50 protein-coding genes and 2 pseudogenes are annotated in these 57,671 nt (G+C 66.2%); 12 read left to right on the forward strand and 40 right to left on the reverse strand.

Annotated features, from left to right (window positions below; all coding sequences use genetic code 11):
- Together ACRWNM_RS24530 and ACRWNM_RS24535 are read left to right on the forward strand one after the other, a co-directional pair.
- The coding region (locus ACRWNM_RS24530; protein ID WP_431970436.1) for a tetratricopeptide repeat protein at window positions 1–1,323 on the forward strand (1,323 nt) is incomplete at its 5' end.
- Between the two features lie 97 nt (window positions 1,324–1,420).
- Entirely contained in the window at window positions 1,421–3,019 is a 1,599-nt protein-coding gene (locus ACRWNM_RS24535) for an HD domain-containing phosphohydrolase (protein WP_431970437.1), read from the forward strand.
- A gap of 224 nt (window positions 3,020–3,243) precedes the next feature.
- Here ACRWNM_RS24535 and ACRWNM_RS24540 read toward each other — a convergent pair whose 3' ends face one another.
- From ACRWNM_RS24540 to ACRWNM_RS24555, 4 genes and pseudogenes are all read right to left on the reverse strand, one after another.
- Window positions 3,244–3,963, reverse strand: coding sequence for an energy-coupling factor ABC transporter ATP-binding protein (locus tag ACRWNM_RS24540; protein WP_431970438.1), 720 nt, complete (start codon window positions 3,961–3,963; stop codon window positions 3,244–3,246).
- The gene (gene cbiQ, locus ACRWNM_RS24545) at window positions 3,960–4,721 is read right to left on the reverse strand and encodes a cobalt ECF transporter T component CbiQ (protein WP_431970439.1); all 762 of its coding nucleotides are present in this window, start codon (window positions 4,719–4,721) and stop codon (window positions 3,960–3,962) included. The genes ACRWNM_RS24540 and cbiQ overlap by 4 nt, the downstream gene beginning before the upstream one ends.
- Entirely contained in the window at window positions 4,722–5,108 is a 387-nt protein-coding gene (locus ACRWNM_RS24550; protein WP_431970622.1) for a PDGLE domain-containing protein, read from the reverse strand.
- 12 nt (window positions 5,109–5,120) lie between these two features.
- Window positions 5,121–5,783, reverse strand: a pseudogene (locus ACRWNM_RS24555) (energy-coupling factor ABC transporter permease); the annotation flags it as partial.
- Between the two features lie 163 nt (window positions 5,784–5,946).
- Between ACRWNM_RS24555 and ACRWNM_RS24560 the strand changes: the two are divergent.
- Both ACRWNM_RS24560 and ACRWNM_RS24565 read left to right on the forward strand, forming a co-directional pair.
- Window positions 5,947–6,255, forward strand: a complete 309-nt coding sequence (locus tag ACRWNM_RS24560; RefSeq protein WP_431970623.1) for an ArsR/SmtB family transcription factor — start codon at window positions 5,947–5,949, stop codon at window positions 6,253–6,255.
- 95 nt (window positions 6,256–6,350) lie between these two features.
- Window positions 6,351–6,932, forward strand: coding sequence for a TetR/AcrR family transcriptional regulator (locus ACRWNM_RS24565; RefSeq protein ID WP_431970440.1), 582 nt, complete (start codon window positions 6,351–6,353; stop codon window positions 6,930–6,932).
- A gap of 6 nt (window positions 6,933–6,938) precedes the next feature.
- Here ACRWNM_RS24565 and ACRWNM_RS24570 read toward each other — a convergent pair whose 3' ends face one another.
- The 6 genes and pseudogenes from ACRWNM_RS24570 to ACRWNM_RS24595 form a co-directional block, all read right to left on the reverse strand.
- The gene (locus ACRWNM_RS24570; RefSeq protein ID WP_431970441.1) at window positions 6,939–8,504 is read right to left on the reverse strand and encodes an acyl--CoA ligase family protein; all 1,566 of its coding nucleotides are present in this window, start codon (window positions 8,502–8,504) and stop codon (window positions 6,939–6,941) included.
- A 280-nt stretch (window positions 8,505–8,784) separates the two neighbouring features.
- The gene (locus ACRWNM_RS24575) at window positions 8,785–9,777 is read right to left on the reverse strand and encodes an NAD(P)H-quinone oxidoreductase (protein WP_431970442.1); all 993 of its coding nucleotides are present in this window, start codon (window positions 9,775–9,777) and stop codon (window positions 8,785–8,787) included.
- Between the two features lie 35 nt (window positions 9,778–9,812).
- Window positions 9,813–10,766, reverse strand: a complete 954-nt coding sequence (locus ACRWNM_RS24580; RefSeq protein ID WP_431970443.1) for an alpha/beta hydrolase — start codon at window positions 10,764–10,766, stop codon at window positions 9,813–9,815.
- Window positions 10,767–10,960: 194 nt separating this feature from the next.
- Window positions 10,961–11,674 carry a type 1 glutamine amidotransferase domain-containing protein gene (locus ACRWNM_RS24585; RefSeq protein WP_431970444.1) on the reverse strand — a complete coding sequence of 238 codons (714 nt, stop codon included), beginning with the start codon at window positions 11,672–11,674 and terminating at the stop codon, window positions 10,961–10,963.
- Window positions 11,675–12,307: 633 nt separating this feature from the next.
- Window positions 12,308–12,430 (reverse strand): annotated as a pseudogene (locus ACRWNM_RS24590) (zinc-binding dehydrogenase); the annotation flags it as partial.
- A gap of 66 nt (window positions 12,431–12,496) precedes the next feature.
- On the reverse strand, window positions 12,497–13,507 hold the full coding sequence (locus tag ACRWNM_RS24595; RefSeq protein WP_431970445.1) for a GlxA family transcriptional regulator: 1,011 nt from the start codon (window positions 13,505–13,507) through the stop codon (window positions 12,497–12,499).
- Window positions 13,508–13,576: 69 nt separating this feature from the next.
- Here ACRWNM_RS24595 and ACRWNM_RS24600 point away from each other — a divergent pair, with 69 nt between their 5' ends.
- On the forward strand, window positions 13,577–14,539 hold the full coding sequence (locus tag ACRWNM_RS24600; RefSeq protein ID WP_431970446.1) for an NADP-dependent oxidoreductase: 963 nt from the start codon (window positions 13,577–13,579) through the stop codon (window positions 14,537–14,539).
- 161 nt (window positions 14,540–14,700) lie between these two features.
- On the opposite strand, the gene ACRWNM_RS24605 is transcribed toward ACRWNM_RS24600, so the two are convergent.
- Both ACRWNM_RS24605 and ACRWNM_RS24610 read right to left on the reverse strand, forming a co-directional pair.
- A complete protein-coding gene (locus ACRWNM_RS24605) occupies window positions 14,701–15,318 on the reverse strand; it encodes an SGNH/GDSL hydrolase family protein (protein ID WP_431970447.1) in 618 nt (205 codons plus the stop codon).
- A 276-nt stretch (window positions 15,319–15,594) separates the two neighbouring features.
- Window positions 15,595–16,275: a hypothetical protein gene (locus ACRWNM_RS24610; protein WP_431970448.1), complete on the reverse strand. Its 681-nt coding sequence runs from the start codon at window positions 16,273–16,275 to the stop codon at window positions 15,595–15,597.
- A 33-nt stretch (window positions 16,276–16,308) separates the two neighbouring features.
- On the opposite strand from ACRWNM_RS24610, the gene ACRWNM_RS24615 reads away from it, so the two are divergent.
- Together ACRWNM_RS24615 and ACRWNM_RS24620 are read left to right on the forward strand one after the other, a co-directional pair.
- Window positions 16,309–16,470 (forward strand): hypothetical protein, encoded by a 162-nt coding sequence (locus tag ACRWNM_RS24615; protein ID WP_431970449.1) that lies wholly within the window; start codon window positions 16,309–16,311, stop codon window positions 16,468–16,470.
- Between the two features lie 294 nt (window positions 16,471–16,764).
- A complete protein-coding gene (locus ACRWNM_RS24620) occupies window positions 16,765–17,949 on the forward strand; it encodes a zinc-dependent alcohol dehydrogenase family protein (RefSeq protein WP_431970450.1) in 1,185 nt (394 codons plus the stop codon).
- A gap of 72 nt (window positions 17,950–18,021) precedes the next feature.
- On the opposite strand, the gene ACRWNM_RS24625 is transcribed toward ACRWNM_RS24620, so the two are convergent.
- The 21 genes from ACRWNM_RS24625 to ACRWNM_RS24725 all read right to left on the reverse strand — a co-directional run bounded on the left by ACRWNM_RS24625 (window position 18,022) and on the right by ACRWNM_RS24725 (window position 43,760).
- Window positions 18,022–18,582 carry a choice-of-anchor K domain-containing protein gene (locus ACRWNM_RS24625; protein WP_431970451.1) on the reverse strand — a complete coding sequence of 187 codons (561 nt, stop codon included), beginning with the start codon at window positions 18,580–18,582 and terminating at the stop codon, window positions 18,022–18,024.
- A gap of 442 nt (window positions 18,583–19,024) precedes the next feature.
- Complete coding sequence (locus ACRWNM_RS24630) at window positions 19,025–19,150, reverse strand: hypothetical protein (RefSeq protein WP_431970452.1); 126 nt, start codon at window positions 19,148–19,150, stop codon at window positions 19,025–19,027.
- A gap of 180 nt (window positions 19,151–19,330) precedes the next feature.
- The gene (locus ACRWNM_RS24635; protein ID WP_431970453.1) at window positions 19,331–19,723 is read right to left on the reverse strand and encodes a hypothetical protein; all 393 of its coding nucleotides are present in this window, start codon (window positions 19,721–19,723) and stop codon (window positions 19,331–19,333) included.
- Between the two features lie 260 nt (window positions 19,724–19,983).
- Entirely contained in the window at window positions 19,984–23,052 is a 3,069-nt protein-coding gene (locus ACRWNM_RS24640) for a DUF6519 domain-containing protein (RefSeq protein WP_431970454.1), read from the reverse strand.
- A 13-nt stretch (window positions 23,053–23,065) separates the two neighbouring features.
- On the reverse strand, window positions 23,066–25,072 hold the full coding sequence (locus ACRWNM_RS24645) for a hypothetical protein (protein ID WP_431970455.1): 2,007 nt from the start codon (window positions 25,070–25,072) through the stop codon (window positions 23,066–23,068).
- Window positions 25,069–27,570: a putative baseplate assembly protein gene (locus tag ACRWNM_RS24650; protein WP_431970456.1), complete on the reverse strand. Its 2,502-nt coding sequence runs from the start codon at window positions 27,568–27,570 to the stop codon at window positions 25,069–25,071. Before ACRWNM_RS24650 ends, ACRWNM_RS24645 begins: the two co-directional genes overlap by 4 nt.
- Window positions 27,567–30,275 (reverse strand): putative baseplate assembly protein, encoded by a 2,709-nt coding sequence (locus ACRWNM_RS24655; protein ID WP_431970457.1) that lies wholly within the window; start codon window positions 30,273–30,275, stop codon window positions 27,567–27,569. Before ACRWNM_RS24655 ends, ACRWNM_RS24650 begins: the two co-directional genes overlap by 4 nt.
- 14 nt (window positions 30,276–30,289) lie before the next feature.
- Window positions 30,290–30,658, reverse strand: coding sequence for a GPW/gp25 family protein (locus tag ACRWNM_RS24660; protein WP_431970458.1), 369 nt, complete (start codon window positions 30,656–30,658; stop codon window positions 30,290–30,292).
- 303 nt (window positions 30,659–30,961) lie between these two features.
- The gene (locus ACRWNM_RS24665) at window positions 30,962–31,477 is read right to left on the reverse strand and encodes a phage baseplate assembly protein V (protein ID WP_431970459.1); all 516 of its coding nucleotides are present in this window, start codon (window positions 31,475–31,477) and stop codon (window positions 30,962–30,964) included.
- Window positions 31,474–32,514 carry a hypothetical protein gene (locus ACRWNM_RS24670; protein ID WP_431970460.1) on the reverse strand — a complete coding sequence of 347 codons (1,041 nt, stop codon included), beginning with the start codon at window positions 32,512–32,514 and terminating at the stop codon, window positions 31,474–31,476. Before ACRWNM_RS24670 ends, ACRWNM_RS24665 begins: the two co-directional genes overlap by 4 nt.
- A 79-nt stretch (window positions 32,515–32,593) precedes the next feature.
- Entirely contained in the window at window positions 32,594–32,953 is a 360-nt protein-coding gene (locus ACRWNM_RS24675; protein WP_431970461.1) for a LysM peptidoglycan-binding domain-containing protein, read from the reverse strand.
- 8 nt (window positions 32,954–32,961) lie between these two features.
- A complete protein-coding gene (locus tag ACRWNM_RS24680; protein ID WP_431970462.1) occupies window positions 32,962–33,618 on the reverse strand; it encodes a hypothetical protein in 657 nt (218 codons plus the stop codon).
- A 172-nt stretch (window positions 33,619–33,790) separates the two neighbouring features.
- Complete coding sequence (locus ACRWNM_RS24685; protein WP_431970463.1) at window positions 33,791–36,055, reverse strand: eCIS core domain-containing protein; 2,265 nt, start codon at window positions 36,053–36,055, stop codon at window positions 33,791–33,793.
- Window positions 36,052–36,261, reverse strand: coding sequence for a hypothetical protein (locus ACRWNM_RS24690; RefSeq protein WP_431970464.1), 210 nt, complete (start codon window positions 36,259–36,261; stop codon window positions 36,052–36,054). Before ACRWNM_RS24690 ends, ACRWNM_RS24685 begins: the two co-directional genes overlap by 4 nt.
- Entirely contained in the window at window positions 36,252–38,147 is a 1,896-nt protein-coding gene (locus ACRWNM_RS24695) for an ATP-binding protein (protein ID WP_431970465.1), read from the reverse strand. Before ACRWNM_RS24695 ends, ACRWNM_RS24690 begins: the two co-directional genes overlap by 10 nt.
- On the reverse strand, window positions 38,144–39,418 hold the full coding sequence (locus ACRWNM_RS24700) for a DUF4255 domain-containing protein (RefSeq protein ID WP_431970466.1): 1,275 nt from the start codon (window positions 39,416–39,418) through the stop codon (window positions 38,144–38,146). Before ACRWNM_RS24700 ends, ACRWNM_RS24695 begins: the two co-directional genes overlap by 4 nt.
- Complete coding sequence (locus ACRWNM_RS24705; RefSeq protein WP_431970467.1) at window positions 39,415–40,167, reverse strand: hypothetical protein; 753 nt, start codon at window positions 40,165–40,167, stop codon at window positions 39,415–39,417. The genes ACRWNM_RS24700 and ACRWNM_RS24705 overlap by 4 nt, the downstream gene beginning before the upstream one ends.
- Window positions 40,160–40,903: a hypothetical protein gene (locus ACRWNM_RS24710; RefSeq protein WP_431970468.1), complete on the reverse strand. Its 744-nt coding sequence runs from the start codon at window positions 40,901–40,903 to the stop codon at window positions 40,160–40,162. The genes ACRWNM_RS24705 and ACRWNM_RS24710 overlap by 8 nt, the downstream gene beginning before the upstream one ends.
- Before the next feature lie 4 nt (window positions 40,904–40,907).
- On the reverse strand, window positions 40,908–41,417 hold the full coding sequence (locus ACRWNM_RS24715; protein WP_431970469.1) for a phage tail protein: 510 nt from the start codon (window positions 41,415–41,417) through the stop codon (window positions 40,908–40,910).
- A 9-nt stretch (window positions 41,418–41,426) separates the two neighbouring features.
- A complete protein-coding gene (locus ACRWNM_RS24720) occupies window positions 41,427–42,986 on the reverse strand; it encodes a phage tail sheath family protein (RefSeq protein WP_431970470.1) in 1,560 nt (519 codons plus the stop codon).
- A 204-nt stretch (window positions 42,987–43,190) separates the two neighbouring features.
- A complete protein-coding gene (locus tag ACRWNM_RS24725; protein ID WP_431970471.1) occupies window positions 43,191–43,760 on the reverse strand; it encodes a LuxR C-terminal-related transcriptional regulator in 570 nt (189 codons plus the stop codon).
- Window positions 43,761–44,137: 377 nt separating this feature from the next.
- Here ACRWNM_RS24725 and ACRWNM_RS24730 point away from each other — a divergent pair, with 377 nt between their 5' ends.
- Window positions 44,138–46,255, forward strand: a complete 2,118-nt coding sequence (locus ACRWNM_RS24730; protein WP_431970472.1) for an alpha-amylase family glycosyl hydrolase — start codon at window positions 44,138–44,140, stop codon at window positions 46,253–46,255.
- Between the two features lie 22 nt (window positions 46,256–46,277).
- Here the strand turns inward: ACRWNM_RS24730 and ACRWNM_RS24735 are convergent, their stop codons facing one another.
- Entirely contained in the window at window positions 46,278–46,574 is a 297-nt protein-coding gene (locus ACRWNM_RS24735) for a hypothetical protein (RefSeq protein ID WP_431970473.1), read from the reverse strand.
- A 153-nt stretch (window positions 46,575–46,727) separates the two neighbouring features.
- Between ACRWNM_RS24735 and ACRWNM_RS24740 the strand changes: the two genes are divergently transcribed.
- Genes ACRWNM_RS24740 through ACRWNM_RS24750 form a run of 3 tightly spaced genes read left to right on the forward strand, consistent with a single transcriptional unit; the run spans window position 46,728 to window position 49,528 of the window.
- Window positions 46,728–47,579 carry an alpha/beta fold hydrolase gene (locus ACRWNM_RS24740; RefSeq protein WP_431970474.1) on the forward strand — a complete coding sequence of 284 codons (852 nt, stop codon included), beginning with the start codon at window positions 46,728–46,730 and terminating at the stop codon, window positions 47,577–47,579.
- 33 nt (window positions 47,580–47,612) lie between these two features.
- Window positions 47,613–48,059 carry a VOC family protein gene (locus tag ACRWNM_RS24745; RefSeq protein WP_431970475.1) on the forward strand — a complete coding sequence of 149 codons (447 nt, stop codon included), beginning with the start codon at window positions 47,613–47,615 and terminating at the stop codon, window positions 48,057–48,059.
- A 23-nt stretch (window positions 48,060–48,082) separates the two neighbouring features.
- Window positions 48,083–49,528, forward strand: coding sequence for a dihydrolipoyl dehydrogenase family protein (locus ACRWNM_RS24750; protein ID WP_431970476.1), 1,446 nt, complete (start codon window positions 48,083–48,085; stop codon window positions 49,526–49,528).
- A gap of 159 nt (window positions 49,529–49,687) precedes the next feature.
- On the opposite strand, the gene ACRWNM_RS24755 is transcribed toward ACRWNM_RS24750, so the two are convergent.
- The 6 genes from ACRWNM_RS24755 to ACRWNM_RS24780 all read right to left on the reverse strand — a co-directional run bounded on the left by ACRWNM_RS24755 (window position 49,688) and on the right by ACRWNM_RS24780 (window position 56,643).
- On the reverse strand, window positions 49,688–50,602 hold the full coding sequence (locus ACRWNM_RS24755; protein ID WP_431970477.1) for an alpha/beta fold hydrolase: 915 nt from the start codon (window positions 50,600–50,602) through the stop codon (window positions 49,688–49,690).
- Complete coding sequence (locus ACRWNM_RS24760; protein WP_431970478.1) at window positions 50,602–51,030, reverse strand: hypothetical protein; 429 nt, start codon at window positions 51,028–51,030, stop codon at window positions 50,602–50,604. Before ACRWNM_RS24760 ends, ACRWNM_RS24755 begins: the two co-directional genes overlap by 1 nt.
- Before the next feature lie 241 nt (window positions 51,031–51,271).
- On the reverse strand, window positions 51,272–52,318 hold the full coding sequence (locus ACRWNM_RS24765) for an alpha/beta fold hydrolase (protein ID WP_431970479.1): 1,047 nt from the start codon (window positions 52,316–52,318) through the stop codon (window positions 51,272–51,274).
- A gap of 174 nt (window positions 52,319–52,492) precedes the next feature.
- The gene (locus tag ACRWNM_RS24770; protein WP_431970625.1) at window positions 52,493–55,207 is read right to left on the reverse strand and encodes an AAA family ATPase; all 2,715 of its coding nucleotides are present in this window, start codon (window positions 55,205–55,207) and stop codon (window positions 52,493–52,495) included.
- A 120-nt stretch (window positions 55,208–55,327) separates the two neighbouring features.
- Window positions 55,328–55,765, reverse strand: coding sequence for a hypothetical protein (locus ACRWNM_RS24775; protein WP_431970480.1), 438 nt, complete (start codon window positions 55,763–55,765; stop codon window positions 55,328–55,330).
- Between the two features lie 230 nt (window positions 55,766–55,995).
- Entirely contained in the window at window positions 55,996–56,643 is a 648-nt protein-coding gene (locus tag ACRWNM_RS24780; RefSeq protein WP_431970481.1) for a TetR/AcrR family transcriptional regulator, read from the reverse strand.
- A gap of 146 nt (window positions 56,644–56,789) precedes the next feature.
- Here ACRWNM_RS24780 and ACRWNM_RS24785 point away from each other — a divergent pair, with 146 nt between their 5' ends.
- Window positions 56,790–57,455, forward strand: a complete 666-nt coding sequence (locus ACRWNM_RS24785) for an SRPBCC family protein (protein ID WP_431970482.1) — start codon at window positions 56,790–56,792, stop codon at window positions 57,453–57,455.
- Window positions 57,456–57,671 lie beyond the last annotated feature (216 nt).

Genomic DNA, 57,671 nt, shown 5'->3' on the forward strand with positions numbered 1-57,671 from the left:
CTCGTGATGTCCGAACTTGTTTCCCGCACCCTCCGTAGACCTTTGCTCATCCTGTTCGTCCTGGCCGCCACGATCGCCGCCGCGCTGGGAGTCACCGCGGCGCTGCCCGACGACTCCCCGGCCGCGCAGCCCGTCACCACCGACCCCAGCGGCCCGTTGGCCGCACAGATCACCCAGACGCAGCAACAGCTCGATCGAGTGCCCGGCAACGCGATCGGCTGGGCCGGACTCGGCGCAGCCTATGTCGAGCTGGCCCGAGTGACCGGCGATCCCGAGAACTATGGCCAGGCGCAGCGGGCGCTGGATCGATCGCTGGAGCTGAAGCCCGAAGGCAATGCCGAAGCGCTGACCGGACTCGGTGCGCTCGCCAACGCCCGGCACGACTTCATCGCCGCGCGCGGCTACGCAGAACAAGCTCTCGCGCTGCGACCGGACAGTGCGGACGTCTACGGCGTCCTGATCGATGCGCTGACCCAACTCGGCGAGGCCGACGCCGCGAGCGCGGCCGTGCAGCGGATGCTCGACCTGCGTCCCGGCGTTCCGTCGTTCACCCGCGCCGCCTACGACCTCGAACTGCGCGGTCGCACCGACGAGGCCCGGCAGGCGCTGCAGATGGCGCTCGACGCGGCGAACACCGCCGACCAGATCGCTTTCTGCCGCTACCACCTCGGCGAGCTCGCGTTCCACACCGGAAACCTCGATGAGGCCGAAAGCCATTACCGCTCCGGTCTTCTGGCGAACCCGGCGAACGCGGCGCTGCAACAGGGCATGGCCAAGACGTACGCCGCCCGCGGCGATCTCGACCGGGCCATCGCCGAGTACACGGCACTGACCGACCGCGCGCCACTGCCGGAGTACTTGATCGAGTTCGGCGAGTTGTTGGAGGCCGCGGGCAGGCCCGACGAGGCAGCCGTCCGGTATCGGGAGGTCTCCGACCAGTTCCGCAGGCTCGAAGAGCAGGGAGCCACCGAGTACGTGGACGCCGCTCAACTCGCCGCGGAACACGGTGACCCGGCCGAGGCGGTGCGGCTGGCGCAGCTGGAGTTCGGCCGCAGGCAGAGCGTCATCACCTCCGATGTGCTCGCCTGGTCGCTGCACAAGGCGGGGCGTGATGCCGAAGCGATCGTCTACGCCGACCGAGCGGCATCGCTGGGCTGGCGCAGCGCCACTCTCGCCTACCATCGCGGCATGATCCTCGCGGCGCTGGGCGAGGCCGATCAGGCCGCCGCCGCACTGTCCGATGCATTGCGGACGAACCCGTACTTCTCGCCCTTGCACACTCCGCGGGCCCGACAGGCCCTCGACGCGCTCGGCGCCCGATGAATCGATAGGGACACGCCCGCGTCGACCGGTCCGCCGGATCGACGCGGGCCACTGTCGATGTGATTCGGGCTGATCCGGCCCGCGATACGGTAGGAGGGTGTCCGACTCCTCCCCCCGTCTCGACACCGGAAACGAGTACCGGGGATCAGCTCGCTCGGGCGGTGTACCAGCCGCGTCCATCCGGGTCACCGAAGTCCTGGCCGCTCTGTCACTGACCACTGACCTAGCGACCGGAGCGCCGTTCGAGAAGGGACTGGCAACCTGCCTGCTGGCGACCGCGCTCGCGGAGCGGATCGGTCTCGATCAGGCCGACCGGCGCATCGTCTTCCATGCCGCCCTGCTCGGTGCGGTCGGGTGCACCAGCCGAGCGTCGGAGAACGCCGAGGCGTTCGCCGACGACATAGCTTTCCAGCGGGCCTACCACGTGATCGACAGCAGCGACGCACCGGTCTTCGCCGCGCAGCTCGAGCAGTTCGGCTCCTGGGCTCCCGGGGTCCAGCCGCTGGTCCGGGAGCGGTTCGCCACGACGACGCCCGCGCAGAAATCCGCGGCGGTCCGCTCGGTGTGCGAGGTCAGCCGAGCGCTCGGACCGCGGCTCGGGCTGCCGGACGCGGCCGTGGTCGCGCTGACCGAGGTCAAGGAACGCTGGGACGGTCTCGGCGCGCCCGAACGGCTTCGGGGAGAGGAGATCTCGCTGGCGGGGCGCATCGTGCACGTCGCCGAGCAGGCGGTCCTCGCCGCGATGGGCCGGGGACGCCGCGGTGCGGTGGACGAGCTACGGCGCCGCGCGGGCGGGCATCTCGACCCGGAGGTAGTGGACTCGTTCGCCGCCGACGAGGTGTGGGACTGCCTCGACGTTCCGGACGTGCTGGCCGCGGTCATGCACGCCGAGCCGGGGATTCCGCTGTACATCCGGCCTGCCGAACGGCTGGAGCTGTGCCTCGCGCTCGCCATCGTGGTCGACCTGAAAGGTCGCTGGCTGCTGGGGCATTCGGCGCACGTGGCCGATCTCGCGTGCGGCGCGGCCAGGTTGTCCGGGATGGGTGCGGGCGATCTCGACACCCTCCGCGCCGCGGCGCTGGTGCACGACATCGGCCGGGCGGCGGTGTCCTCCGCGATCTGGGATCGCCCCGGACCGCTCGGTCCCGGTGACTGGGAACGCGTTCGGCTGCACACGTATTGGACCGACCGGGTGCTGCAACGGTGTCCGGGCCTGGCCGATCTGCGTGAGATCGCGGCGGGCCACCACGAACGTCTCGACGGCAGCGGCTACCACCGCGGCGTCGGCAGTCACGACCTGTCGAAATCGGCCCGAATCCTCGCCGCCGCAGACGTTTTCGCGGCGCTGACCGAGCCGCGACCGCATCGGCCCGCCTTCTCTCCCGACGACGCCGCGCAGATGCTCGTCGCCGAGGCGACCACGGGCAGGCTGGACACGGCCGCCTGCGCCGCGGTGGTGGAGGCGGCGGGTCTGCGCAAGCCGCGTACCGAATTCCCCTGCGGCCTCACCGAACGCGAGGTCGAAGTGCTGCGGCTCGCCGCACGTGGCCTGTCGAACCGACTGATCGCGGCGGAACTGGTGTTGTCCGAGCGCACGGTGGGACATCACCTCGCGCACATCTACGACAAGACCGGCCGCCGCACACGCGCGGGTGCGGCCGTCTTCGCCATGGAGCACGGCCTGCTACCCGATTGAACCGGGCGCTCGGTGCTCGTCCGCTGCGGCCCGGGTGGGACCGCGAGAGGAATGCCGAGAAGTCATTCGCCCCAGGCTGGGTCGAGCGGCGCATTCCTGTTGAACCACACGACTTTTCCGAACAGATCGGGTGCGTCACTTGCTGCCATCGTCGCAGTGTAGGTGGCGGATGGGGAGGTTCGGCGGCGTGTTGGCGCACGATCCGGGATCGGTCCGCTGTGGGGTCAGCTGAGGCGGTGGGCGGCGAGAAGGTCGGTGTCGCCCAGGATCTCGTCGATGGGGCCGTCCGCGACGATGCGTCCGCTGTCGAGGATCACCGCGCGGTCGCAGATGCGCTGGGCGTAGGGCAGGTCGTGGGTCACCAGGACGAGTGTGGTCGGCAGGGACAGCAGGATGTCGGCGAGTTCGCGGCGGGCCACTGGGTCCAGGTTGGCGGCCGGTTCGTCGAGGACGAGTACTTCGGGGCGGCAGGCCAGGACGGTGGCGAGCGCGGCGCGGCGGCGTTCGCCGAGCGACAGCCGCGTCGGGGAACGATCGGCCCGGTCCGACATGCCGACCGCGGCGAGCGCGAAACGCACGCTCTCGGTGAGGTGTTCGCCGCGCGCACCGAAATTGCTCGGTCCGAACGCGACGTCTTGTTCGACCGTCGGCATGAACAGTTGGTCGTCGGGGTCCTGGAACACGACACCGACGCGTTGGCGGATGGCGCGAACGGTGTTGCGGTCCAGGTGAGTTCCGCCGATGTGCACCTCTCCCGAATTCGCGGTCAGGACACCGTTGAGATGCAGCATCAGTGTGGACTTGCCCGCGCCGTTGGGCCCCAGAACCGCGACTCGCTCGCCTGCGGCGATGTCGAGGTTCAGCCCATCGAGCGCGGCGGTCCCGTCCGGATATGCGAAAGCTAGGTCGACGAGGCGTACGGCGGGCGCCGCGGACTCGTTCATCGGACGGCCCACGCGGCGACGCAGACTCCGACTGCCGCCAATGCGGGAACGCAGGCGACGAGCCATTGCCCGCGGGTGGCGGTGGGTGTGCCGAAATCCACGATGGTGCCGGTGAATCCGCGCGAGAGCATGGCCAAGTGGACCCGTTCTCCTCGTTCGTAGGATCGCAGGAACAGGCTACCGACGCCGCGTGCTGTCGCGCCGATCTGACGAATCGTCCGCGGGTCGTCTCCGCGCGAGACCCGTGCCAGGCGCATGCGTGCCGCCTCGTCGGTGATCACGTCCACGTACCGCAGCATCAGCACCACGATCGTGACGATCATGCCGGGCACGTGTAGCCTGCTCAGCCCGCCCGGCAGGTCACGAACGCTGGTCGTCGCCGCCACGGTCAGCGAAATCCCCACCCCGATTGTTCCTTTCGCGATTATCCCCCAGGCGGCGTAGAGGCCAGTCGTCGACAGCGACAGCCCGAGCAGTGTCGTTCTGGGTTCGCCTGCCGCGAACGGCAGCAGCAGCGCCAGCACGACAAAGGGCAACTCGATGAGCAGACGCGGCGCGATCCACCGCGGTGGGATGCGCGCGATGCGCCAGATCACGATCAATCCGGCCGCGTAGACAGCGAATGGCCAGAACATCTCTCGTGGCGTCGCGACCACGGCGAAGACCGTGATCACGGCGCAGACGATCTTCACTTCGGCCGGAGTCCGATGCACCGGCGAACTGCCGGGCAAGTGCAGCCGGTGGCTGACTGTGGACACCTAGGTCGACTCCGATTCGGGCGATGCGCTTTCGGACTCCGAAACCCGCTCGGCCCGTGGGCGATCCGATCGACCAGCGCGGATGATGCGCACGATCGCGAACAGTGCGGCGAAGGCGGCGGCCACCCCGAGAACGCCCGCGATGCCGGTCAACCGGTCGTTGCCGTCGATCGTGTAGTCGGCCAGCGGCCAATCCGCCATCGCGTGACTGTCCGCGTTCTGCGCGATGCATTCGCCGTGCAATTCCTCGGTTCCGTCGACCTCGACCACGGTGCAGCCGCGCTGCGTCGTGGCATCGAGTCCGTCGGGCTGCGAACTCGCCACGTAGGACAGCAGGCCCGCGACGAGCACCGCGACGGCGGCGAAACCGAACAGGAATCCGTTCATCGAGAGCGCGACGCGCGGCGTCGCGGTCCGTTCGGTGGCACGCAGTAGGTACACGAGGTCGGGCCGGGCATTGACGACGGCGACGACGGTGATCGCGGTGATGAGGCCTTCGCCGATGCCGATCAGCGTGTGCGTGACCAGCATGTACCAGGCGACCGCCCCGACGGTCGACCCCGCGGCCCCACCTATCGCGTACTCGAAGACGAAACCCATTGCGGCGACGATGGTTCCGGCCACTGCGGCGACGAAGGCGACGGCACCGATCCCGCCGCGCGACGGCACAAGGGGCAGCGAACGACGCGCGACGAAGTATCCGACGGCCACCCCGATCAACGCCATGTTCGTGATGTTCGTACCCAGTGCAGTCAGCCCGCCGTCGGCGAACAGCAGCGCTTGGACAACGAGCACGATCGCCACACACAGCGCCCCCACGTATGGCCCGACGAGGATCGCGGCGAGCGCCCCGCCCAAGAGATGCCCGCTCACGCCTGGCAGGATCGGGAAATTCACCATTTGCACCGCGAAGATGAACGCGGCCACCAGACCTGCCATCGGAGCGGCACGCTCGTCCAGCTTCGCACGGGCGCGCCACGTCGCGAATCCCAAGCCCGCGACGGCGATCACTGCGAACAACACAGAGGTGGGTGCGTCGACAATGCCGTCACTCATATGCATGGCGGACGTGGTGAGGCTCACCCCCCGATACGATACGCGCAATATATGTACAAGTGGACAGATATGTGAGCATTGGCGACGACTGGCCCCGGCAAGGAGAGAACGGCAGAGTAGAACAGTGGCCTCGAGCTCCCCGAAGAACCCCGAACACGCCCGGCTCCCAGTGCCTGGCCTGGATGTCGCGGGTATCGAACACTGGGCCCATCGGTTCGACCTCCTCTCCGACGCCAATCGGCTCCGGCTGCTGGTGTGCCTGCACCACACCCCCGATCAGAGCGTGACCGAGCTCGCGGCCGCCGTCGGCATGACGGCCACCGCCGCGTCCCATGCCCTGCGCCTGTTGCGTTATCAGGGCTGGGTCACCGCATCCAAGAGCGGCCGAATCGTTCGGTACCGCCTCGCCGACGAAACGATCCATCAGCTCCTGCACTGGATCGGCGCACCTCACGCCCCCGAGCCCAGTCCGCTCTGACAGCGGCGGCCAGGCTGGAGCGGCACAGGCCCCTTCCGGTAGAAGCGGCGAGCGGTGGCTAATATGCGATAGCCGCATGCCGAAGGGAGCATTCGATGAACGGGACGGCGACTGCGCGCAGCACCGCGATCCGCAGAGCAGCCCTGGAGTTGTTCGTGGTGCAGGGGTACGAGGCCACCTCGATGAGTGAGATCGGAGCCCGGGTCGGGATCCGGGGTCCGAGCCTCTACAAGCACGTCACGTCCAAGCAGGAACTCCTGGCGGACATCATGATCGGCACCATGGATGCCCTGCTCACCGAGCACCAACGGGCGGTGTCGGGCACCAGCGACCCGACCGAAAGGCTGCGCCGAGCGGTCGAGGCGCACGTTCGTTATCACGCACGCCATCGATTGGAGGCTTTCGCAGGCAACCGCGAGATCCGCAGCTTGACCGAGCCGTATCTGTCGGCGGTCTTGTCCCGACGCTCGGAGTACGAGCGCAACTTCCGGTCCCTCATCGCCGATGGCGTCGCCGCGGGCCGGTTCCAGGTGGCCTCGGAGCGGATCGCCTCGTACGCGATCCTCGACCTCGGCATGGGTGTCGCCACCTGGTTTCGCGAGGATGCCGAGTTCAACGAGAACGAAATCGTCTGGCAGTACGTCGATTTCGCGCTGCGGCTGGTCGGCGCCGCCTGACCGTGCTCACCGGATTCGCCTGTCCGCCCTCGCCCACGCCGCATCCCGCAGCACGTACTTCTGCACCTTCCCCGTGGACGTCCTCGGCAGCGGGCCGAACGTCACGGTCTTGGGTGCCTTGAACCTCGCCAGATGCTGCCGTACGAACTCGATCAGTTCGCCCTCCGTCGCCGTCGCGCCCTCCTTCAACGCCACGTACGCGGCGGGAACCTCGCCCCAACGCTCGTCGGGCACAGCTATCACCGCGGCCTCCAGCACCGCCGGATGGTCGGCCAGCACCTGTTCGACCTCGACGGAGGCGATGTTCTCCCCGCCGGAGATGATGACGTCCTTGCTTCGATCCTGAAGTTCGACGTACCCGTCGGGGTGGACGACCCCCAGGTCGCCGGTGCGGAACCAACCATCGGGCACGGCCGTACGGGTCGCCTCGTCGTCATCGAGGTATCCGAGCATCAGATTGTTGCCGCGCAGTGCGATCTCGCCTACCGACTTACCGTCGGAGGGGACATCGGAGCCCGAGGCGCCGATCACCCTGGCGCGGCACGAGATCAGGTTGCCGACCCCTTGGCGTGCCTTCAGTCGCGCCTGCGCGGCATCGTCCAGTCCGTTCCATTCCGGACGCCAGTCGCAGATCATCGCAGGCCCGAATGTTTCTGTCAGTCCATACAAGTGGGTGACGTCGAATCCGAGCTCCCCCATCCTGCGCAGAATCGCCGGACTCGGCGGCGCGCCTCCGGTCGCCACCCGCACCGACGGTGTCACCGGATGCGCCTGGGGCGCGTAGGCGAGCATAGAAAGCACGGTCGGCGCACCGTTCAAATGCGTGACGCCCTTCTCCCCGATCAGTCGCCACACCTCGGCCGGATCCACCTTCGGCAGGCAAACGTGGGTACCACCGGCTGCCGTGACAGCCCACGGGAAACACCATCCGTTGCAATGGAACATCGGCAAGGTCCACAGATACACCGACGACGGAGACAAACCGGTATGACCGACCATCGCCAGAGCCTGCAGGTACGCGCCGCGATGGTGATACATCACGCCCTTCGGCTTCCCGGTCGTGCCCGAGGTGTAGTTGATCGACAGTAGCGATCGCTCATCGGACGGCACGAGGACCGTCGGTTCGGCTTCGGCGATCATGCGCTCGTACTGCTCACCCACAGTCACCACGACGGGCGGCGCGCTCATCCGCGCCAACGCATCGTCGACAAGGTCTCGATACACCGGATCGACCACTAGGACAGACGCTTTCGCGTGCTCGATCACGTAAGCGATCTCGGCGCCTGCGAGGCGAGTGTTCAGAGCGACCAGCGGAACGCCCGCCCATGGAACACCGAAGTGAGCCTCCAGCAGCACATGCGTATTGGGAGCCAAGACGGCGACCGGTCGCCCATCGGCCAGCGGCGCGAGCGCACCGGCGAGTCGGCTGCACCGGTCGCGCAGCTGCGCGTAGGTCCACTGCCGAGGACCATCGATCACCGCTACCCGGTCGCCGTGTGCGTCGGCAGCCCGGTCCAGGAACGCGACCGGCGTCAACGGCTCGTAGGACAAACGATCGAGATCCAGCGCCATGGATCGGCCTCCTCGGATACAGCTGCGGCGACGGTAACGACCGACAGCGTAGTGGAGGCGGCTAATGGTTAGTAGCCTATTTGCACGAATCGTCTTGAATATCTGGATCGAGTTGACATATCCCGCTAATAGCTAGTTGCCATGAGCGGAAGATCTATCGGCCGCCCCCGGGCGAGCATCGGCGTCGATGCGGAATTCAGGCGGGCGCGAGTCCGATTTCGGCCGTGACGAAGCGTGTCGAAGCCGAAAGCTTCGACGGGGCCGACGACGTAAGCCCGCGTCAGGACTCGCGAACAATGAGCACCACCTTGCCGATGGACTCGGCGGAGTCCAGCAGCGGGTGCGCCTCGGCGACATCGGCGATCGGCACTTCGGCGGCGACAACCGGCGTGACGGTTCCCTCGGAGATCAACGGCCACAGCCGCTCGCACAACTCGGCGATGATGTCGGCCTTGGACCCGGGCCCGCGCTCGGGACGGCGGCGCAGGTTCGTCACGTGGATCGAGCCCCGTTTGCCCAGCAGCACACCAAGATTCAGCTCGGCAACGGCCCCGTCCTGCAGCCCGATGATCGTCAGGTCGCCGCCCTCGGCCAACGCCTCCACATTTCGCTGTAGATAGCCGGCGCCCATGATGTCGAGAATCACGTCCGCGCCCCCGTACTCGCCGGTCACCACGGCCACGAAATCCTCGTCCCGGTAGTTGATCAGTGTGTTCGCCCCCAGCTCCCGGCAGCGCTCCAGCTTGAACCGCGATCCCGCGGTCACCGCCACGCGCGCACCCAGCGCCCGGCCGACCTGAATCGCGTGCGTGCCGATCCCACTCCCTCCGCCGTGAATCAGCAACACCTGTCCACTGCGCAGCCCAGCGGTCATCACCACATTCGACCACACGGTGGCGGCCGCTTCGGGCAGCGCCGCCGCCGCAGTGAGGCTCACCCCGTCGGGTTTCGGCAGCAACTGGGTGGCGGGCACGTTGACCCGTTCGGTGTAGCCACCGCCGGCCAACAGCGCGCACACCTCATCACCGGGCCGCCACTCCTGCACGCCGGCGCCGACCTCGGCGACGACACCCGAAACCTCGAGGCCGAGGATCTCGCTGGCTCCGGGCGGCGGCGGATAGAAGCCGCTGCGTTGCATGACGTCGGCACGGTTCACCCCAGCGGCCACCACATCGACCGCCACCTCCCCCGGGCCGGGCGCGGGCAGGTCGTCCACCCGAGCCCATTGCATGACCTCCGGACCGCCGAAACCGTCGAGTGTCACCGCGAACATTCGCCTCCTTCCGATAGCGGGCGGGCCCGATGGGTTCAGTGCAGTGCCGTACGCAGGGTGTCCTGCGCCAGCTTGATGGCCGCGTTCGCGGCATGGGTCGAGCGCAGGGCGTTCAGCATCACGAAGTCGTGGATGATGCCGCCGAACCGCACCTGGGTGACCGGAACACCGGCCGCACGGAGCTTGGCCGCATACGCCTCGCCCTCGTCGCGCAGGACATCGGCCTCGCCGGTGATCACCAGCGCCGGCGGCAAGCCCTTCAACTGCTCGGTCGAGGCACGCAGCGGGGACGCGTAGATCTCGTCGCGCTGCGCGTCGTTCTCCGTGTACTGGTCCCAGAACCACTTCATGCCCTCTCGGGCGAGGAAGTAGTGCTCGGCGAACTGGTGATAGGACGGTGTGTCGAAGTTGGCGTCGGTGACCGGGTAGAAGAGCACCTGCTGCTTGATCTCGACGTCGCCGCGATCCTTCGCCATCAAGGTGAGAACGGCCGTCATGTTGCCGCCCACCGAATCTCCGGCCGCCGCGAACCGCGAGGAGTCGAGCCCCTTCTCGGCGCCGTGGGCGAACACCCACTGCGCGGCGGCGTAGTTCTGCTCGATCGCGGTCGGATACTTCGCTTCCGGGGACAAGTCGTACTCCGGGAACACGACGGCCGCATCGGCGCCGACCGCGAGCTCACGGACCAGCCGGTCGTGGGTGTGCGCATTGCCGAACACCCAGCCCGCTCCGTGAATGTAGAAGATGACCGGAAGCGACCCGGTGGCGCCGGCGGGCTTGACGACGCGGACTTTCACCGTGCCGGTCGGTCCGCCCTCGGCGGTGACCCATTCCTCGTCTATCGCCGGCTTGTCGATCTCACCCGACTGCACCTCGTCGACCGTCTTGCGGCCTTCGGCCGGCGGCAACTGGAACAGAAACGGCGGCGTGTCGGTAGCCTTCGCGAACTCGGTCGCCTCGGGTTCGAGCACCGGCTTGATTTCGGTCATCGCACTCTCCTTCGGTTCTGGCGTTCCTGCTTCCGGCTGTTCTGGTGTGACTCAGGATCGAGCGCCACGCGCCGTTGTTCGAGGGCCGAATGGCGGATGCGGCCCTGCATCAGGTGGCCCTTCGGGTCACGGAGTCCTTGGCAGCGAGCGCGGACCCGAGGGCGTGCTGCGGGCATCGACGATGTGCGAGAGACTCACTTCGAGGACCGTGCACCGACGTCGGCGACGAGCCGCTCGGCCAGCTTCTCCGAGGACTGCGGGTTCTGCCCCGTATACAGGTTCCTGTCGACAACGATGTACGGCCGCAACGGAATCCGCGCCTTGGAGTACTCGACACCCGCCTCCTTCAACCGGTCCTCCAGCAGCCACGGCGCCTTCCTCGCGAACCGGTTGAGCAGTTCCTCCCGGTTGGACAGCCCGGTCATCTGGTACCCGGCGAACGGTGAGGTGCCGTCAGGCTTGGTCGCGGCCAGGATCGCCGCGGGCGCATGGCACAGCAGCGCGAGGGGCTTGCCGGATGCCAGCCGGTTGGCCAGCAGCGCGCCGGAGGTCTCGTCGTAGGCGAGGTCCTCCATAGGGCCGTGGCCGCCGGGATAGAACACCAGATCGAACGCATCCGGATCGACGGAATCGAGCGTCACCGGCGTGGCGAGGACAGCCTCGATGCCGTCCAGGTAGTGCTTCACCGCACCACGCCTCCACGGCATCCCGCCGGCGATGCCGAGGCTGAGCTGATCGAGCGTCGGAGCCTTGCCACCCGGGGTCGCGACGGTGATATCCCAGCCCGCCTCGGAGAAGATCCGGTGCGGCACCGCAACCTCCTCGGCCCAGTAACCCGACGGATGCACCGAACCATCGTTCAGCGTCCAGCGGTCCGCCGCCGAGATCACGAAAAGAACCTTCGTCATTTTCTTCCTCCTGATGCAGTCACGGGAGACGGATACGGCACCGGGCGGTTCGATCCGCACGAAAACTTGTGACCGCCCGACGCCACATCAGGCAGACTCGTGCCGTTGACGGCAGTCGTCCAACTGATACCTTTGCACGCGGCAGCCGAATAGACTAGGCCTTTCGGTCGCACCCGCGAAATACCAAGGCGTCGCGCCCGAAATCGCGATGAAATGCAGGGTCTTCGCCCCGGCCAGCGCAGTGCTGAAGTGCACTACGATCACCTCGTCCTCGCAGGTGGATGACCTGACGCGAGCCACGCTCCACAGTCGCCGCGAGGCTCGGCACCATCCACTTTCCAGGTTGCGTCTCAGCTTCGCACCGAATACGTCCAGCTCGATATTCAGCGGGTGGGCTGAGCTGAAAATTACATACTTGATACAGAAGCTCGGACTTCGAACACAGGACCCAACCGATTTGCACAGCAAATACGACCAGAAGCCCCTCTCCCCGGCCGTATTTCGAAATACCCTTCCGAACCAACGACGCCGAGAAAGCTTGCCGTGCCGATGATTCAGCGAGTCCGACGAGCGCGGACGCCCTACTCGCCTCTCACCCCACCTGAACAGCTCTCGGGAAGAGCATGTTCGGTACTAGCGAATCGTGAGCACTACCTTGCCGACGGTCTCGGCGGAGTCCAGCAGCGGATGCGCCTCGGCGACATCGGTGATCGGGACCTCGGCAGAAACGACCGGCACGACTGTTCCGTCGGAAATCGACGACGCCCGCCGGCGCGACCGTGAACTCCTGATCATCCGCGACGGAGGCAAATGACCTCTCGGTCACCGATGACCGGAGCCGGGTTCCGCTCGCGCCGTGGCAGATTGCCCGGACGAACCCGCCGACGCGCGGAAGTTGCGGCGATAGGTCCTGGGCGAGACACCGATCGCCTCGTGCAAGTGTTGGCGCAAGGAAGCGCCGGTAGCGAAGCCGACCTCGGAAGCGATGCGGTCGACAGACAGGTCAGTGGCCTCGAGTAGTTCGCGGGCACGGAAGACGCGCTGCTGAATCAGCCACCGGCCGGGACTGACACCCACCTCGTCGCGGAAGCGGCGTGCGAACGTGCGGTGGCTCATGCTGGCTTGTTCTGCCAGGTCGGCCAGCATCAGCGGGAGGTGCAGACGGGTCAGCGCCCACTGCCGGGCCGCCGCGGTTCCCGTGGACGTCGTCGGCGGCACCGGCTGTTCGATGAACTGGGCTTGGCCACCCTCCCGCCACGGCGGCACCACGCAGCGACGGGCAGCCATGTTCGCGACCTCGCTGCCGTGATCAGCACGCACCAGGTGCAGACACAGATCGATACCGGCGGTGGCGCCGGCGGAGGTGAGGATGTCGCCGTCATCGACGTAGAGCACATTCGGATCGAGCCGAACCTGCGGGAAGGCGCGACGGAAATCGGCGGTCGAGTTCCAGTGTGTGGTGGCAGACCGACCGGCCAGCCTGCCGGTAGCCGCCAGCACGGCCGCCGCGGTACACAGCGAAACGATCCTGGCGCCCGGTCGAATTCGAGCCAGCGCATCGGACACCGATTGCGGCGGTTCACCGGCGAGATACGGCGCGATATCGCACGGCGGAATCACCACCGTCTCAGCCGTTTCCAGTATCGCTGCGTCCCGCTGGACGGCGATGACGAAGTCGGCCTGGCTGCGCACCGGGGAGCCGTCGATCGAGCAGGTGAGTATCTCGTAGCGACCATCGGCGACCCCGAACACGCGGTTCGGGATCCCGAGTTCGAACGGATACACGCCGTCGAGCGCCAACACGACCACCCGATGTGGTCTCCCACTCACCATGGCACGATCCTATCGAACATTGGCGATCATGCCATTTCGCCGCACGTCGGCTGACGGCAAGCTCGAGCCATGAGCAACTTTGATGTCCCCGCCACCATGCGTGCGATCAGCCAGGACGTCCTCGGCGGACCCGAGGCGCTGCACGAGGTCGAGCTGCCGGTGCCACAGCCGGGCCCCAGCGAGATCCTCATCCGCGTGCGCGCCACCGCTCTCAACCCGACCGACTGGAAGCATCGGGCCATCGGCGGCCTGTTCCTGCCCGCACCACCGTTCGTGCTGGGCTGGGACGTCGCGGGTGAAGTGGTCGCCACCGGCTACGGCGTGACATTGTTCGCACCGGGTGACGAGGTCTTCGGCATGTTGCCGTATCCGTACGGGCACGGCGCCGCCGCGGAGTACGTCACCGGTCCGGCTCGCGCATTCGCCAGGAAGCCGAGCAGTCTGACCCATGTCGAGGCCGCCGCCATCCCGCTGGCCGCACTGACCGCCTACCAGGCACTCGTCGATACCGCGGATATCCAAGCCGGGCAACGCGTTCTGATCCACGCCGCGGCAGGCGGCGTCGGGCATTTCGCGGTGCAGATCGCCAAGGCTCGCGGCGCCCACGTCATCGGGACCGCGAGCGCACCGAATCATCCCTACTTGCGCGAGCTCGGCGTCGACGAGGTGATCGACTACCGCACCACCGATTTCACCACAGCGGTACGCGATGTCGATGCCGTCGTGGACCCGCTCGGCATGGAGAGCGTCCTGAAGTCTTTGCGCACGGTGCGTCCCGGCGGCATCGCGGTGTCGCTGCTCCCGTGCGACGCCGCCCAGCTGTCGGCCGCAGCCGAAAAGTTCTCGGTTCGAGCGGTTGTCATGTTGGTCGAGGCCGATCACGCCGGGATGCGAGCTCTCGCCGACATGGCCGCGGCAGGCACCCTGCGCCCCACCGTCGCCGATGCCTTCCCGCTCGCGGAGGCCGCCAAGGCACACGCCCTCGGTGACACCGGCCGCACCGTCGGCAAACTCGTCCTCACCGTGCCCTGACCGCCGGGGGCGAAGGCCGATGCCTGAGATGGATCGGTCGGCGCCATATCCCGGGTGGCGAGCCGGGTGGGCGGTGCCGGGCCGATAAAGCCCGCTCGCCCGGCTCGCCCTCCCCTCACCCGAACTCGCCCGGCTCGCCCCCCTCGCCCGAAGAGGGATACCTACGAGAGCACCGACCGTAAATGCAGCCCGGACAGTCCGGCCAGCGCGACTCGCACCACCGCGACCTGACCTGCCAGGGTGAGATGCACGCCGTCCGGTTCGAACAAGGACTGCTCCGGTGTCGGCCTGGTGACGGCGAGGGTGTCGATCGTTGCCTCGGGCCGCTCCAGCAGCGCCGCCGCGGTCTCCTCGTGATCCTTTACGCGCCAGCTGATCCCGGACATCCGGAACGGTGCGAACTCGGCCAGCAGCTGCTCGTCCACAGCGGTCGGCGTGAGCCACACCCACCGCGAATCTCGCGCCTGCCCGCGCAGCAGCTCGACATTGCGCGCCGTCTCCGCGGCGCTGACGACTCGCTCCCCCTCCCGGCCCAATCGCTGTGCGTCGTTCGCGCCGAGCTGGCACAGCACCCAGTCCGGCCGCAGGAAACCCCACGATCCGGAGCCCCCGAGAACCTGCGTGGTGGTGGCCCCGGCGACGGCGAGGTTCGTGCAGCTGATCTCGTCACCCGGCCGGTGCAGTGCCAACAGGTGGCGCAGGATCTCGAACCAGGACAGCCGATCCGCGGTGCTGCTCTCCCCGAGCGCGACGACCCGCGAGCCCGGCGCAAACGGCAACCGCTCCACCTGCGCGACAATCTGCGGTTCGGTGAGCAGCTCCGCCGCGGCGGCACGCGCCTGCTGTCCAGATCGTCTCGGAGCGAACGGTATTCGTCGGGTTCCAGCCCGAACAGGGCGGCGATGCGAGCCTCGTCGATGCCGTTCAGATACGGCAGCGACAGTTCGGGCTTTTGGAAGCGAACCAGTTTGGCGACGAGTTCGGTGTTCACGAAAACTCCTGATGATCCTCGGATGAAACGAAATACCGACCGAATGGGTCGGCGTGGTCAGCGGTTACGGGCGGGGCAGCCGGAATCCGGCGACGATCAGCCACGCCATGCCGCTGAAGCGGGCGATGGGCAGCACGACCGCGGCCGCGGTGAAGGTCAGCGAGACGGTGGTGAGCATCGCCAGCAAGGCGATTCCCAACCCGATCCGAATCAGCCAAGGCCCCAGCAGTTTTCCCGACGACGCGCCCAGCGCGATGCCCGCTGTCAGCACGCCGGAGGCCATCACATCGGCCGGTCCGCCGGACAGGAAGGCGAGGGTGTGCAGTGCGCGCACCGTGGTCGGATCGGCGTTCACCTCCGGCACGGTCAGCACCCAGCTGATCACACCGGAGCAGAGCAGGAACGCCGCCGCGAGCGTGCCACCGACAGCGGTGAGCGATGCGCCGAACCCGTCGGTGGAGCGGCGCAGCCGGCCGACAGCAGCCGCCACGAACAGCGACAGCGGGATCGCGCTCGCGTACTGCAACGCCGCGCCCGTCCGCACCGCGGCGGAGTGCTCACGAAAGTAGGCGAGCGCGTCTTCGGCATCGGCGAAGGGTGACGGAAAGGGGGCGCCACCGGCGCGAACGGTACCGGCGACAAGTCCGGCGAGAAAGAGTCCGACGGCCGCTGCGGCGAGTGGTCCGAGCGGTGGTTCGAATGGCCGGGCAGGGTTTGTGACGGAGGATGCGGCAGCGATGGCCATGACTATCCATTCTCTACAGTGAATCGTTCTGTGATGGGACAGATCGCCCGCGTCGCCCTCACCCACGAGCACGACCTGTTCGCCGGGCTGACCGACGATGAGTACGAGCAGCTGGCGAACCTGCTGGACAAGTTGGTCGAGACAAGGGAACTGACCCCGGGCGTGCACCCGGGCTATCGCACCCTCGGTTCGTAGCCTCTAACGGGCCTTGGCCGCATCGGCTCGACCTCGACGGTTCGCCCCTTCTCAGCCGACCTGTCCGTAGGCGGCCCAGGGTATTTCCGCGAGCACATCGTTTCACGGCCATTTCAGGCTGCCTGGACGCCCTGCCATGGAAACATGGAAACCTCGTCGATGCGAAGTCAGGGAAGGTGCACTTCCACTGTGCGGGCGGGTGCGCGGTGCTGCGATTCCCCCAGCGCGCCACCGCGTCGATCATTCCCTGGAGGGAATCGCCAGGTGTTCGTGCGCCGACCAGACTCGAGCACCATGAGCAATCGACTCGACGACAGTGCACTCGCGAACTCGACCGAACAGGCCGCGTGGAACGAAACCGATCCGCAGGCCCGTCGCAGGCACGTCGCGGAGCTGCGGGCAGTGGGCAGCGCCCAAGTGCTGACCGATGCGCCCGAAGAGGTCCGGGATCAGCAGATCATGAATTCACTTGCCTACCAACTGGAACCGATGCGCAGCCGGGACGGACTGACCGCACGGACGCGAACGATCCCGCGACCCGGCCCGCACCAGGTCGTGGTGCGGGTGCGCGCCGCCTCGATCGATCGCCGCGACATCATGCTCATGGAAGGCACGTATCCGGTGCCTGCCGAACCGGGGGTGGTGCCGTTGGCCTCCGGTGTGGGCGAGGTGATCGCGCTCGGCAACGGGGTGACTCGGGCCGCGGTGGGAGACCGGGTCACCGGCACCTACTTCCTGGGCTGGATCGACGGCCCGCAGACACAGGCGCTGTCGTGGCGGCAGTACGGCGCCAACCACGATGGCTGGCTGGCCGAACACATAGTGCTGGAGGAGGATTCGGTCGTGCACGTGCCTGGCCATCTGACCGACGCCGAGGCCGCCACGCTCACCTGTGCCGGATTGGTTGCCTGGGCGGGGCTCACCAAGCCGGTGCCGGTCGGCGCCGGGCAGACGGTTCTGACCGTCGGTTCCGGAGTTGTCGGACTGTTCGCCGTGCAGCACGCCACAATGCTGGGGGCGCGCGTCGTGTCGATCACTTCCTCCGCCGAGAAGGCGGAGCGGCTGCGCCGGCTCGGCGCCGACGAGATCGTGGACCGCACCCGCACACCGGACTGGGAACAAGCAGTGCTCGACCTCACCGATGGTCTGGGCGCAGACCACGTGATCGACGCGGTCGGCCCGCTGACCCTGCCGAAATCCCTTGCCGCCGCGGCCTACAACGCACAAGTGACACTCATCGGCGCATTCCCCGGACCGGCCGGGCAACCCTCGGCCGATCCACTGGGCGGAAAGTACCTGGCCATCCGGAGGGTGGCGGTCGGCAGCCGCACCGACTTCGAGGCCATGAATCGGGCGATCGCCGAGCACGGTGCGCGGCCGGTGATCGATCAGGTCTTTCCGTTCGACCGGGCCGTCGACGCCTTCCGCCACTTCACCGAGGGCGACCCCTTCGGCAAAGTCGTCATCACCGTGCCGTGAAGAATCCGGCGGCCTGGTGCGGCGCGCCACGAGCGCACACAACGCCACACGCCGCGACCAGCACTGCGGGTGTCAGGAGCCCGGTTCGGTTATCCGCTCGAAGCGGGCAACGAGCCAGACTCGCTTGTTCCTGCCCTCTGGGTTGGTGAACTGCGGCTTCACCTGCCCGGTGTCATCCAGGAAACCGGTGATCGTCACCTTGTAGTCGTCATCGTCGATGGGCACGATGTCGTTCTCGTGGACCAGCGGCAGTTTGACCGCATCCGGTACGTCCCCGGGCTGGTTCGGCGTCTCGTCATGGCGGAAACGCAGCGTGAAGGTGTGGTCGAACCCCTCGTCCTGGAAGTCCACGGTGACCTCGAGATACACCCAGAACTGGTCGTGTTTCAGGTGGATTCGACGGTTGTAGTGGGTGAAGATGCCCAGATTGAAATCCTTGCCGTCGAGGCGCGCCTCGACGTCGGTCAAGCCCGTGAAGTCGTAGCCGCTCTTCTCCTCGTCCTCGAGGCCGCCCCATCTGAGGCTCGATCTGATGCCGGTGCTGGACCTGACGCCAGGTTGTCTCAGGCCCTGGAACTGGGACTCTTCTACGCTGACGCGCGTCCATTCGCCTTTGGTGCTGACTTTCCCCATGACAGATGTGCTCCTTGTTCTGGATTCCACCGAACGATCCGCCTATCCATCCCTCGACTCCATCGTCCCTTCGGGGTGGCGTCCCTGTCAGCGAAATGGCTCCGATTGAACGTGAACTCTGTTGAGCGGCAACGGAACCGGGATACCAACCAAGCACTGGGCCGCGATCATTGCCTGCTCAGGCTTCGCTCGTCATTGCCGATGCATTGGGGTGCAACGACTTCGGAGTGACCGGATGGCCGGAGGGTGGTCCGTGGGCACTCGCGGCAGCCGCCTCATCGATCCGCAACGACTGCGCCACGTCAGCAGCATCGTAGGTGGCAGCTACGGAGCATTCGGTGACAACTGGGCCGCGGATCACCTCTCCAGGATCGACGCGCTGGAGGAACCCTCGCCCTGCGCTTCACCCCCGGCTTTCGCCTGATGTACGCAATCCTCGGCGTCACTGCCAAAGCGCTTCCGCAGGCGCTACCTCGACCAAGCCCGGAAAGTCCGGGTCGGGCGGATAGACCCCGTCCCAGATGTGATCGGCTTCCTCTTCGAGAAACGAGATCTCACCGATCTTCATATCGCAACCCAAGCGCAGCAGCCCTACATTGCACCGCCCGATACGGGTGGTCAGGTCGTCGAGCAGTATCGTCAGTCCGCCCTCCCGCCTGACGATTGCGAAACTGGACCATATGTTCAGGATGTCCTATGCGAGCCGGGCACGCGAAGTCGCGCCTCGAAATCGTTGTCCAAGTTGGACTCACTGGTGCGGTCGGGTTTCCCCGGGCTTCGCTGTGACGGCATGAATCGTGTCGACGAGAGTTCCGATGGACTGCGCTCCAAGAGGGATGCGATGCGGCAGTAGCCGCCATAGCGTACTGCCTCGCCCGTCGTCGGTTATCGCGATGACGGGGAGTCCACCGGCCGCGCCGATCAATTCGGGACTGCGGTCGAGAACCCTATCATCGAGCTGCAACACCACCACATCAGGCGCAATGCGACGCAATTGATGTGACAGCTCTTCCAGATCCCGCGCTGGGACGGCCTCGACGACCGTCAGATCGGCACGAGCCTGTAAACAGCTGCGGATCAGGTCGCCGATGATTCCTGAGCATGCGACCAGCGCTACAGTCGTCCTAGTCCTGTCGTTCATTCGAGGCCTCGAAACTGACGCCGCCTACCGACGCCATCGCATCCAGTAACACTCCGAGCATCCGTCCGCGGCAATGGGTCTCCGGGTCTGCCTCTCGGTGATCCCGATCTGGATCGGTGTCCCAGCCCAAGGTTCGTTTCACAGTGCAAGCACGGGATCGGCCGAACATCACGAACAAGATATCGGCACCGATACTGCCGATGGCGCAGTAAGTGAATGCTGCGTCCACCGTCGGGCAAGCGTGTGCCGAAGTGAGCTCGTCATACGACTCGATTAACAGCCGACCAAACTTCGTCGAGCCCCCTATACGGAGGCGGATCAGTCGGGTTGTTTCGAATCCGGATACCTCCGGGCGTTGTCATATTGCCGACGGCTACCAAGGCATCGTCGTTCATGGTGAATAGCATGGCTGGCTCATCGAAAACAGGCAATTGCGCCCCGCCGACCGCCATGTTTCCCTGTACCACCGCGCGTCGAGCCTGCAGCTCGAGAGCTCGCTTGGCGTCGTTGGCGGTAGGTGGGCGCGGCTGGACGAACCGATTCGTCGACACTATTGCGTCGGAACCAACGGTCGAGATAATCGCAGCCGCCTCTACGCCACCTCCGTAGAAACTATTGCCCTCCACACGCACAGTCGCGGGAGTAGCCGGCTCTCCTTCTGCGGTGCCTCCGACGCCGAGTGCCTTCCAGAATGCTTCTCGACGACCATCCTCCTCAGCACGAGGGCGGACCATGTTGTCGGCTATCGCCACCTCGGTGGCTGTCGATCCGATGAAGATGCCGAACGCCGGCAGAGCCAGACCGCCGACGTGCAGGATTGTATTGCCGCTGACCCGCACCACATCGGCGAGCACGACCCATACGCCGAAAGCTGCGCTAGTACCGCTGGCGAGAGGAGCTTGTGCGGGGACGCCGTTGATCACGTTGCCGATAACATTCACGACGCCCGCGCCAGTAGCAGAGTCCAGGACCGCGATACCCAATACGAAGTCGGCGCCGCCGTCAAAAGCGGCCGTGTGGTGATTGCTCAGGTCCAGGATCTGGTTGTTATCGATGCAGATGTGCTCCTGACGTCCGCTGTGGCGCACCACGATCCCGCCGCCTGCGTTCTGTACCACATTCCGCTTCACCAGCAGGCTAGCTACTGGTGCATCGACCAGGATTCCGAAGCCACCGACGCCGATTGCGCGATTGCCGACTATCTGCACATGGCCGGAGACCTCCTGCTCATGCGCAAGCTCGATGTGTATTCCATGTTGATCAGGCACTCCTTGGTTGGAGGTGATCTCGTTGTCGGTGATCACCGCCCGCGCCGCAGTGCGTATGCCTACCCCGGCGACGGTTTCGATCACGTTGCCCGTGATAGTGAGGACGCCATCAACCGGTTCGGTAGGGCCGTGGACGAGCAGCCCGGTGGCGGCGATACCGGCGGCGTCCGTGCCCGTCACCACGTTGTTGGTGATTCGCAGCTCGCCGCGGTGCCCCCCGGGCGCACTGAGGGTAATACCGCACCGGACGATATCGTCGTCTCTGGCGACGCCGGGCGGTTGACACTCGATCGTGTTGTCCTCGATTCGCAGTCCGTTCGTCTCTGCCCGGGGCGGTTCGGTAACTCCTTCGATTCCGGTATCGGCGAAGATGAGGTTCCGCCGTAGCGTGGTGATCCATTGCCCGCCGGCGAGCGCGATTCCGACCTGTCGCGCACTCTGCCTACAGTCGATGAAGACGTTGTCGAGTGTGGTTTTTCCGCAGTCCTGCAGGACCACGGCCGGGTCGGTTCCCGAGACGACGATCAACATCCCGGTGACGGTGATGTCGAGCGCTTCTTTGACCTCGATCGCCGTACCGCCGGCGGTCAAAATGGCGCCGGGCCCGCGAAGCACGATCGACCGTACTCGCTCCAGCAAGAGCGGCTCTCTCAGTAGGTACTCACCGGGACACAGTGTGATGGTGGCGCCGTTCGTTGCGCGTTCGATCGCTTGCTGGATGGTAAACGTGTCGCTGTTGTGTTCCGTTGGGGTCACACAGATCTCGCACGGGCAGCCCGCGGAGGGTGTCGGATCGGATGGTCGACAATCCCGTACTGCGCCTGGTGAGATCAGTGCGAGCCGGGCGTAGTGATGGTGGATACCGCGCGGCGGAGCTACCGTGAGCTGTTCGACGGATTGGTCTGCCGTCCGGGCTGCGAATACCCAGTAGTCACCTGGTCGCCCGGCATCGTCGCCGAACTCGACGGTGATTCCGTGCTCGAGCTCGACGGCGGTGTGCGGGTCAGGAAGTTCGCGGACGCCATTCCACAGCACAATCCGCAGGTGACGGCCCGTGGCGTTCTCGTTCTCTGACGGTCCCAAATCCGCTGGCAGTGGAGTGTCGAACGAGATCGTGCCACTTGCCTGGTCGACCGAAATCTGCCGCAATTCGCCAGTACGACGGCTGAGTTCACGGTTGTCGTCGAGGATTTCGACCCAGTCGTTGTCAGCGAACCGAATGAAGTCGTCGTGACCCAATTGCGAGAGGCGCAAAGAGCTTTCGGAGATCAGCTCGACGACGGGGCTGGCGATGCTCGCATTGTCTCGGGACCATTTGAACTGCGGCTCGCCCTCGGCGCCGATCCCGTGCAATTCGACTCGATACAGATGGTTTTCGAGCCCGCGATAGCCCCCGGTCGGGGGTAGCTCGCAGACCGGGTCATCGACCGGATCGACCGGAACCGTGCCGGTCGTGAGGCGGGCACCGGAGGGGGCGACCAGCTCCTCCCAATTTTCGATCGGACCATTGCAGGTGGCTGCTTCGCCGACGTCCGCGAGTAGGCGTACCTGCCAAACCGTTTGGGTCCGTGTCGTGGTGTCGACGCCGATCGCCGACTCGACGAGATGCGGCGCATTGAGGTAGGTAAGTTCGCGCTGCCACACATCCAGGTATGCCAGATGTGTTCCGTCTCCACCGGGCAGTGGGTCTGGCACCGGCAGGTAAGGTTGCGCGGGATAGTCCACTGAACCGTCGAAAGTGGGTTCAGCTAGTACTCCGTCGAATACCGCGTGGTGCGGATCGCCATGATTCTCGGCCAGCAGTCCGTCGACATACATCCGCCCGCGCCCGATCTTCAGGCTGCCGTCCTCGGCGGTGATCTCGAATGCGCCGGGTGTCAGTTTCGATACCTGGGCAACGTTGTTCGCTCGTTGGTCGGCGACCTGGGCGCGCAACCGGCGATCGAGGATGTCGCCGAGTTCGTTGAGGTCGCTGTCGGGCAGCACTCTGCCCTGCTGGAGCCCGACGCCTGAGTGATCGCGCAGCGCGTCCATGCGCACTCGGCTCACGTCCGCGGCCATGGCACCCTCCTTTCTAATCGGCGTAGATGAACCCTGCTTCGAGGCCGAAACGCAGGTACTCGTCGAGGCGCAGCCTGAGGTTGATCTCCCGCTGTGGCTCGTGCAGGTAATGGGTCACACCCATTTCGCCACCGTCGTCGGCTCCCCGGCGGATCGCGTCCGGTGTGGACGGCCGGAGCTGGGCGTATCCCGGGTCGCCATACCGCAGTGAGGTGAAATGCGGCCGGTGCGGGGGCTCGGCCGGCTCGGTGCGGTATCGGCGCGGTACCCGGGATTCGAGAGGCAAGTAGCTGAACCGTACACAACCGATCTGGCGGCGCTCGGCCCAGACCGGTGCGGACCAAGCGTCATCCGCCGTGGGTGGCCTGGGCAGGCGGGCATCTATCAGAGAGTTGGATATGTCGACGCGGCTGGCACGCACGCGGCCGACAACGGTGGATCCGTCGAGCCGAAGGGCGGCACCGAATCCCTCGTCGCCTGTGTAGGCCACACCCTCCGGCGTGCCTGCGTCGATAATGCTGTCCTTGATCGACACCGTTGCCCCGTCGACCGCGACGATCGGTCCAAGAACACAGCGGTCGATGGTCACCGACGCGAACGGGTGCATGATCCACAGGCTCGCATCGCCCGGTGCGGTCGGCTCACCGGCCTCGTTCCGGGTGAGACCCGGCACCAACGTGCAATGCCGCAGCACTAGATGGCGCGGCTCGACGTCGCTGTGCGCGATGAGTACGAGTGGTCCACCAGCGATCAACAAGCCGTCGATGACGACGGTTGACCCGACGTCACCTTCCAGCCTGATGCTTTCGCGGGTAAGCAGCAGCGGCCGATGGCGATTCGCCGACCGGAGCGTCAACCGGGCACCGACGTTCGGGGCCAGCCGTGGTGTCCCCTCGTAGCGCCAGTTGTCGACGATCTCGACGACCCCGCCGTCAGCCGTCGAGTCCAATGGCGGCCGTAGGGCCGCGCCGGATTCGACAGTTATGGCCGGATTATCCGGAACCGGCGGGTCTCCGCGGTCGTAGCCGCCCCCGCCGACGTTCAGGGCCGTGCCGTAGTGGAAGGTTCCGACCACCGTAGCCAGGTTCGGGGGCGGGTCGGAGAAGTACACCCGGCCGAGCATGGGATCGATTGCGACCGTGTCCGACCCGGGCGCGGGCGCATGCGCCCAGTCACCGACCACATCGCTGAGATCGCAGATCCGGATGGTGGCCGGCACCGTCCCGTCTATCACCTCTAGCGACACGCTGTTGTTCGAACCGTAATAGTGGTCCCGGTGTGCGGACAGCCAACGCCTGGACAGCGGAATGGGTACATCGAATGGTTCGGCGAGGTGGCTGATCTCGTCCTCGGTGCGTGGAGAGCCGTACAGCGGCTGGTCGGTGCCGAGCGGGTCGAATCGGAACCGCCGGTTGCCGTCGTCGACGGCAGGCAGCGGTGAGCGGCGCAGCGGGACCGCGGCCACTCGCCACAGGAAGATCCCGATGTTGGGGACGTTGTAGCGACCCTCGCCGGTGGCGACGCCGCGCACGTCGGGCGTGTGCGGCAAGTTGTCGAACGCGCTGCCGCCGAACTCCAGTAGCGTCGGCTCGCGCAGGCTGGGAGTGCCACCTCTGCCGTGGCGGATGTGGTTCATGTACTGGGTACAGGTCAGCAGCTCGAAGAACTCTACGGCGCGGGCTGGCCAGCCGGTCACGTCGCGGGCGAGTTGTTCAAGCATCGATGCGGTGCCCTTGCGCCGCCGGAATCGGATCGTGTTCGCCACTTCCGCGCGCGGAGACGCAACCGCTGGAACGACGCCGTGCAGTGGCCGATATCCGATCAGGTCACCGATGTATGGCGCCACCCATTCGGCGCAAGTCTCGATGAACTGGTCGTCGTAGAACTGGTCGAGGCTGTCATCGATTACCGTGAGCTGCTCAGCGATCACATCGAGCAACTCGCGCAGCGGGTTGCCCAGCTGTTCGTCGCGGAGCCGGTAGACCGCGGGCAGCAGCGCGATGAGGTCTTTGCCGTTCAACGCATCTCCTTCAACTCGTCGAAGGGATCACCGCTGGCAATGGTGAGCAACTCGGCGGCGAGCGGTGCACCCACAGCGGTGGCGCGTGGCCTCGCGGCGAGCAGTCGATGGACGGGATGGCTCGGGTTGGTCGGCCATCCTGGCTCAGGTGGTTTCGGCGCTTTGACGCGGTAGAGCCTGTCCAGGTCGACGGCGAGCACGCCGGGCACACGGTGGATAGCGGCGTATACTTCGGATCGGTGCACTGGCAGGCCGAAGCCGCGTGCTGTGAACGAGAAGACTCGCGCAAGCTCCGCGCGGATCGCCGCGGCGACTGCCGCAGCCTGGTGGTCGGGGTCGCGCCGGAACCGAAGCGCCAGCCGGAAGCTTGCCGCCCGATGCGGGAGCACGAGCACCGACACCGTTGGGTCGCCGAATGTGCGGAGCGACGTCACAAGCCGCGACCGCGTGGCGGCGGGAACCTTCGCTCCGTCTGGTCCTGCGACGGTCACCACAATCGACCGGCCGCCCGTGAGGGTGAGCATGGTGGCCTCCGCCTTGGCGATTCCCGCGAACCCACGGGCGAAGTCGGCATAGTCCAACAGAGACACCGCTCGGTCGAGGGTGCGCACAGTCAGCGGGATCGCCTGGCGCGCAACGTCGGCAAGCTCACTGTCGGCGCCGCCAACTGCAGGCTGAGGGTTGGTCACCCTAGTCAGCCCGAGCGGCGGATCCATCACCTGGCTGATTGCGCCCGCCGCCACGTTGCCGACAGTGCCGATGCCTGTGCGGTACTCGGCAAGGACGTTGTGCGACCCGGTCACGAGCCTGGCGCCGTTGACGCCGTCGCCGAAAACCGCGACCACCCTGCCCTTCTCGGTGTCCTGGATGACGAAGCTCCGCTCCTCCGGCGATGCTCGATACAAGGTCGGCACCTCATGCCATTCGACTTTGTTGACTCGGATTTTCAGCGTCGATATGGCGCCGGCCGGATCTGTGGACGGCACATACGTCAGCGGCCCGGTCCCCAGCTCGAAGCGCTGATGTCCCACTGTGCCGTCACCACCACCCAGGATCTGGTGCACCGTCTCACCGTGCGTCGCCACGGCCACGTTGCCGTAGAGCACTGCGGTGCCACGCCGGTAGCCGACGAGTGAAAGAGCGGCGGTCAGCTGGATGTCGGTCGACATTCCGTTGGGCTGCGTTCTCGCGACGGTGACCAACTCGCTGATCGGATTCCCGTCGTCGCCGACGCCGGCGAGCAGCATTCGGCGCCCCGCCGGGAGTTCGACGATGCCCTCGACGGTCAAGAGGTCGCCTGTCAGCGGAGTGTGGTCCGGTTCCTCTGCAACAGTGAGAAGTTCGCTCGCTGCGTACACGATCGTTTCCCGGACGTGGACGTCGAAACCGCTGACGCTGCGACCGACGCAGACTCGGGTGATCGTCGCCGAGATCGCATACTCACTTCGGGACAGCTCACGGACGTCGCCCACAGTCTCGAGGGTTGACCGGTCGGTGTCGTACTGCAGGATAAGGTGGGAGCCGCGCACGATGTCAGGGTGAGAGCCGTCGAGGTCGACGTTGTGGTCGTTGGGACTGACGTCGAAGCACCAGTCCTCTTTTTCCTGTCCACCATCGATGAGGCTTTTGTGAGGGGCGTTGTGCCCAAAGATCCTCAGCGTCTTGCGGAAGACGTGGAGCTGCGCTTCGGCCGGAAGGGTGGTGTCGGTAGGTCGGTTCTGCCAGGTGACGATCGTCCGGTCGTCGGCGGGTAGCTCCGTGGCGGTTATGACTGTGCGCATGGTCCACTCAGTCGCCGAGGATGCATCGGAGCGGGCGAACAGCAGCTTGTCGCCCGCCTTCAGCCGGTGTCCGGTGCCGACCAGGTATGCGAGGTTCGTGTCCGCGCCGAATACGGTGGGTCGAGTCGCCTGGATCCGCAAGACGTTCCACTCCGGCCGCGCAGTGATCGCTTCGCCTGCTTCGAACGTCTGCGGCTGCTCGCCGGGTCCTGGCACGCTGCGCAGCGCAAGGCCGAGCGGAAGCTCTACGGCTCCGGCGGGGAGGTAGGGGCCGGCAGCGAACGCCTCGTCCGCTGTACCGGTGGCGGCGGACGTTGCGGGTGGCGGTTGAACGAAAAAAGCTAGATGCGTGGCCGACGCCACTCCTGGACGCAGGCGGTACGCGACCAGCCGCGCTAGCTCCTGCAAGGAGGTGCGGTTTACGGCGGTACCCAGATACGACTCGTGAGCAAGCCGCTCGGTGTAGAAGGTGAGCACATCGCAGAGCGTTGCGACGCCGTCGAGCAGCGCGATCGTGAAGTCCCGCTCGTCACGGCTGCGCAGCTGGGCCAGCGCCGGGTGGCCCACATCGGACAGGCGGGCGACCAGGCCGGCGAGAAAGTCGGTGTGTGAGCCGACACGGTATTCGATAGAGGAAAGACCAGGGCGTTGCGCCACTTCCCGCGGTGTCGAGGTGCGACCGGCGCAGCAGCCGAACTCTGAGTAAGAGGTCGTCATTTCCCACCTCCTGTCGTCAGGGCGAGCACGCCACGTTCGGGGAAGTTCGGATCATTGTCGAGCCTCGCGATCTCGAGCCGGTCTATCGCGATAACGCCGGTGCGCAGGTGCGGCCGACTCGGATGGCCGCGGCGAGCGAAGGTGTGCACGTTCACTGATGCGACTCCGGGCACCGTCTGCGCGGCTGCGTAGATCGGGCTCAAGTAGACCGGTTGCCCGAAGGTGACGTTGTCGGGCCGGAACAGCTCAGTGAGATTGCGACGCACGTCGCGCGCGACCGCGGTTCGGAAGTGATCCGGGTGCACGCAGATGTGCACGCCTATGTCGAGCGCGACGTAAATCGGGCCGTCGACCTCGATGTCATAGCCAGCCATGCGGTAGCGCTCGAGGTGACTGCGTAGTTCGGCCTCGAAAACCTCGGTCACCTCGCCACCGCCGACGCGGTCGACTGTCACGAACACGGTGTGCCAGCTGCCGGTCCATCGAAATGTGGCGACAGCGCGCTGGACCTGCGGGTGTCGCTCGGCCATCGCTGCGTAGTCAGCGGGCGTCACCGCCCGTTCCTGGACGCGGAACGCCTGCGGTGCGTCTCTGCGGACCTGATCCGCGGACTCCGGATCCACACCCCCGGCAGCGGGCAACGGGTTTCCCACCGATGTTATTCGGTCGTTTACCATCGCAACGTGAGCGATCGCCTCAGCGCCGATGTTGCCGGTGAAGCCGCTGCCCACCCGGTAGGTGGCCAAGAATCTGGCACCGCTCGGCGGGCGCCTGCCATGCACGCCGTCACCGAATCGGAGGATCGCGGTGCCGTCGTCCTCCGTCTCGATGACGAACTCTTTGGCGTCAGCGCTGGATAGCAAGTCGGGTCGGGGCAGCCATTCCTCGTCCGTGCATTTTCCGCTGACGGGATCGGCGACGCACAGCGTGATCGCGGGCCTCGCCGTCCGCGGTGCTGCCGCGGTGATCGCGGTAGCCGCCATGGCACGTCCGTACACGAGCAATCGGCCCGAGGCGATGACGGCGCGTAGCACGGTCTCCCCATTGCTGATCGACCACGTCCCGTCACCGCCACCCACCGTGGCCGGTCGGCAGAGAGAGATGCCATGGCTGGCGAGCCAATCGGTCAACGCCGATCCGTAGGTCCTGGCTTCCAGCTCGGCGAGCAGCGGTGCTTCGGTTGCGCTCTCGAAAATCAGCGCGGGCGACGTCCGTACGACGTGTGTCACGGGCCCACGCGCGAGCGTCGGGCGGAATCGCACTGGAGCCTGCCTGTCCGTGGATTGGGTGCTGCATGGCGACTCCGGGCTGGTCTGTGCGAAGTCGTGCGGCGGAGGCACTTTCGACAACTGCTCGCCCGCGCGGGTACAGCCGTGGTCCGCCACGATCATGTTTCCCCAAGCCGTGCTCACCTCGAGGTCCGCGGCGTCCTCGTCACCCTCGGCCCTCAGGGTCGCGGTGAGGCACAGCGGGAACGGCAACGCGTCGGCCTCGTCCCATTCGATGTTCGTCACCGGCACTGCGTTCTCGTGTGGATCGTCGGCGAACAGCCCGCCGGACGGGTCCTCGTCGAGCATTACATGAGTCAGCCTGACCGGCCACCGATGGCTGATGTCGGCATCGACACGTTCGCCGGTCGTCGGGCTCATCGTCTGCGCCAGCATCAATACGTCACCAGCCTTGAGTTCCGGCCGTGCACCTCGCAACGTTGCCCTGGTAGCGCCTTTCGGTAACCAGCATTCCCGGTCGCCCCATGTGTAGAAGTGCAGCTCGTTGTGTTCGGGGTAGGCGACGAGATGCTCAGCCGTCTCGAAAGTGATCGCTCCGGCATCGACCGCGGCTCGATGCTCCGTACCGTCCCGGGCAAACATGGGCGGCAGTCCCGAAACACGAGTGAGCACGGGGGTTCCGGCGGGCAGCGTCGTTACCGCACCGGTTACCCGCACTTGCACGAACACACGCGCCGAGCAGCCCTCGTGTACCTGATAGTCGACCAGTCGGGCGTGGCGGCGCAACGAGATCCGGTGCCGGGCGGTCCCGAGGTACGCCTCCGTCGCGATGGCGTCCTGCCGGTAAGTTAACCTGTCCCCCACGTAGGCCAGGAGCTCGACCAGTGCTATACCCAGGTCAGCCGCGCTGCGCTCGTGCCACTGTGGTGCCAGAAGGCTCATGCGGTCCAGCAGTAGCCGACGGAGGCTCGAATAGTCCCTCGCGAGGTAATCGATCACCGGGGCAGGCCTTTGTTCAGGCGGGCACGGCGCGGTCTCGCGGCAGTCGAAGTTGCTGCCGCATTCCACCTTGAACGAGAACGTGATCTCGGCCAGCAGCGGATCGAACCCCGTCGGCGGCTGATCGCTACCCGCGCCGGCGACCAGACGCAGCGTGTACGACGAGAAATCACCGCTGCCTGCTGTCCGCACTACGAGCACCCGGTCGAGGTCGGTCAGCCCGGCGACCAGAGCCGGCTCCTCTTCGGGCGGCAGCGCATCCGCGGTGGTCGCCCAGGAAATGCCGACATTGCGGATCCGTTCACCACCTTCGATTCTGACGTTCGTGACGTCGAGCGCCTCCGCCGACAACAGCAGCCGAACGAAAAGGGTGCGCTGACGCAACCCCTCGGTCGGCGCATCCGAATCACTCACTTCGAGGTACTCGATCCCGTTGAGTACGCCCGCTTGTTTTACTGCGGTGAGCCGTCGCACCACGCAACACAGATACTTCATGCCGCGCCTCCTCCCGGAACGGTCAGCCGGTCGGTTCGGCGTTGCTTGGTGCGCAGCGATACATAGCTGACTGCGACGGACAACGTTCCGTCAGAGGCGGTCACCTCGACCTGCTCGAGTGCGATGAGGTGGCCGAGCCACTGCTGGAGGGCGGCCTGGATGAGCGCCTGTGTGGTGGCAGCGAGGGCAATGCTGTTCGGTTCGAACGTCAGCGCGAACAGTCCGCTGCCGAATTCGGGCCGCATGACTCGCTCGCCAGGGGCCGTGAACAACACCTGCGCAATCAGATCGCGAAGATGGTCGTCGTCTGTTGCGGTGGCGGTCCGGCCGGAGTTGTCGAAGCTGTACGGGAAATCCACGTTCATGTCGCGACCACCCTTGGCTGGATAGTTATCGGTAGGAGCGGGGTGCCAGTAGGCATGCAGGTGGACAGCCCGTTCTGGACGACCACGGGCGTCCCGAGGACTAGGACACGGACTGCGCCGACGGTCCACTGACCCGAAACACAGGGCGCCGAGAATGTGCAGCCTGCTATGACGTATGGCGAGGAGATCGCTACGACGGGCTGACCGCCCACGAGGACGCGCGGGACAGGTGTGGTCGGCTGTGCCTGCCCGGCATGCGAACAGGTCATGACAGCTCCTACATGGACGATCGGGCCAGGCATGTCAAACCACCGTCAGCGCACCGAGGTTGATATCCACTGTGGGCCCGGTCAACGTAATCACCGCGCCCTTGCCGTTGGAGATCACGATTCCCACATCGGTAACCGAGATCACCGCTCCAGTCGTGGATTGGAGCTGGATACCGCCGGTCGGGCCGGGCACGTCACTGATGACGATGCCGTTCTTCAGCGTGGTCTGGAGCGTGATCCCGGGAACGCCTGGCGGCACAAACGCTGACAACTTTGGAGTCTCCGCCGCCGATCCCCAGTACCCGCCGACCCAGATCGGATAGTCCGGATCACCTTGTTCGAACTCGATCCAGACGCCGGCACCGATTGCCGGCACACCGAAGACACCGGCATTGAGACCGCTGATCGGCAGGCACGGCATCGCCCAACTGCCCGGCGAGAAACCCGAGACATCGGGAACCATCGCTTGAATCCGGCCGATCTGCATCGGGTCGATGTTGTTCACGACCGTGCCGCGATACTTGCCGTAATAGGTGCTGTTCTCGTTCATACCGGAACCTTCTCGACGGTGGAGACGAGGCCGTTGCGAGCCAGGGAGAACGACTGCTTGTACTCTCCGCGCTCGAGGGTGTGCGTGACTCGGGTGACGTAGTAGAGCCCATCGAACGCCCCGCCCGCGCCGCGGACGCCGACGAGGCGGCGGGACTGGAGAATTCGGCCGTATCGTGCGACGTCGAGCGAACCGTCACCGACGACCGCGTCGCCGTGCTCGGCGGCGTACGCGAGCCCGTGCAGGAGGGCCACCCATGGCTTGTGCTTCGCGGTGTCCCGAAGCGGCACGATTTTCGGCGGCAAAGGCGGGATCAGGCCGAGCGGCGGGGTGAGTGGACTGACATCCGGGATAGGCACGCTGAGCACAGCCTTGGAGAACTGCTCCTGCAGGTATACGAGCGGTATCTCCTTGTCCTCCTTGTCGAACCGGAAGCTCAGGCTCTCCACATTGCGGTGCGGGAGATCGAGATCGAGATCGAGGGCCGGCTGCGGGGCGCCGACGCGAACTTCCGGTCCGAAATAGGCGCGGCTCGTACCAACGGTGGGCCCCGGCTCGAGATAGAAGACATAGCCTGTGCTTTCGGCCAGCAGCTTGATGTACTGCAGGTCAGTGCCATGGTGCAGCGGGATGCGTTCGATCGGGAGCGGGATGTCCTCGATCACCGGCGGGATCACGACTGGAACGATGCCGAATGCCGCGTACTTGAGCAGTGCGAGATTTACCCGGGCGAATATCGGCATGGCCGGGTACGGCAGGCCGTCGAACGGGATGAGGTCCATCAGCGCGGAGAGGTCCTTGCCCATGATGACGAGGTTGGGTTCCGGGCGAGCGTCACGAAATTCGTGACGGGTCGTCACACCGTCGATGAGCACCTGGGATATGCCCCCGAAGCTGGCCACCACGACGACACGGACCACCGGTAGCGGCGCGCCATCGCTGAGCAGGAAAACAGTGTGCAGCGGTGACCCTCGTGAGAGGCGGAACACGAGTTCGAAGCCACTTTGTGTAGCGCCCGAGGCGATCTCGACCTCCACCGATTCGAGGGTTTCCAGAATGTCGCGCCCGACCGGTACCGGTACCAGCGAACCGATGTACAACGAGAGCTTCACTCCGCTAGTCAGCATGATCTTCCACCCCCGGCATGCCTTCCGGTGCTGTGATCCGCAATCGGCGCCCGACCTTTGCTGTCAGCTCGTCCGGATGGGACGACGGATTGGCGTCGGCGATCCGCCACCACAGCTCTGGATCGCCATACCACCGGGCAGAGATGAGGTCGAGCCGGTCGCCCTCGACCACCTCGTACTGCCCTAGCGTGGCCAGTCGTTCGGGCAGCGGGACGAGGCGCCTCGACAGATACGGCACCGGTGGCTCACCTGTGCCCGGATCGTGGGCGACCACCGGCGTGTCCACATACCGACTGGTATTCGGATAAGTCGTGGCGGGCACCGCACCGGCCTCGATCAGTGCCTGCACCGGATCTCTCATGGCAGCCGCTCCAATCCGATGACCGAGAGCGTCGCCGCCGATGACCGCGCAGCGAGGCTTTCCTTCTGCTGCAGATGGCTCATGAAGATGGCGCCGCCCCGGTGGGTGAAGCCGAAGTCGTCGACCGACAACACCCGCAAACCGAGTGAGACCTTGGCGCGCAAGGGATTCAGAGCCGGATCGAATGCCTCCTCGGTGACCGCAAGGTCGGTCAGCCGGACCGGGATCACCCGGCTGCGGCTCCACACGAACAGCGTCAAGGGCGCCTCGATGGGCAGCACCTCCAGGGTGCCGGATCCCGCCAACCGGTCGTTGGCCAGGAGGTCGTCGCTGCGTGGATAGGCGAGCGTCTCCAGCACCGCCAATTGCGAATGCAGGCCGTGTTCTACGACTGTCGGCTGACGACCTGGCGGCTCCAACTGCTCGGTGGCATCCAGAACCGCATCCAGTTTGATTGTCTCGATCGGAGCGGCGCTTATCCGCAGCGGTTGTGATCGGTCGCTACTCTCCCCGCTCGTCTGCATCTGGAAAGACCGAGTCAAGGTTTCCGGATTGTACTGCAATGCTATGATTTGCAGCAACGCACCACTATTCGGGCCGATCACGACCAGGCCGCCTTTTACCAGCTTTGCTGTATAATCGAGATCCGTCATCGCAGCGCTCCCGGTATTTGTTCGCGTCCAGATGGATTGGCAACAAGAGAATCGAATGTCCAGTGACACACCGCGCCAGGTGTGTCGAGCCAGCTTTCCGTAATACTGCTCGGACCGGCTCGCCGATCATGGCATCCACCCACAAGTTCTGGCCCTTGATCACACCTGGAGATCATTGTTCGACAGTAGAAGTCGATGGCGTGGAACGAAGGCGCCAGAGTCTCACGACCAGCCCATGCTTCGCCCCCACGAGTTGCTCGTCCCACCAGTCCTGGACCATGCGAGTTACCTCCTCGTCGAGATCTTTTTTTGCATACTCCTTCCAACCGCCTTTTTCCTCATACTGGTCCGACCAATACAAGTGCGGGCATGCCGGATCGGAATTATCGAGGGTCAACGTCACGCTGTGGAAACCGGAAAAAACGCCCATGGCGAAAACGCTCCATCCCTTGTCCCCTTCATTCATCTCGAGCACCGCTTCGAAGACACTCGAATCCAGCTTTTCAGGGCGCGCGCCCCCTCTCGTGATTCGGCCGGTCTTCGATCGGAAGCCAATATCGCGAGCACCGCCCGCGAAACCAGCTGCGGCAACCTTCTCCATGGATTTGTAGATCGTGTCTCCGGTAGTCGGTAGCTCTGGCTGGGCGGTCACGATTCGCAGGCCCTTTTTCAGCGTGGCCAAGCATCGGTCTTTCCGGGTCCTCGCATTCTGCACAAAGTAGTCGCGCATCTTGGCGATGGCCTCGGAAGAGAAGGTTCGTCGCCTCGTCAGTTCGCTGCCGATGGAGCCAACCTCTTCCTCGAGTAGGGCAGTATCGGGAGTGGATTGCGAGAACTCCGACAGCGCCTCGATGATCAGCGCATGCCGGTCATCGAGCTCCTCCTCACTCAGCGTGGTCAGGTCCACGCTCGATCGCAGGGGCACTGGAATCACTTGGCGCTGCAGATGGCCACGGCGAATACCAGCCCGCTGTTGTACGACGTGTGTGAGTTCGTGCGCGATTAGACGACGACCTTCGAGCGAAGACGGGTCGTACTTTCCTCGCGCGAACACGATATTTTCGCGCAGCGTGAAAGAACTTGCCTCGAGGCTGGAGGCGGCCCGGTGTGCCGCATCGTCATCGTGGATTCGGACAGAGCCGAAGTCGAAACCGAAGCGGGCGTCCATCGTTTGGCGTACGACAGGATCCAGAGGGTGGCCGCCGTTTGCTATAGCTGCGCCGACCCCGCTGGTGTCAAGCGGTGCGCCGTGCGTCGCCGATGCGGGCTGGCGCTGGAGTGGCGCGTCTTCGAGATTCTTCTCGTCGGGCCGCTGTTCGGAAGATTCGACCGTTTTCGGCTTCTCACCAGGCTTCAGCGGGACCAACACGTGGAGTCCCGGCATCTTCGGTTGCTGCGCAAGGAAATATGCGATGGCGGCCTCGCGAGCGATTTCCTCCCGCGCAGTCTCGATCGCGGCCATGGTGGACTCGGGTCGGGCAGGGCCTTTCGTACGGCCCGGCGGCCCCGGCTCGATGCGCTCCTCGTAGGTGAGCGCAATACCGACGTCGTATTGAGGTTTTCCGAGTGGTCCCCCCGCCGCGAGGCGGACTGAGAGCCCGGGCAGAATTGCGCCGCGCTCGGAGGTGAGCGACAGACCCACGTCGTATCGAGGGTCATCGAGTGGTCCCCCGGCCGCGAGACGGCCCGAAAGCCCGGGCAGAATTGCGCCGCGCTCGGAGGTGAGCGACAGACCCACGTCGTATCGAGGGTCATCGAGTGGTCCCTCGACCGCGAGACGGCCCGAAAGCCCGGGCAGAATTGCGCCGCGCTCGGAGGTGAGCGACAGACCCACGTCGTATCGACGGTCATCGAGTGGTCCCCCGGCCCCGAAACGGGCCGAAAACCCCGGCAGGGTTGTGCCAGGCTCGTAATTGAGCGAGATACCTATGTACTCAGGGTTTTTGAGCGGGCCCTCGAATATGAGCTGACCCGAGAGTCCCTGCAGGATTGTGTCGAGCCGGATCGCGGGCAGCGGCAGCTTCGTCGGCTGTGTGGCGAGGACTCCAAGAAGAGGAACCGCGTACGGAGCCACAATCGACTGGATCTTTTTCATCAGCTTCTTACCCGCCGGGGTCTGGAGAACCGCTTCGGCAGATGTCTGCAGGGCCTGGTAGCTTGCCTGCTGCTCCTCCTCCCGCTTCTTTTCACTCTCCTCCTCTGTTGGGGGCGTTTCGGCGAGTTGCCGGAACTTCGTGTCCTCCTGCGCCGGCCCACCACCGACCTGCCTGTGCACGTTCGCCGCACTGATCGCCGCCGACGTCCAGTCGATGACACTGTCGCCGCGCGTCACAATGTCGGCGAGTTGGTCGGCCTGCCGCTCGCTCGCATCGTGGGGACAGGACACAACGAGCGGCGGGGTCGTCGTTCGAGCGCGGTGCTCGAATATGCGCGTCATGACTGACTTCTCCGCCTCGGCAGCTTTGCCCAAACAGCTCGCGCTACCTGCGCGCCGACAGTCGTGCGCGAAAGCTCGTGCCCGCTTGCCAGTGCAACCAGGTCGTGCTCAATCGCCTCCGGCAGCCCGGCCACTTCTTCCCTCGGCACGCCCTGCAGCACAACTTCACCAATCTCGACCTCGAACCGTAGCGGCATCATGTCCACCCCCGGCTCTCTACATAGGTGAGCGGCTTTTCGAGCTTCTCGTACTCTCGTCGCGCGGCCTGGTGCAGATGGTCCATCCGAACCGGGCCGCCGGTCTCGGCGGCGAGGAACGCCGCCGACAACGCAATCGCGCGGATGTTTCCTCCCGGAACCTGCAGTTGAGCCAGGCGCGTGAAGTCCAGGTTCTCGGTGGGCAATGATCGCGGAAGCTGGCGTTCCCAAATGGCCCGGCGCAGCCTCAGATCGGGAAATGGAAACATCACAATGAACCGGATTCGGCGCAGAAATGCACGGTCGAGGGCGGTCTTCATGTTCGTTGTCAGTAGCGCCAGACCTCGGTACGCCTCCATACGCTGCAGCAGGTAGGCGACCTCGACATTGGCGTATCGGTCGTGGCTGTCCTTGGCCTCGCTGCGCTTGCCGAACAGCGCATCAGCCTCGTCGAACAGCAGCACGGCGCCACTGGTCTCGGCTGCATCGAAGACGCGCTTGAGGTTCTTCTCCGTCTCGCCGATGTATTTGCTCACCACCAAGGCGAGGTCGATGCGGTACAGGTCGAGGTCGAGCTCATTCGCAAGCACTTCGGCGGCGAGGGTCTTACCGGTGCCGCTGTCTCCCACGAACAATGCGGTCACCCCGAGGCCCCGGCTCGTGGTGTCGGCCATCCCCCAGTCTCGATAGACGAGGCCGCGGTAGCGTGCTTGGCGGACTATGTCATGCAGCGCCGCTAGCGTCGGGTCGGGAAGGACTAGGTCGGTCCACGCTGCCTCGGGTGAAATGTGCTGGGTCAGGTCGTCGAGTCTGCCGCGACCATGCTCCCGGCATACTTGCCGCAGCTTGGACGTGTCGTGTCCGCCAGCGGCCTGCTCAGCGCAGATCGCCTCTACCTCCGTGGCGTCGAAGCGGAACTGGTCGGCTGCCTCCTGGAGTCTGTTGCCGTACCGGGCAGCGGCTGGACCGAGCGAGTCCTGCCAAAGAGCAAGCTGATCAGCTGCGGTCAGCTCGGGGAGGCTGCGGCAAATCAGCGTCGCTCGTGTGGTCGGCCGCGCGCCGCTCTCCGCAACTCCTGCCAGAATCAGGCAGTCGAACTCGCCGATGAAGGCATCGATTGATTCCGGTTCGCCAGCGTCGCCGCAGTCCACGTACAGCAAGCCGCCGAGCAGCGCGACCTCACGCTCGATCAGCCGGGCCAAGGCGAGGCACTCGCGACTGGAAGCATTGATCAGTGAGCTGCGGGCGACGAGCGGGAGCCGACCGGCTTCGACAGCGATACGTGCGGCGACCCGGCGTCGTATGGCCGCGCTGGCACCGCTGAGGACCACCGCCGCGGGACTGACGAGCTGGCCGAGCAAGGCGACTATCTCGGCGACGATATGCCGGTGAGCTGACGCGAGAGACCCGGCGGCATCGTCCGCCTCCAGAAGGCCGGAAAGTCGGGGATCCATGCATACCACGCCGGTCAGGAATTGAAGTATTCGTTCATCGATTTGCAGGGGTCGGTCGACCAGCCCAGGTCCGGTGCTCATTTCGATCAGCCGCCAATACCGCAGCGGGCGATCCGGTGACAATGCATCCCAGTGCTCTCCGTTCAGCTTGGTGAGGGCGAGGCCGAAGGTGGGATGAGTACGGCGGGGATCACCGTGCGCGGAACCGAACGCCGCCGCGAATCTGCTTTCCAGTTCGACACCAGCACACCAGAGCAGTAGATCGCGCTCGAACGGGGACAGCTGGAACAACTCGACCACCCGCTTCAGCTGTCCAGGTACGTCCGCCTGGTCCAGGGCTGGCATGTCGTCCGTCAGCAAGGCGTAGACGCGGGCGAGCTGACCGACCAGGGCGCGCTGGTTGTCTTCGGTGTAGCTCTCGGCCCGGATCGTAGTCATCATGGCACCGTCACCGATCGGTCGGCCAGGAATGTGGGCGGCGTCGCCGACCGGTCGACCAGGGCGCTTTCCACCCCGTCGACGCGCAGCCGTGCCCAGGCCGGACCCGTGGGCAGCGGCCCAAAGGTGAACGTCAGCCGTGACGCGCTCGCGGTGCGGGCCGGTGCGATCGCCTCCGAGCTGCCAACGGCCAGCATCGCCACCTGCTCAGGTCGCGCGGCAGGTGTCACGTCGAGGGTCGCCGTCACCGCCCCGGTAGCGGTGTCTCGCGTGATGGCAGCTGCGCTCAGATCGGGCGTAGGTGCGAGCAGCATTGCGACCGAATTCGTCTGTCGGGACGAGGTATCGGGAGGTCGGAGCATCGATGCACTCACACTCCAGATCCCGGCCGGCCAGTCGGTATCCGCTCCGGCTCCAGTGGGCAGTGCCACCTGAATCGCGTCCGGATCTGTGAGCGTGCCCATCGGAATCTCGTGCGGCGCAACGAGACGATGGCTGAATCGGACGACTGCTGATGCGCCGTCGAGATGATGACCGCGCAGTGTGACGATATCTCCCAGTTCGGCGACTTCTCTCCCTTCCGGCGGTTCAACCGAGGTGATGGTCGGGTACGGCGGTACGAGTGCCGGTGCCACCTCGACGGAGTGTGTCAGTACGGGCAGTGGGGAGGTCGCTGGTCGGGTTGCCTCGATGAGGACGACCGAGATCTCGTAGGCCGAGCTCGGTCGGTAGTGCGCCTGCGTGGCCGACCACAGCCGGGACAATTCCTCCGTGTCCATGGGCTCCGAGCTGATCCGCAAGGACTCGACCTGCTCGGCGAGGTTTGCTGCCGGCGGTTCGCGGAACGCGTCGGGCAAGATGGTCGGGTCCAGCGGAGTAAAGCTGAGTGCCCTGCTGACGGTCTCCCTATCGAGGAATGGCCGTTCATGAAGCAGGTGCATGGCGTATCCCAGCAGGATTTCGGCGTGCAGGTCGGCGTGCCCATATGCGGTGAGCAGATAGTGCAGATCGAGCGCTAAAGGTGGATTCGTCAAACGGTTGGCACCATCGCGGGAAGGCAACCCGGCGTTGCGGTATCCGAGGTTCGGCGTGACTCGGTAGAGAAAGAGGTTGAGCTGTGGCTGCGCGTTCGGATCGTCGAGCTTGATGGCGTCGGGCGCAAGCGCGGATACCTTGACCGGCGCGCCAACTGCGACGGCAGCGTCGACCAAGCCGTTGTCGAGGATGTTGCGTAATACGGCGCTCACCGCGCCGATGGCGAGGGCGGTGCTCATCGTGACCTCGCACGGAGGTCGCCGCGTAGGTATGCCGACAGCTCGCCGCCAGAGGCTTTCGGGGGCTTCGGCGGGGGCTTCGGCGGCTCGGCCGAAACAGGTGATGCGGCCCGCACATCGATTCGGCCGATGGTGACCCGCACCACCGGTGCCGTGTTGCGGTTCTGCTTTGTCGGTACAGGTTTCGAAATAGTCGAGCGAATATCTTCTTCACCGGTCAACCACGCGACGGCATCGACGAATGTGCGCGGTTCCACCTGAACAGGTACCTGGCTCGACGGTTCGTGACCTACGAGCGCGGAAGCGTCTGCACGCTGGTGTGTTGGCGCACCAGGCGTCTGGATTCGTTGTTGGGAGGCAAGGTCTTCCGCAGAGCATGGAAGATCCGACAGCGGCGGCGCCTCGGGCATCGGGGTTTCAGCGGGGACAGTACGGGAGATACAGTTCGAATCCGGTGCTGTCTCGCTGATCTGTGGCTTCGCCGCGAACTCGTCCCTCGCGGATACCGTGGGGTCGGAAGGAGCAAGGTTCAGGGCCCACGGCACGGTCGGCGAATCGTTCGGTGCCGATGGAACTCCTAGCGGAAGCCTCGCAACCGGCGAGGATTCGTCCGGATCATGGTCGATGTCTTCCGGGGCGATGCAGCCCTCGTACCCGCTCTCGTATCGGAACGGCACTCGCGGCACAACAAGCGAGCTTCCGGGTTCACCGAACGCCCGTGCCGCAAGCCGCATCAAATAGTCAGGCATCGCTGACCAACTCCAGATAGGCAGCCCGGCGAGCCGGTGAAAGGTCGAGTATTCGAGACTCCGACCAGCCATAGGACCGGGCCAGCGTGTGGATATCGTTGAGCACACGCAGCGCCGCCGTACGCACACAGCGCTCGAAGAGCATGCCGATGTCGACTCTGCTCGACCAGCGGTGGCCACACTCGGGGCACTGCAGCATCAGGATGATCTCCGCGAGCGGGTCGGCCGCGACCATCGCGGCGCAGACCGCGTCCCGCACTTCAGGCGGCAAGTCCGCGGTCGTCACACGGCTGCCATCGATTCGGGTCTCGAGGACACAACGATGCAGGAGCAACTCCGCGCCCTCGCTGACATCCCGGCAGGCGCCGAGCGAAGCCAGGTCGGTCGATGTCGGCAGCCGCCATTCGACTACGTAGCCCGATTCCTCGACCGGTTGAACTGGAACGCCGTGCGCGCCATCGAGAAGTTCGACACAGGAGATCGTCAGTTCGACATCGATCGCGCAGGATTGGCAACTGGCGAGCGCATCGATTCGGTCACCGAACGTGGCAGCATACAAGCGCAGGAGAGCCGCGTCGCACTCTCCGAGAGGAAGTGCCGCGGCCGCGCCACGCTCATTGCGGACAAGCCGGATAGCGTCGAGCACAGCAGCCGACCGGGTGGCCGCCGGCAGTCGGCCGCCGCGCTCCCACACGACTAGCGCTTCCTGCGCCGCTAAACCGCGCACGGTGCTCATCGCGTCAGCCGCCGGGCTCGACGAACACCGGTTCGCCCGGCTCCGGCGTGACGAAGTCGCGCTGCCAACCCTCGTTCTCGAGCTTGATCGTCTGGATCGCGACCGCGTTGGCGTTGGCATCGAGGTCGGGCAGCGCCTGGTACTCCGACACCCAGCACCGGAAGATGTTGAACCGCAGTGCAAGCTGTCCGGCCTCGTCGTACAGCTCGATCGTGATGTCTTTACGAAAGTCGCCGTTGACTCGACCGAGATGGAAGGCACGACTGGCCCACAGCTCGAACTCGCGGTCGTGCGTGACCCCGGCCTCCAGGGTGATCGGCTCGAACTTGGTGCGTCCCGGGGACTTCCGCGATGTCGAGTCGTCACCGCCCTCGCGGTGTTCAACGACCTCGGTACTGCGCTTGATTGCCCCTACCTTGCTGACTCCGGCCACGTACCTGCCGTCCCACATCACCCGAAACTTGAAGTTCTTGTAGGGGTCGAACCGCTTCGGATTCACACTGAACTGGGCCATCACGAACTCCTACGTGGCAATCTGACCGGCCATCTGCTGCAACTGGATGACCACGAACTCGGCAGGCTTCAGCGGCGCGAACCCCACGACGATGTTGACAACCCCGAGGTCGACATCGGTCTGTGTGGTGGTCTGGCTGTCGCACTTGACGAAATAGGCCTCGCGCGGCGTCGTCCCGGCGAATGCGCCTTGCCGGAACAGCCGGTTCATGAAGGCGCCCACATTCAGCCTGATCTGCGCCCACAGTGGCTCGGCGTTCGGCTCGAAAACCACCCACTGGGTGCCGCGATAAAGGCTCTCCTCGATGAACAGCGCGGTTCGCCGGACCGGCAGGTACTTCCATTCCGAAGCGCGCCGGTCAGCGCCCTCGAGTGTGCGTGCTCCCCACACCACCCGGCCCGCCGCTGGCATCGCACGCAGGCAATTGATCCCCAACGGGTTCAGCTTGCCGTTCTCCGCATCGGTCAGGGGTACCGAGAGAGCTGGCGCTCCCACAATGGTCGCTTCCAACCCCGCCGGCGCCTTCCACACGCCGCGCTGCGCGTCGGTACGGCCGATGATCCCCGCTACCGCTCCGCACGGAGCGAAATCCTCGAGCTGATTGTCACGTAATGGGTTTGGCGTACGAAGTCGCGGGAAGTACAGAGCGGCATGGCTACTGCTGGTACCGACCGAGCCAACGCCCGCCGCCGCGTCGTCCTTGCCATTCCATTCCGCCGGAGGGTCCACGATGAGAATGGCGCGGCGACGTTCGCAGTACGCGGCCGCAGTGTCGATCAGTCCCTGTTCGATATCGTTCTGCCCGTGCGGCGGAATGCACAGCAGATTGAATAGATCGACCTTCTCCAGAGCATATAGACCGGTCTTGTTCGACTCCGTACCTTCCGTGTAGTGCGCACCGATCAGCTCGACGCCATCGTCACCGTCGGTGTCTTCGAATACGCTGTTAGTGCCGTTGTCGTCCCAGAGGGGGTCTGTCGCAGTCGGATCGGTGTGCTCGGTCGGGCGGTTGATCGGGTCCGGCGCGGTGGACGCCCGGACCAAGGATGACTCGTTGATCACCTTGTCGGCACGCCGTGGATGGTCTGCCTCGATGGACAGGTTTCGAAAGGTCTCGATCTGACCGGTCGTGTCGTCGCGAATCGTGAGGTTGAACAGTGTCCTCGACGTCGGGTCCCCAATGTCATAGTCGACACGCGCGCGCAGCCTATTTCCCCACGTGCCAGGTGAGCTTGCTCGCACGGTGAAGTCGGCACCGGGGGAGCGCAATGCCACGCTCGCGGTGTCATCAGTCGCGCCGCCGCTTCTGAAGACCCGCACGATGACAGCCTGGGTGCCACCGTTTCGATAGAAGTCGCGTACCGCATATGTCATCGGACTCTCGACCCACAGGCCACCGAACTGCCGCTCGAAGTCGGCGAAGCTGTTGATCACCGCTGGTTCGTTCGGAGTACCGCGGAGTGTTCTGCCCAGAAACGCCGCAATCGACGTGGCGACACCAGTGATGGTCCGCACGCCGCTGGGGACCTCCTCGATATACACGCCTGGGTATGTCAGCGGAACGGGCATTACGAAACCTCCGAATCAGGAGTCCCTTCCTACAGCGCTAGAAATGGGATTGATACCTCGAAACCGACGCCGCCTACCGACGCCATCGGATCAAGTAACACTCCAGGCACCCGTCCGTAGCAATGGATCGCCGGATCTGTCTTTCGCTGAACCCGATCCGGATCGGGTGATCAAACGTTTCATCGGTGACCGCCGAATAGGGCTTCAACCGTCCACGAGGAAGCGAGCTACATCAGCGCGCTGCATCGCGCCGAGCTTGTCGAGGATGTTGTGCACATGATTCTTCACGGTGCACAACTCGATGCCCAGCCGGTCGGCTATCGCGCGGTTGCTGAGACCGAGCGCGATCTGATCGGCGATCTCCCGCTCGCGAGCGGTCAAGCGGAACCGGGCCCGGTGTGGTTGCCCGTCGCCGGCCAACGTCGCGACCCGGCGCATCAGCCCGCCGGTGATCATCGGCGGGCACAGCGTCTCGCCGATCACCGCATGCCGCACGGCCGCAATCAGGTCGTCAAGGGTGCCTTCTCTTGGCACGTAACCCACGATGCCGGCTTCCGCGCAGGCGACCACCGATTGCTCGGTTTCCGGCAGCGCCAACGCTACGACGCTCACCCCGGGCAATTCTCGGGTGAACAGGCGTGCGGCCGCTGGGCTGGTCACCGCCGACATGTCCAGCAGGACCACGTGCGCATCCATCCGCCGCGCCGCGTCGATACCGTCCAGCGACAGCTCGCACGCCCGGACCTCACCGACGTCGTCGAGCGCCAGCAGCACCGCAGCCAACCCGTCACGGTACAGCCGGATCGGTGACACGATCACGATCCGCAAGGTGGCCGGTTGAACGCGACCACTGATCATCGCGACATCGACCCCTTCCGGTGCGGACTCGTCCGGTACGAACTGAAGGACCATCGCGTCCTCCTTGGACGCCGTGCTGCGGAGTCCCGCCGAGTACTGCCCTATGACGTGCGCTCCGCAACCCGACGCGGTAATTCTCGATCGCCCGCAGGGAGTCGTGAAGAGTAGCGGTCTACTCGACCTTCCACCCGACGGCTCGCGAAATGGATGCCCGAACTGCGGTGAGAACCCCTGGCTGCCTATCCTGACCGCCGTCGCTGAGCAAGACCGCGATCGAAACCGACGCTGCACGGGTGAGTCGACCTTGTCGAGCAGTTGCCACCGGCGAACGCGTCTGGTTTGCGTTCCACGTCGCTACACGAGAAACGAGTAGCAAACTACTCGCTACGGCTACTGTGGCCCTCGTTAACCTTCTATCACACCCAGGGACCGCCGCATCGCGCTCTGGTCGAAACCCTGCGCTGTCGGCCAGCGGCCACCGGATCTCGAAGCTGTTTGCGGGCAACCAACGACATTGCACTTCATCCGAGCAGGTGGGAGAGGACACCTCGGCTATCCCTCGACCGGACGCGGGCATTCATGGGAAGGAGGGCAGCTCGATGATGAAGACCACTTTGCAGTCCCGATCTCAGATGGGTTCGACAGCACATGAGAAGGGCGTGACGTTTCGCGTGTGGGCGCCGAACGCCGATAGTGTCACGGTGGCAGGAAGTTTCAACGACTGGTCGAGGTCGGCGCATCCGCTCACCAACGAGGGCGGAGGTGTGTGGTCGGTCGAGGTGGAGTGCGCCAAGCCAGGTGATACTTACCGGTACGTGATCGTCCACGCCGGTGTCGAGCTTGCCTGGCGATGCGATCCGTATGCGTGTGCGATGGCGAGTTCGGTCGGTGACTCGATCATCGATGACCCGGACTACGACTGGGGATCTGTGCCGTTCCGGATGCCGGACTGGGACGATTTGGTGATCTACGAGCTGCACATCGGGACCTACAACGACGAGCCGGGCGGCGGCCCGGGCGATGTGGCGCGGGTGATGCAACGGCTGGATCATCTGGTCGACCTCGGTGTCAACACCATCCAACTGCTGCCGCCTGCCGAGTTCCCGGGAGGCTTCTCCTGGGGCTACAACCCGTCCTCGATTTTCGCGGTCGAAACCGATTACGGCGGGCCGCGGGCTTTGCGGGACTTGATCCGAGCGGCGCATGACCGCGGCTTGGCGGTGCTGTGCGATGTCGTCTACAACCACTTCGGTTGGGCGGACTCGATCACCCGGCGATTCGACGGCTGGTATCAACATGGCAAGGGCGGCATCTACTTCTACAACGACTGGCGCGACCGCACGCGGTGGGGACACACCCGACCCGATTACGGGCGCCCAGAAGTTCGCCGATACCTGCAAGACAACGCCCTGATGTGGTTGGAGCAGTTCCGGTTCGACGGACTGCGCTGGGACGCAACCAGTTACATCCGCAATGTCGACGGCAACGCCGACCCGGGCACCGACTTGCCGGACGGGTGGCGCGCGCTGCGTCAGATCAACAGCGAAATCGACACCCGCCAACCGTGGAAGATCAGCATCGCCGAAGACTTGCAGAACAACGAGTGGCTCACCAAGAACACCGACAGCGGCGGGGCTGGGTTCGACAGCCAATGGGACGCCGGGTTCGTCCATCCGATCCGGCGGCTTCTGACACGCGTGCGCGACGAGGACCGGGACATGCAAACAGTCCGCGCCGCGGTCGAACACCGCTACAACGATACCGCCCTGCAACGGGTCATCTATACCGAGTCACACGACGAGGTCGCCCGCCTCAACGGGAAATCACGACTGCCCGAGGACATTTCACCCGGAAACGCCAGCGACTACGCCGCGAAGAAACGTTCCACGCTGGGCGCGGTATTGGTATTCACCTCTCCCGGTATCCCGATGATCTTCCAAGGCCAGGAATTCCTCGAAGACGGCTCCTGGCACGACGACCACCCGCTCGACTGGTCCAAACGAGACGCCCATACAGGAATCCTCCACCTCTACCGAGACCTCATCGCACTACGCCGGAACCAGCACCACACCACGCGAGGACTGCGCGGACCCGGCGTCCACGTGCACCACATCAACAACACCAACAAGGCCCTTGCCTTTCACCGCTTCGCCGAGGGCGGGCCCCGCGACAGCGTGATCGTGGTGATCAACCTGGCCAACCGAGAATACGAGCGCTACCGGATCGGGGTACCACGGGAAGGTCGATGGCGAGTGCGATTCAACAGCGATTGGCAAGGATACGATCCCAGCTTCGGAAACCTGCCGAGCACAGACGCCACCAGCCGGCCACACGGGATGGACCAGATGCCCTACTGCATCGACATCGGTCTCGGCGCATACACCGCCGTCATTCTCTCCCAGGACGAGTAGATGCGAACCCGGAAACTCCAGTTCAGATGCGCTTGCCGAGCGGCACCGCAGCCGTCGTTGCAGCTACGCAGGAGCGGTCGCGGTATTCGCGACAGAGAACCAGGTCGGTACCGCAGCCTTGCTGGAAATCGGCGCGTACTCCGAACCTCGAACCTATAGCCCGACAGCAGGATGCGCCGAGATCGACGACGAGGTTCTGTCGGCTTGGACTCGGAAGTCCAGAAATCGCCACGACACCACCCTCGCGGAACTGCTCGGCGTCGCCGACACGGTCACCGCACCGCGCGCGATCGAAGCCGGAGACACCGACGAGCGACACTTCGATCAGTCGGCGACGACTGGGACATCGCGGAACTCGACCGCTGACCGAACTACGTCGCGCGCAGCGTCAGCTGACGGATGTGGCGGGGGCGCCGCGCGACCGACAGTGGAGCGCACAACTCGCACGACACTTGCTCGAAGGACGAACCACATGGTCTACATAGGACGAGGCCGCCCACGGCGGCGAATCACCAAGGCGGTCACCGCGATCGCGGCCGGAGTCGCGGCGGGCAGCCTCGCCGTCGCGTGCACCGCGAGCACCACCACCCATGCCGGCCCCACCGAGGACGCCCCGAAACCGACGGTCGTTCTCGTGCACGGCGCTTTCGCCGATGGGTCCAGCTGGAACGATGTGATCGAAAAGCTGCGCGCGGACCACTATCCGGTGGTGGCCGTGGCCAATCCGTTGCGTGGTCCCGCCTCGGACGCCGCTGCGCTGCGGGCGCTCGTCAGCAACGTCGGCGGGCCGGTGATCCTGGTCGGGCACTCCTACGGCGGCTCCGTCATCAGCGCGGCCGCAGCCGGAAACGACCAGGTCAAGGGGCTCGTCTATGTGGCGGCCTTCCTGCCGGCGCCCGGCGAGACCGCGCTCGGGCTGACCAGCCAGTACCCGGGCTCCACCCTGCCCGGCACGCTGAACCCGGTGCCGTTCACCGCTACCGACGGCGGCGCGGGCACCGACCTCTACATCCGGCAGGACAAGTTCCACGACCAGTTCGCCGCCGACGTCTCCGCCGGCCGCGCCGCGCTGATGGCCGCCGCCCAGCGGCCGATCGCGCAGTCGGCCCTGGAGGAGAAGGCCACCGTCGCGGCCTGGAGCGAGAAACCCAGCTGGGACGTCATCACCACCGAAGACCTGAACATCCCGGTCGCGGCCCAGCGGTTCATGGCCGCCCGTGCCCACGCTCAGGTCACCGAGGTCGCCGCCTCGCACTCCGTCGCCGTCTCACATCCCGACGTGGTCGCCGACGTGATCGAACAGGCCGCCCGCGCCACCCACTGACCACCGCGAAAAACCGAACAGGAGAACACGATCGTGGACTTGAAGCTGGAAGCCGTCGTCCTGCCCGTCGCCGACGTCGACCGTGCCACAGCGTTCTACACCGAGCGGCTCGGATTCCGCCTCGACGCCGACTTCCCGGTGGACGACGGCTACCGGGTCGTCCAAGTCACCCCGCCCGGGTCGGAATGCTCGATCATTTTCGGCACCGGCGTCACCGCCGCCGCGCCCGGGACACTGCACGGCCTGCACCTGATCGTCACCGACATCGAGAAGGCCGTCGCCGAACTGACCGAACGCGGCATCACGGTCGACGGACCCTTCCGCGACGCCACCGGCGTCTTCCACCATGCCGGAACCGCCGGCCGCGTCGCGGGCCCGCACCCGGATCGCGCCAGCTACGGCTCCTTCGCCGCCTTCACCGACCCCGACGGCAACGGCTGGTTCCTGCAGGAAGTCACTCGGCGGGCGCCCGGCCGCTGATCCCACAATCGGAAGCAAACCCCATGTCCGACAAGGAAACCCAGAGCTACGACGTCGTCGTCATCGGGGCCGGACCGGTCGGCGAGAACGTCGCCGACCGCACCAGCGCCGCCGGGCTCAGCACTGTCGTCGTCGAATCCGAACTGGTCGGCGGCGAATGCTCGTACTGGGCCTGCGAACCCAGCAAAGCCATGCTGCGCCCGGCCCTGCTGCACGCCGAAGCCGCACGATTCCCCGGCGTCGACACCGCGGTCACCGGACCGCTGGACGCCGGCGCCGTCCTGAAACACCGCGACCGCATGGCCGCCGACTGGAACGACCAGGGGCAGGTCGACTGGCTCGACTCCGCCGGGATCGCGCTCCTGCGCGGCCACGGCAGAATTGCCGGGCCACGGCAGGTGACGGTGCGAACCCCCGACGGCGACACCGTGCGGCTCACCGCCCGGCACGCGGTCGCGGTGTGCACCGGCAGTTCCGCCGCCCTCCCGCCGCTCCCCGGTCTCGACACCGTGCGTCCGTGGACGAGCCGCGAAGCCACCAGCGCCCGCGAAGTGCCGGGCCGACTGGCCATCCTCGGCGCGGGGGTGGTCGCCACCGAAATGGCGACCGCGTGGCAGGCGCTCGGCGCGCGGGTCACGCTCATCGCCCGCGAACCCCGGCTGCTCCCCCGCGTCGAAGTCTTCGCCGCCGACCTGGTCGCCGAGCGTCTCCGGGAAGCCGGCGTCGACCTGCGATTCGGCACCACCATCACCGCCGCCGAGCGCGCGGGCGGACCGGACGACGGCATCCACCTCACCCTCGGCGACGGCGACCGGCTCGTCGCCGACGAACTCCTGCTCGCGACCGGGCGCGCACCCCGCACCGACGACATCGGACTCGAGACCGTCGGTCTGGCTCCGGGGCAGTGGCTCGCCACCGACGACACCTTCACCGTGACCGGGGTCGAGGGTGACTGGCTGTACGCCGTCGGCGACGTCAATCACCGTGCGCTGCTCACCCATCAGGGCAAGTACCAGGCACGCATCGCCGGTGCGGTCATCGCGGACCGGGCGCGCGGGCTGGCCCTCGACACCGGCCCGTGGGGACGGCACGGGGGTACCGCCGATCTGCTCGCCGTGCCGCAGGTCGTTTTCACCGACCCGGAAATCGCGGCCGTCGGCCTCACCACCGAGGACGCCGCCCGTGCCGGACGGGTGGTCGACGTCGTCGACTACGACATCGGCCGGGTCGCGGGCGCGATTCAGCACGATCCGTCCTATCGAGGGCAGGCGCGCGTCCTCATCGATCCCGAGCGCCGCGTGATCGTCGGGGCCACCTTCGCCGGGGCGGGCGTCGCCGAACTCCTGCATTCGGCGACTATCGCGATCAGCGGCGAGATCCCCCTCGATCGGCTCTGGCACGCGGTGCCCTCGTTCCCCACCATCGGCGAGGTCTGGCTGCGGCTGCTCGAAACCTATCGAGACCAGTGAGGCCTACGAGGCCACCATCGTCAGTGAACTCCCCGGCCGCCGGGCCGCTGCCGTGCAGGACCGCAGCCTCCGCCCATAGCCACAGTGCTACCGGGCCAGCGAAGAGGACAGCCACGCGCACCCGCCGATCCGTATGGGGATCGGCGGGTCGCGCTGCGTTCATTCTCGCCGTCCGCGCGTCGAGACGAAGTCCCAGACCGCTTCGGCGAAACGCTCCGGTTCCTCCACATGCCCCAGGTGCCCGCTGTTTTCGAGGACGAGCAGTTGTGAATCCGGGATCAGCCGATGCAGTTCCTCCGCCCAGCGCGGTCCACAGATGACGTCATGGCGGCCCACGATCACCAAGACCGGCACGGACATGCCCGGCAGGTCCGCGCGATCGTCGATCGGATCGGGGGTCCGGTCGGCGGTCAAGCCCGAAATGTAGTTCGCCTGTATGGCATTCCGCACGGCCCCCCAGCGCTGCTCGTCGCCCCAGTAGTCGGCGAAGTACGACGGCAGCACACCGCGGGCGACGGCGAGGGTCTGCTCGTCATCCGAAATGTCTTGCATCGCACCGAATGCGGCGAGGATCTCGCCCAGTTCGGGCCGGTCGGCGTGCGCGGCAGCGAACTGTTCCAGCCTGCGCGCGGCCTCGAGGGCGTGCTCGGGGCCGGTCACCGGCGCGCCCTCGTAGAGGACGATTCCCGCGAGCCCGGTCGGCCGGTGCAGCGCGTGATAGGCGGTGACGAACGCGCCATGCGAGTGGCCGAGCAGATACACCTCCGGCACGTCGAGGTGTTCGATGAGCCGTTGCAAGGCGCGACTGTAGCGTTCGCGGGTGTAGCCGTGCGGATGCGTCGGCAGCCGACCGGATGCGCCGGTGCCGATGGCCTCGACGTACACCATCGTCAAGTTTTGCTCGAGGGCCGGCATCCGCAGGTACTCCCAGAAGATTCCGGGACCGCCCGGGTGAGCGATGCACACCGGGCCGCGTCCGTGGACGTGGTACCGCTGCCGGACGCCGTCGGAGTCGAACGAGTGGACGCCGGGCGAAAGCCGCGTGTTGTGCGTGGTCGAATGCGCTGCGGTCATCACGCGGCCTTCAGCGGGCCCGCGAAGGACTTGCGCAGCGAGGACGGGCCGATCAGGGGCAGCAGCGCCGCGAGGATCTTGCCTTTGACCGTCCGCGGGGTGCGGGTCAGTTCGACGTCGACCCTGGTGCCGCCCTGGCCGGGCGTGGCGCGGAAGACCCAGCCGCCGCCCGCGCCGAAGAGCTTGGAGTCCAGTGTGGTGATGGTGACGGTGACACCGGCCGGATCCCATTGGTAGCGGGCGCGTTCCCACGCGGCCGCGGTGCCCTCGGTGACCTCGGCCCAGGTGTCGCCACGGTCGTGGACGACGAAGTGCTCGGCATCGATCGTCGGCCACGTCTGGGCCCGGGTGGGTCCGAAATCGGTGAGCACCTGCACGACCTCGGCGGGAGACAGGGTGGACAGCAGGTGGAATCGGACCGTTGCCATGGGAATGCTCCTTGAATTTCAGCGAGGGATGTCTGCGATTCCGGAGCCGTTTGCACGGTTCCGGACGCTGATCGAGCATCGCTTTCCGGAGTATCCCCGCGAATCCGTCAGATGACGCTGCGTTGACGTAATCGCCTCTCGCACTGGCGACGCGGGAGAGCAGGACGATGGGCGCAGGCCGTTCGCACTCCTCGCAGAAGCTCTGGCCTCTGTGCGGGGCGCGGACACTCTGCGCCGGGAATCACAGGTGGTCGGCGTCGATGACGGCCCGGGCGAACGGGTGTGGCGCTTCCTGCGGGACGTTGTGCCCGATGCCGTCCAGGACGCGATGCTCGTATTTGCCGGTGAACTTGCCGCGGTAGGCCTTTCCGTCCTTGGCCACGCCGTCGAAATCGCTGCTGACGGTAATGGCAGGCACGGAGACGGTGGCACCGTCGAGTTGCCGTTCATAGGCGTCGTAGTGCGGTTCGCCCGGTGCGAGGCCGAGCCGCCACCGGTAGTTGTGGACGACGATGTCGACGTGGTCGGGATTGTCGAAGGCGGTGGCGCTGCGGTCGTAGGTGGCGTCGTCGAAGTTCCACAGCGGCGAGGCCCGCCGCCAGATCAGCTTGTTGAAATCGCGGCGGTTGCGGCTGTAGCCGAGCCGTCCGCGCTCCGTGGCGAAGTAGTACTGGTACCACCAGCCGAGTTCGGCCTCCGGCGGGAGCGGTTGCTGGTTGGCGGCGATCTGGGTGACCAGATATCCGCTCACGGACACGATGGCTTTGCAGCGCTGCGGCCACAGCGCAGCGATGACGTCGACCGTCCTTGCGCCCCAGTCGTATCCGCCGAGGACTGCCTCGTCGATGTGCAGGGCGTCCATCAGGTCGACGATGTCGCGCGCGATGGCCGTCTGCTGGCCGTTGCGGATGGTTCGGTCGGACAGGAAGGTGGTGGGTCCGTAGCCGCGCAGGTACGGGACGATCACCCGGTAGCCCGCCGCGGCGAGCAGCGGTCCGACATCGGCGTAACTGTGTGGATCGTACGGCCAGCCGTGCAGCAGCAGGACCGGTTGTCCTGTGGGGGGACCGAATTCGGCGTATCCGACGTTCAGCACACCGGCGTCGATCTGCGTGATGGGCCCGAGGGTGGTGTTGGCTCCCGATCCCGCGCGCAGGTCCGCGCCCGGTGCGGTGGTCGCGGGTGCGGCGGCATGGTCGGTGGCGCAAGCGGCGAGGGAGGTCGCGGCCACACTCGCGGCGCTCACCGCGAGCGCTCCGCCGAACAGTCGTCGTCTGCTGATGGTCATCGCAACTCCTACCGGTGTCGTCCATGAGCGAAGGCCGGTGAATCGCCCCGGCCACGCCGATGACGCTAGGTAGCGCGCGAATGCCGTTGCGAGCGTCGGTTGACGTACTCCCTGTCGGTCATCGGCGTGGAACGGCTGTTCGTGCGCTTCGGTCCGCCGCCGGGTCGGCCCGCATCAGGCGGTCGTGTCCTCGTCGGCCGGAAGCAGTGCCGCGAGATCGGTGCGCGAGCTGACGCCGAGTTTGGGGAAGATGCGATGCAGATGGGTGCTGACGGTCCGATGCGACAGGTACAGCCGCTGCCCGATTTCCCGGTTGGTCAGTCCCTGGGCTGCCAGCCGGGCGATGCTCAGCTCGTGTGGAGTGAGCCGATCGCGGGCGTCCGGATCCCGGTTCGGGCTGGATTCACCGGCACTGCGCAGTTCCAGCCGAGTTCGTTCGCTCCAGGCGGTGAACCCGAGCGCGTCGAAAATCTCTCTGGCCGTGCGCAAATGGGTGCGGGATTCGACGACCCGGCGCTGCCGCCGCAGCCATTCGCCGTAGGACAGGTGCAGCCGCCCGCGCTCGGCGGGCCACGCGGCCAGATCCACCGCGAGCGCGTCGGTGAAGTGTGCTTCGGCGGTGTCGGTCGCCAGGAGGGCGTGTGCGTATCGCCATCCGATGTGCAACGCGGGCGAGGGCGTAGACGCCACGGCAGGCTCCACGCCGCGCAGCAGTTCACGCAGCGCATCGACCTGACCCGCACGGATCGCCGCGTCGGTGAGTTCGGCCAGGAAATAGGCGCGCAGCGCGGGCGAGTGCGACGGGTCCCCCGGATCGTGCGTGCGGCGCAGATCGGCGAAGGCGTCGTCGTACCTGCCCTCGCCGAGCGCCGCGAGCCCGCGTGCGAGTTGGACGGTGGCCAGGACGGGTCGCGCGCCGGCGGCGAGCCCGATTCGTTCGGCATCGCTCGCGAGGGTCGCGGCCTGCGGGTAATCCCCTCGCAGCGCGGCGATTTCGGCCTGGACGGCGGTGGCCAGCCCGTGCATGAAGGGCTGACCGGTTTCGCGGGCGAAGTCGGCGGCTTCGGCGGCAGCCTGGGCCCCGGCGGCGAGATCGCCGAGCCGGGTCAGACTCCACGCCTGCACGGTGAGCGCGCGCGGCAGCAGTCCGAGCTGTCCGGCGGCGCGAAATCCCGGCGCGGCCGCGGCGGAGAAGTGCGCGGCGAGATCGAAAGCGCCCACCTGAAGTGCCGCGCTGCCGAGGAACCGGTCCACCTCGGGGTTGCGGCCGGTGTCCGAGGCCAGGGCGCGCAGGCGGTCGATGACCCGTCCGCCGCGTTCGAACGGGGCTACATACGCGGAGACGGCGACAAGGCGCGGATCGTCATCCGCGATGGGGAGTTCGTCGGCGACGGCGAGCAACGCGGGGCGGGTGTCGGGACCGGGTTCGGACCAGAAGCAGCGCATGGCCGCACCCCACAGGATCCGCATTGCCGCGTCCGGATGCCCGTCGGCGGCGACAGCGGCCGCCAGTGCCGCCAACTCGGTGATGCGCGAGGGGTTTTCGCGGACTCCGTCGTCGAATCCGCTGAGCAGCCAGGCCGCGGTGGCATCGTGCCGCGGCGTGGTGGGGAGCGCGCGTGCGGCGAGGACGAGTCGTTCGGCGGTATCACGGCGGCCGGAATCGACGGCGAGTTCGGCCGCACGCAGCAGCCGGTCCGCGCGCAGGCCCGGGCCGCCGCTGAGGTCGGCGGCGCGCTCCAATGCCGCGACGGCGCCGCCGCGGTGGCGTGCTCGTTCGGCGACGTTCTCCAGTTCGCGTGCCGCCTGTTCGTCGGGACCGGTCGCGGCCGCGGCCCGCTGCCAGGCGCGCCGATCCGGGTGCGCGGCGAGGACGTCGGAGAGCGCGCGGTGTGCGCGGGTACGCTCGTCGGCCGTCGCCGTCGTGGTGAAAGCCGATCGCATCAGAGGATGCCGGAAGGTGACGGTGTCGCGCCCGAGTACCAGCAGCCGGTTTTCGACGGCGGGCGTGAAGATCTCGGTGCCGGCCTGTGTGCCGAGGAGAATGCTTGCGGCGGACAGTGTTTCGGTGACCGAGTCGCTGTCGTTGAGCGCGGCGACGAGTAGCGCGGTCCGGGTGGGGGCGGGCAGCGTGGTGCCGCGCGCTGAGAAGGCGCGTTCGAGCCGTTCGGTCAGCGGCAGTGTCGCGGGAAGCTCATCGAGGTCGCGCACCGCGCTCGGCAGTTCGGTGAGCGCCAGCGGGTTGCCGTGAGCCTCGGCCAGCAGCCGATGACGGGTCTGCGCGGGCAATTCGGGGGCGATCAGGTCCAACAGTGCGGCGGCATGGTCGTCGGACAGCGGTTCGGGCCCCATGAGGCTCAGCCCCGCGTCGGCGAGTGGCGAGTCGACGCCATCGCGCAGGGTGGCGATCAACGCAATCGGCTCGGGGTCGATGCGGCGGGCCACGAACGCCAGAACCTCCGCACTTGCGGGATCGAGCCAGTGCACATCCTCCGCGACGATCAACAGCGGCCGCTCGCCCGCCGCGTCGGCCAGCAGCGTCAGCGCCGCGAGCCCGACGAGATAGGCGGTGGGTTCGTCGCCGCCGTCCGGCAATCCCAAAGCGGTTGCGAGAGAGTAGTATTGCCGGGGCGGCAGCCCATCCAGCTGTTTCCGCAAGGGGTACAGCAGTCGATGCAGCCCGGCGTAGGCATAGTTCTGTTCGGCCTCCACCCCCGCGGTCCGCAGCACCCGCACCCCCGCGATGGCCGCCGCCGCGACGGCCTCGTCCACCAGTGCCGACTTCCCGATCCCGGCCGCACCCCGAATCAGCATCCCACTGCGATCCTCGGGCCCGTCGACCAGCGCACCCAGATCCTTCAGCTCGGTATCCCGCCCGAACAGCGGCATGGTGCGCACTCCCTCTCCTGCCCGTTTCGATCGCGGGCCCTACGACCCTACTCGAGCCCGTCCGGTCGATCTGCGCCGCCGCAGTCGGCGAGCGCGAAGGGCCGAGAAGCTCGCGATCTCTCAGGACACGGCCGCCAAGAGTACGGTCGCCAGCAGCAGCCCGATGGACGCCAGCAACAACCACGTGGCCTTGCGGAACTTCAGGTAGCGGTAGAGGTAGAGGTGCGACGTCCGCCACAGCTCGTCGAGCGCCCCTTTGAGCTGCTGCTCCGGCGACTGGCTCATCACCGAGGCATGGAAGTCTTCGAAGCTCGACCAGGTGCGACCGATGTAGGGATAGTTGTAGAGCTCGGACGCCGCGCTGCGCGGTGCGAAGACCTTGCCCAACGGTCGACGCCGCAAGAGAACCAATGCTTGCGTCGCGTAGATGACCGAGCCCGCGACGAGCACCAGCGTGCCGACCGCCAGCGCGAACACCCACGGACTCAACGGCTTCGAGCCCCTCGACGAGAACGCCAGCGCCGTTCCCGCGACCACGAGCGCATTCGTACTCAGCACAGCGGTCGCCCGCGTCGTCACCCCGCGGCAAACCTGGCGTCCTCTCGAAGGATGTGCCAGTGAACGACATCCAGACTCACGCCGCGCGGTCTGCCGCCGGATCCCCCAGTAGTCATGACCCGATTCTCGACGAGATTCATCGCGAAACCAAAAGGGAGCCAGTGTCTCCCGTGCGCCGCCTCCGGGACCGGCCGCACGGTGGCGACAAGCCGGTGGGAGTGGGATCGCGGTCAGTCGGTCACGAGGGTTTTCAGTTCGTCGTCGAACAGGAGGGCGGGGTCGAACTCCATTCCGGTGAAGTGCCCGGCGAGTTCGAGGGAGAGGACGCCGTGGATTCGGGTCCAGAACGACAGGGCGCGGTGCAGGGTCGCGGTAGGCACGGAGTCGTCGGGGGCCCATCGGCGATGGTGTTCGAGGTGGGTGTCGAACGGTGTCGCCCGCTTGTCGAGGGGCAGCGCGGAGAATCCCTCGATCAGCATCGTCATGGTCTCGTTCGAGATCGCGGTGGTGTCGTCGGGTGCGCGATAGCCGGGAACCGGTGTGCCGTAGATGAGCAAGTACCGCTGAGGGTCGGCCAAGGCCCATTCCCGTAGGGCGTAGGCCAGCCCGGTCACGTCGGCGCCGGAGTCTCGGGCCGCGCGGAGGGTATCGGCAAGACTTCGGTAGGCGTCGCGAATGAGTTCGGTGATCAACTCGTCGCGGCCCGCGAAGTACCGGTACAGGGCGGGGCCGCTCATGCCCACCTGCTTGGCGATCGCGTTGAGCGACAGCGCGGACGTTCCCGCCGTGGCGATCTGCTCCCAGGCGCACTGCTTGATCTCCGCACGCATCTGCGCGCGATAGCGCTCCCGCGGGCTGCGCACCCCTGTGTCCGTCATGGTCCACCCCTTTCCCACTGTGTCTCTCCGACGTTGGTTAGAGGCTATCACTTTGACTCTTGCCTCTCACCGTGATCTGTTATAGCTTCTAACTTAAGCGAGACCGAATAACACTCCCTCGCCCGCCGCCGACAAGGAGCAGAACCATGACCGACACCCGCCCGGCCAGCACACCGAAAACGCAGACCACCTCCGGCGCCACGCGCAGCCGCCGTGGACGAACCGCCCTGCTCGGTATCGCCCTGACCGCCGCGATCGCCGGCGCCACCGCCACACAGGCCCTCGCCGACGGCTCGCCGGACTCGGCTCCGCTGACCTGCGGGGGACAAGGCATCGATCCCGCCGCCCCGATCCACTACCGCACCGAGACCCTGATCAAGGCGCCGCTGGACACCATCTGGAACTTGCAGACCGACGTGGAACGCTGGCCGACCTGGCAGAAGCCCGTCACCAGCAACAAGCGCCTGGATTCCGGTCCACTGCAGCCCGGTTCACAATTCCGGTGGACCACCCCCGTCCCCGCCACCGCCACGACTCCCGCGACCACCCTCACGATCACCTCGACCGTTCAGCAGATAGAGCCCCAGCGCTGCATCCGCTGGAGCGGGCCTGCGATCGGCGACGGGATCGGCATCGACAACGGCATCCACGTCTGGACTTTCACCCCGGTGGACGGCGGCGTCCTCGTGCGCACCGAGGAGAACTGGAACGGAGCCCAGGTCGAAGCCGACGTAGCGACCTCCACCCAGTTCCTCGGGGCCGGTCTCGAAGCCTGGCTGACCGACCTGCGCGCCGCCGCCGAAGGTCGGTAAACCCTCTGTTCACCAACAGATTTCGGTATGGACGCAGCGGCAGCACATGGCGCTCGCCGATCGGGTTCCGACCGCCCTCGACGCGCGCGGCCCGGCCTGCCGGAAACCCAGCCTTCGGCGAGCGAATCCAGCACCCACCGGGCGAAACTCGTTCGGGGTGACAGCAACTCGGCGATCGGCCCGGGCGGAGTTCCATGCCCGCCCGGGCCGATCGGA

The organism is Nocardia sp. bgisy134 (genome assembly GCF_965341865.1).
GTDB lineage: Bacteria > Actinomycetota > Actinomycetes > Mycobacteriales > Mycobacteriaceae > Nocardia.

What these genes read in the sequence shown, in the direction of transcription:
- ACRWNM_RS24765 (WP_431970479.1), bottom strand. Translation starts at nt 52,318, where the DNA reads ATGACCATCAGCAGACGACGACTGTTCGGCGGAGCGCTCGCGGTGAGC.
- ACRWNM_RS24550 (WP_431970622.1), bottom strand. Translation starts at nt 5,108, where the DNA reads ATGAACGGATTCCTGTTCGGTTTCGCCGCCGTCGCGGTGCTCGTCGCG.
- ACRWNM_RS24565 (WP_431970440.1), top strand. Translation starts at nt 6,351, where the DNA reads ATGAACGGGACGGCGACTGCGCGCAGCACCGCGATCCGCAGAGCAGCC.
- ACRWNM_RS24685 (WP_431970463.1), bottom strand. Translation starts at nt 36,055, where the DNA reads ATGACGCGCATATTCGAGCACCGCGCTCGAACGACGACCCCGCCGCTC.
- ACRWNM_RS24630 (WP_431970452.1), bottom strand. Translation starts at nt 19,150, where the DNA reads ATGAAGATCGGTGAGATCTCGTTTCTCGAAGAGGAAGCCGATCACATC.
- ACRWNM_RS24585 (WP_431970444.1), bottom strand. Translation starts at nt 11,674, where the DNA reads ATGACGAAGGTTCTTTTCGTGATCTCGGCGGCGGACCGCTGGACGCTG.
- ACRWNM_RS24710 (WP_431970468.1), bottom strand. Translation starts at nt 40,903, where the DNA reads ATGAGCACCGTGCGCGGTTTAGCGGCGCAGGAAGCGCTAGTCGTGTGG.
- ACRWNM_RS24610 (WP_431970448.1), bottom strand. Translation starts at nt 16,275, where the DNA reads ATGGCCATCGCTGCCGCATCCTCCGTCACAAACCCTGCCCGGCCATTC.
- ACRWNM_RS24615 (WP_431970449.1), top strand. Translation starts at nt 16,309, where the DNA reads ATGGGACAGATCGCCCGCGTCGCCCTCACCCACGAGCACGACCTGTTC.
- ACRWNM_RS24570 (WP_431970441.1), bottom strand. Translation starts at nt 8,504, where the DNA reads ATGGCGCTGGATCTCGATCGTTTGTCCTACGAGCCGTTGACGCCGGTC.
- ACRWNM_RS24640 (WP_431970454.1), bottom strand. Translation starts at nt 23,052, where the DNA reads ATGGCCGCGGACGTGAGCCGAGTGCGCATGGACGCGCTGCGCGATCAC.
- ACRWNM_RS24600 (WP_431970446.1), top strand. Translation starts at nt 13,577, where the DNA reads ATGAGCAACTTTGATGTCCCCGCCACCATGCGTGCGATCAGCCAGGAC.
- ACRWNM_RS24665 (WP_431970459.1), bottom strand. Translation starts at nt 31,477, where the DNA reads ATGAACGAGAACAGCACCTATTACGGCAAGTATCGCGGCACGGTCGTG.
- ACRWNM_RS24540 (WP_431970438.1), bottom strand. Translation starts at nt 3,963, where the DNA reads ATGAACGAGTCCGCGGCGCCCGCCGTACGCCTCGTCGACCTAGCTTTC.
- ACRWNM_RS24770 (WP_431970625.1), bottom strand. Translation starts at nt 55,207, where the DNA reads ATGCCGCTGTTCGGGCGGGATACCGAGCTGAAGGATCTGGGTGCGCTG.
- ACRWNM_RS24700 (WP_431970466.1), bottom strand. Translation starts at nt 39,418, where the DNA reads ATGAGCACCGCCCTCGCCATCGGCGCGGTGAGCGCCGTATTACGCAAC.
- ACRWNM_RS24750 (WP_431970476.1), top strand. Translation starts at nt 48,083, where the DNA reads ATGTCCGACAAGGAAACCCAGAGCTACGACGTCGTCGTCATCGGGGCC.
- ACRWNM_RS24575 (WP_431970442.1), bottom strand. Translation starts at nt 9,777, where the DNA reads ATGTTCGCGGTGACACTCGACGGTTTCGGCGGTCCGGAGGTCATGCAA.
- ACRWNM_RS24625 (WP_431970451.1), bottom strand. Translation starts at nt 18,582, where the DNA reads ATGGGGAAAGTCAGCACCAAAGGCGAATGGACGCGCGTCAGCGTAGAA.
- ACRWNM_RS24680 (WP_431970462.1), bottom strand. Translation starts at nt 33,618, where the DNA reads ATGACGGATCTCGATTATACAGCAAAGCTGGTAAAAGGCGGCCTGGTC.
- ACRWNM_RS24740 (WP_431970474.1), top strand. Translation starts at nt 46,728, where the DNA reads ATGGTCTACATAGGACGAGGCCGCCCACGGCGGCGAATCACCAAGGCG.
- ACRWNM_RS24580 (WP_431970443.1), bottom strand. Translation starts at nt 10,766, where the DNA reads ATGACCGAAATCAAGCCGGTGCTCGAACCCGAGGCGACCGAGTTCGCG.
- ACRWNM_RS24620 (WP_431970450.1), top strand. Translation starts at nt 16,765, where the DNA reads ATGAGCAATCGACTCGACGACAGTGCACTCGCGAACTCGACCGAACAG.
- ACRWNM_RS24760 (WP_431970478.1), bottom strand. Translation starts at nt 51,030, where the DNA reads ATGGCAACGGTCCGATTCCACCTGCTGTCCACCCTGTCTCCCGCCGAG.
- ACRWNM_RS24650 (WP_431970456.1), bottom strand. Translation starts at nt 27,570, where the DNA reads ATGACGACCTCTTACTCAGAGTTCGGCTGCTGCGCCGGTCGCACCTCG.
- ACRWNM_RS24780 (WP_431970481.1), bottom strand. Translation starts at nt 56,643, where the DNA reads ATGACGGACACAGGGGTGCGCAGCCCGCGGGAGCGCTATCGCGCGCAG.
- ACRWNM_RS24595 (WP_431970445.1), bottom strand. Translation starts at nt 13,507, where the DNA reads ATGGTGAGTGGGAGACCACATCGGGTGGTCGTGTTGGCGCTCGACGGC.
- ACRWNM_RS24695 (WP_431970465.1), bottom strand. Translation starts at nt 38,147, where the DNA reads ATGATGACTACGATCCGGGCCGAGAGCTACACCGAAGACAACCAGCGC.
- ACRWNM_RS24755 (WP_431970477.1), bottom strand. Translation starts at nt 50,602, where the DNA reads ATGACCGCAGCGCATTCGACCACGCACAACACGCGGCTTTCGCCCGGC.
- ACRWNM_RS24660 (WP_431970458.1), bottom strand. Translation starts at nt 30,658, where the DNA reads ATGAACGTGGATTTCCCGTACAGCTTCGACAACTCCGGCCGGACCGCC.
- ACRWNM_RS24705 (WP_431970467.1), bottom strand. Translation starts at nt 40,167, where the DNA reads ATGCCTGACTATTTGATGCGGCTTGCGGCACGGGCGTTCGGTGAACCC.
- ACRWNM_RS24715 (WP_431970469.1), bottom strand. Translation starts at nt 41,417, where the DNA reads ATGGCCCAGTTCAGTGTGAATCCGAAGCGGTTCGACCCCTACAAGAAC.
- ACRWNM_RS24635 (WP_431970453.1), bottom strand. Translation starts at nt 19,723, where the DNA reads ATGAACGACAGGACTAGGACGACTGTAGCGCTGGTCGCATGCTCAGGA.
- ACRWNM_RS24785 (WP_431970482.1), top strand. Translation starts at nt 56,790, where the DNA reads ATGACCGACACCCGCCCGGCCAGCACACCGAAAACGCAGACCACCTCC.
- ACRWNM_RS24720 (WP_431970470.1), bottom strand. Translation starts at nt 42,986, where the DNA reads ATGCCCGTTCCGCTGACATACCCAGGCGTGTATATCGAGGAGGTCCCC.